This window comes from Secundilactobacillus collinoides DSM 20515 = JCM 1123, from assembly GCF_001435975.1.
GTDB lineage: Bacteria > Bacillota > Bacilli > Lactobacillales > Lactobacillaceae > Secundilactobacillus > Secundilactobacillus collinoides.
In genome coordinates this window covers 57,672-100,101 of sequence record NZ_AYYR01000029.1, presented here as the reverse complement: position 1 = coordinate 100,101, position 42,430 = coordinate 57,672, and the positions used below count along the sequence as shown (strand labels likewise).

The following is a 42,430-nucleotide window of genomic DNA, read 5'->3' as shown; positions in this document are numbered from 1 at the left end:
AAGCTAGTCTAATTGGTCTAGTTATCAAGTGTTGCACTTCAATTTTAAATCGGGGACCATTTTATAATTAGATTCGGAAAACGAAAAAAGCGTTCGTCCCCCATACCGGCCTATAGCCAATACAGGGACGAACGCTTCGTGTTACCACCCTTGTTCGCAGATTATTTGCACAATCTGCCTCAACGACACCTTATGATGTCTGGGATCGTAACGCATCCTTGCGAACCCGTTGCGTGAACAGCAGGTCTCCAATTTGGGCTCATTCACCAACGCGTGCGTATCCTGCCTTTCACCAAATACAGGTCGCTTTGTCACGTCGTTGTCGGTTACTATTCCCATCCGAATTTCATAATCTAATTACTATTTAATATAAGCATCCGACATGGTTCTGTCAATAGGTTTTTAAAATTAATTATTTTATTTGGACTTTTGACGCAGGGTGTTACTTGATGAGAGAGCAAAAGCTCTGCCAGATAACTTTTACATCTTTATGTATCTGGCAGAGCTTTGCGTTGTGAACTGTGAGTTGCTTGTCGGTATTTGGCATTTTTAGAATGCTTGTTTTCGTACGATGATTGCTCCTTTATTATTTTCGGAGATTCAGGCTGCATTCGTGGTTTGCTTTCTTGGCGTCGAAACGTGTTCCGAAAGGCAAGGAGCTCCTGCAGAAGGGACTCTGAGCCAAAAAGTCAGGCCCGGACTTTTCGGCTCAGAGTCCCTTCTGCTCCGCTCCTTAAACGCCTTTCTCCACACTCTAGGTTGTTGGATCCGCCTTTTTTTCCACCCAAGCTAATATGAGGTCAACCACGATTGCCATCAGGGCAGTTGGTAACGCACCTGCCAAGATAATGGCACTGCCGTTTGTGGCATTTGTTCCACGGATAATGATATCCCCAAGGCCACCAGCGCCAACGAAAGTCCCGATAGCTGTGATTCCGATGGCGAGCACCAGGGCGTTTCGCAAGCCAGCCATAATCACCGATAGCGAGAGCGGCAGTTCCACCAAGCGCAAAAGTTGCCACCTGGTCATACCCATGCCCTTACCTGAATCTAAGACACTGGCATCAACGTTTCGCATCCCCGTATCCGTATTTTTGATGATGGGCAACAGTGCGTACAAGAAAACCGTCACGATAACCGTATTCACACCCAAGCCAAGACCAATCATGATGATTGATAACATGGCCAATGACGGAATGGTTTGAATGACGTTCGCTATCCCAATAACCACACCGCTGAGCTTACCATGATGGGCAATGAAAATACCGATTGGAATCCCAACGACTGCGGCAATCAACACACCATAGATAGAAATCAAAAAGTGCCGGGAGAACTGGGCTAACACATAGGACCCGTTATGCTGATAGTAATAGATCAACTGTTGCCATAGATTCATATTTTGCATTAGTTGTTCCCCCCTTCAAAGTAGTTGTGCTTCTCCAAAAATTGTTTGGCCACAACTTCAGGTTCTTTCAAATTATTATCCACTTGATAGTTCAGCTTCTGCATGGTCTTCAAGTTGATCTTACCGTCTAACTTGTTGATAATCGGTTTAAGTTGCGGGTGCTTCTTCAAGATAGCGTTGGTCGCAACCGCACTTGCGGTGTATGGCGGGAAGAAATGTTTATTATCCTTCAGCAGCTTCAAATGATAACTGTTGATCCGGCCATCCGTAGAATAGCCTAAAACAGCATCCATCTTGCCGACAGCCACCGCATCGTAGACCAGCCCAATTTGCATTGGGTGAATGGAACCGAAACTATAGCCATAGGTCTTTTGAAACCCATCATAACCGTCGCCTTTACGGTTCAGCCAAATTTGATCGACCCCAACGCTCATCTTAGGGGCCTCCTTCTTCATGTCGCTCACGGTGTTCAAATGATACTTCTTAGCCGTTTTCTGAGTAACCATGAACTGGTAGGTATCCGAAAAACCATACGTTGGAAAGTAAGTCATATGATACTGTTTATTAAAAGCCTTTTTAACAGTCTTGGTAGCTCGCGCCGCGTTTCGGTCCGCCGACTTTCCCATGATGGTGGTCAGGTCAGTCCCGATATACCGAATGGCCGAAATATCTGCCTGATTATTTTTCAAGGCATTAAAACTGACGGTCCCGGAACCTAGATTGTTAATAATGGTCGTGTGTAAATTCGTGTAATGCTCAATCATATTCTGCAGCATGTAGGACATAATCTGTTGTTCAGTCGTGTTTTGTGAGGCGATCCGCACCGTGTCTTTAGTCGAACTGGAAAGTCCGGGAAAGCCGCATCCGCTCAGACTGGTAAGTCCAAGCACCGACACAAGGAGCAAGATCAGCCAACGTTTAAATCGTTTCATTGATCAGCCCTCCTTAAGCATGTGCCGTTTTGGGCGTCAGTGCGAGTTCCAATTTACCCAGCAGAAAATCGGTGATCAGGGCCAGTAAAATAACGGGAATTGACCCACCGAGGATCAGGTCGGTCCGATACAGATTCAACCCATTGAAAATGAAATCCCCTAATCCGCCAGCGCCAATGTAGGACGCCAACGCAGCCCAGGCAATCACGTAGGTGGCTGAGAGTCGGATACCCGCCATGATGACCGGTGCTGCCAGCGGGACTTCAACCTTGATGATGGATTGCCAGTTCGTCATCCCCATACCCTTTGCTGCATCGCGCAGGGTCGGACTCACACCGTCCATCCCAAGATAGGTGTTTCGCAAAATTGGCAGTAACGAGTAAATGAACAGGGCGACAATGGCGGGAATAGCGCCGATCCCAAAAATCGGAATCATGAACGCTAGCAGCGCCAAAACTGGAATCGTTTGGAGCATGCTGGCAATCGAAATTACCACGTTAGCGACTTTTTTCGCTCTCGTCAGTAAAATACCAACGGGAACTGCCACAATGACCCCTAGTCCAAGCGAAATGGCTGAAATGTAGATATGCTGCCAAGTTTTATACAATAATTGCCAGCCATAGACTGATAAGAAGTGCATCATTTGGCATCACCACCTTGCCCGTCATCGTCCGCCGTCTCTTGAGATTGCGACAATTTAGCCGCCGTTGCGCTCTTTGTATCTGAACCATCAGTGTCTTTCTTGTCATCGTCACCCCAAAGCGCGTCGTACACAATATCCACAAGGGCGGCCCGGGTCACGATGCCGACCAAATGATGATTTCTATCAACCACCGGCACGTTTTTAAAGCCACGTTTCAGAATCCGTTCAACGGTATCCCGGATCAGCGAATCTGATGACACGTAAAAGACATCCGAATGCATAACGTCACCCACACTGGTAGCCGTTTTAAAGTTATAGTCGATATCTTCAATATCCATATATCCCTTCAACGTGCCGCCGCTGTCGGTGACCAGCAGTGAATCAACTCGCCGATCATGCATGGTTTTCAAGGCTTCTTTCAGTAGCCGATCAGGGGTGATCGAAGCCACGTTTTTGAGCATGACTTGACCAACAGTAGTAATACTCGGCCGAGCCTGGATCAACCGGTCGTGTCCCAACAGATTTTCAACGAATGCATTAGCTGGATGCCGCAAAATTTCATCGGGCGTTGCCACCTGCATAATTTTGCCATCATCCATGACGACAATTTTCGTTGCTAAATTCAGGGCTTCATCCATATCATGGGTCACGAAAATAATCGTTTTCCCTAACCGTTCCTGCAGATCCTTAACTAAATCTTGCAAGGCTTCACGGGTGATCGGGTCCAAGGCACCAAACGGTTCATCCATCAAAATGAGATCCTGATCAGCGGCCAAGGCCCGGACAACACCGATCCGTTGCTGCTGACCACCAGAGAGCTCAGACGGATAACGGTCGAGAAATTCTTCTGGCAGTTCTACCAGTTTGATCATTTCTTTAGCCCGTTCGTTCATCTTCTCCTGCGACCACTTTAGCAATCTCGGCACGATGGTAATATTCTGCCGGATGGTCATGTGCGGCATCAGCCCGATATTTTGAATCACGTAGCCGATTTTTCGCCGCAGTTTCACCGGGTCCATTTCGCTGATATCCTTACCATCCAGCTCAATGGTACCGGAAGTCTGTTGTAACATACGGTTGATCATCCGCATGGTTGTTGTTTTACCAGAACCTGAAGTTCCGATAAAACACACAAACTCCCCTTTTTCAATTTCCAAATTAAAATCTTCAACCGCGACTTTTCCGCCGCTATAGGTCTTGTTTAGATGTTCCATTGTTAAAAACAAAGTCGTCACTTCCATCCTCTCGTAAACCGGGGTCGATTTTTATAAATTTAATGTGCATGTTCTTACTACATTGTAACGTAGACTTGTTACCCAATGCAAAAAAGTGGTATAGGCATATTCACAAAACTGTCCGTTGTTCGGCACTACAGATTATGGCCTTGGTCACACGGAAGTCAGCATATTTGCCCAGTGGATGCAGAAATTTCCGCGCGTTACCGAGTTGGCCGCCGACAAAATAAGGACTGCGGTACACCATAAAAAAAGAGCTGCGTGAGCAACCCCTTCTCTTGGCACTTATGCGGCGACTAAAGCATTTTTCGTAACACTTTTGCCTGTTTCATTCGGTGCCGTCGTGCTAACCGGCCAGCCTCAGCTTGTTTACCATTCGTCAGCAGCGCAATCAGTGCGGCGTGATCTTCAACCGCTTCGATTTTTTTTGGAAATTGACGTTGATAATACCGAGATTCCGTGGGTCGCAACTGAACACGTAATATATCAGCAAATTTGCTGGCATAGTTGCTCGGACTTCGACGCAGCATCACCTGATGGAATTCTCTGTCAATGTTCATCGCTTCTTGCCACAAACTCTTTTCAATGGCATCACGGTACGCGTCATTTAATTGCGTTAACGGCGCGATCAATTTTGGCAACACGTTACTCAGTAATTCAACCCCGCCCTGTTCAATGCGCCCCAGTAATTCGTAAGTTGCCGGAATGCGATCTTCCTGCACCATCGCCACCCGGGTACCAATGTTTGGTTCAACTTCCAAGAAGCCCTCCGCTTTTAATTGCTGAATGGCTTCTCTGACAGGGGTTCTGCTCACTTGATACTTTTCAGCTAATGGGCGGTCAGCAATCATTTCACCGCTGCGAAGTGTCCCATTCATAATATCTTGCTTTAGGCTCACATAAACTCTTTGTCGGTTTGTTACCACTTTATTCACCTTCTCAATTTTGTCCTATGCGATTATTTACCTAACTCTATTTTAACCGACAAAGGTGATATTTTTGTGGATAAAGCTTGAAGATTTCACACTTGGAACCGCCAACAAGTGAGCGTTTTCACGAATATGACAAAAACATTTCAATCATTTAACGGCATAGTAACCGCCTATTAATATAACTGAAACATTATCCGTGTATGCTTATCACAGTTAATTAAATCGGATAGGGAGTTATACAATGTCAAAAATTCACATAAAACTAGTTACTGCATTCTTATTAGTATTCGGCTTCACCGCAGGTATGGTTACTGATACCGCATCAAACTTCAACAACGAACCAACAACTGCGCAAGCCTCAACAAAGCTGACCGCCACTCAAAAAAAGGAAATCAAGGCGATTAATTCAGGCTTGTCATCAACTCAAAAGTCTGCTAAAAACTGGATTGCCTATCATGAATCAAGTTATAGCTATACTGCACGTAACGGAAATTGTTACGGCCGTTATCAATTATTGATCTCTTACCTCAAGGGTAACTTATCACCAGTTAACCAAGAAAAAACAGCTAACACCTACGTTAAGGGTCGTTACGGCACTTGGACAAAAGCTAAGAAGTTCTGGGTTGCTCATCACTGGTACTAAAAAGTATTCACATTAATAAAAATCGTACTTAAACTCGATTGCATCATTAAAAAGACTAACCGCTCCTTATGTGAAGGCGGTTAGTCTTTTTTGTTGTCTATTAATGCGAAGTAATGGTTTTGCCGGCTTTGGATTATCAGCAATCAACGCTTCGCCTTAGCGGGCGTCTTACTACCCGGCTTAGGCTTTGGCGCTGTCTTTGGCTTTGGTTTACCCTTAGGCTTCGGCTTAACTTTTGTTTTTGGTTTAACACCTGCTGATTGACGATCAACCTTACGCTGCAGCCGGCGAACTTCCTTCGTCAGCATCTGAATCTGATTGCTCAGATCCTGCATGGTAGGTTCGTTGGTGGTCGTCACAGTGGCCCGGTCCGTAAAGAACTCGGTAATCTGTGACGTTAACAAACCAATAAAACCAACACCACCAAACATCAGCGCGGTGGCAATGACTTTACCCAGTCCTGTTTTCGGGAAATCATCCCCGTACCCAACGGTCGTGGCGGTCGTAACGGCCCACCACATTGCTTGTGACAACGACTGGTGCTCCGCGATGGAAAACAGCCAAGCGCTCACACAAATGATGACAACACTGATTGTGATCAAATAAATGAAGCCCGTGTCATAGAGAAAACGGTGAAAGCTGCGGCTCCATTTACCAGAGATGCCGAGATGCCAAATAATATGGTGCACCTTAATGATCCGCATTAACCGACTAAGTCGAAACAGCGCAAACACGGGGTGCATGGGAATAATCCCAATCAGGTCCAAAATGTTATCCACTAAGAACCACTTCCGATTCGGCGTGCGAAGCAGTCGAACAAGGTAATCAATAACGAAAATCACCCACACCGACGTATTCAGCTGGTGGATCCATGGTGACACGGATGGGCTGAACATAATCGTGAGTGCCAGTCCCGCTGAAAGAAACACGAAGAAACTGACCATAATATGATAAAACAAAAGCCATTTTGACGTTGTACTCGTCTTCATGATAATTGTCACCTTGAGCTTTCAGGATAAATTGATTTCAAAGCGTTAATGTCCATTTTCGACAAGACACTGCGGCCGTGGTCAACTGGGTACATGACCGATGATAGACTGGCACTGTGGTCCAGTCCCAAGGCATGCCCTAATTCATGGACAGCGACTGACTTTTTAATTGCCATTTGCGGGTACTTCACGTTTAATCCCGCCCGTGCATGATTTACAGTATAGGCGCCCCAGCCGGTTCGTTCAATGATTTTCGGTCCGCCGTGACCAGATTCAATCATCCCCTGCGAAGCCGTACTCGTTGCCTTACTGTAAACGAAGAAGGTGATTCGATTCTCTTTTGCTGTCCCTTCGCCCGCTACCAGATGAACAACACCGGTCGCATTATAGGTCGCAACCGCATCCTCAAACATTTGCTTGGCGTTACTCGGCATGTTGGCGGCGAAGTGGTAGTAGTAAGTATTTGATAACGTTTTGCCCTGCACAATGGATTCGATCGGCGTCTTGTCACTAGTATCGCTTTTTTCCTGCGACTTTGTCTGCGTCGTCGAAGTTGGCAGCCACTTAGCAATCAGCTGCTCGCCCTTCGCTCTTAGATTAACTGGTGCTGGTTTTAGATCCAATGTTGTGGGCACAAATAAAACGACGATGGCGGTGAGCCATGCGAGCCAGTGTTTTCTTTTCACTTTGGGCGTTCCTCCTTTGTGGGTGTTGGGTGTTGGCCATCTGGGATGATTAAACCATTAAAGCCAGGGACCCTTGATTTTTGGGGTTTCCTGGCTTTGTGAGTGTTTGTGCCTGTCCCCGGTTGGCGTTTTGTGGTTTGTGGTTTTGTGGTTTTGTGGCCTTTTGGCCTTTTAGTTTCATGGTTTTGCTGTTTTGTGGCCTTTTTGTTTTGTGGTTTTTTGTTTGTAATTGATTTGTTTTGAGTGCTGCCTTGGTTGTGGGGTTATTTCTTATAGCCGAAACGTGTTCCAGCAGGCAAGGAGTTGCACCTAAGGGACTTCGACCCAAAAAGGCAGGCCCGGCCTTTTTGGGTCGAAGTCCCTTAGGCTCCACTCCTTAACCGCCTGCTTCCACACTCTGGCTTCTTCCACACTCTACTTAATTGCCAAACTAGCCACAAATATTGCCCCCGTTGGCTGGTTATCTTTAATCGTTAGCTTGCCGTGGTGTTGTTGCACCACCCACTGTGCGATGGCTAGGCCTAAGCCGTTGCCGCCTGTTTTTGAGTTTCTTGATTTATCTGTTCTGTAGAATCTGTCGAAGACCTTTGGCTTATCTTCGTCCGAGATTCCCGCTCCTGTATCGGATACTGCAATTTGCACAGTATCCTTCACTCTAGTCACGTCCACGCCCATACGACCGTTTTCCGGCGTGTATTTGATGGCATTATCCAGTAGGATGACTAACAGTTGGCGAATCAGATCCGTATCCAGCTGCGCTTTGCCCTCCGCCGTCACGTTTGCAGCAAATGATTTTTGCTGGCTGTTGGCGATTTCGACATACGGCCGCAGAATATCTGTAAACCAGGGGTGCAGATCGACTGATTGCGGGTTAAATTGAGTCACGTTTGAGTCTGAACGAGCTAGTGTCAATAACCGACTCGTTAAGGTCTGCATGTGCCGAACTTCATCCAGCGCGGTCGACACTTCATCAACTTGGTCAACGATTCGAGATTTTGGCTGCGTCAGCAGGAACTCCAACTGGTTTTGAATCACCGTCAGCGGCGTTCGTAATTCATGGGCAGCGTTAGCACTAAAGTCGCGTTGTTTGCGCCAAGCCGTAATGATTGGCCCCATGCTCCAACGTGATAATAAGTAAGAAATCAGGATAGCGAGTACCCAGAAGAAGATCAGGGTAACCATTAATGCTGATCTGAAACTGTTGATGGCCATTAGATCAGCATCGATAGATTCCATGACCATCACGTAACGTCCAGCATACACTGGGTTACTGTTGCTCTTCGGTACCTTGATCAAAATCGTCCGAAAATGGCTGGTAATTTCATCAGATGTCAAAGAGAGATCCTCAACTTTATTCAGGTTCTTTTTGATCAGTTGGGCCTTTTTTAAAAGTCCATAATTCCGTTCGCCAAGCATCGCCGCGTTCATAATTTTACCCTTGCTGTTGAACACAATGATGTTTGACCGAAACGGTCCGGAAGCTGATGGTGACCGCTTAGCCTTTGGATCCGTTACTGAACTGGCTGTTCGATGCTCCATTTTCGGGGTCGGCGTGTTCCGCAAGATTTGACGCTCCTGCCCACGCAATCCCTGATCAATATTGGTATAAATCGACTGGTTAAAGAAGAAGTAAACCACGAAACCAAGGGTGGCAAAAAGTATCGCAAAGGTGACGAGCTCATTAATAAAGAGTCTCGTCTGCTGTCTTGTTTCGGGTTTTTTCTGCTTCTTCATGCGATTTAGGCCTCCGTTTCTAACATATACCCCACGTTTCTCAGTGTCCGAATGGGTTGGTTAGTGTTTAATTGCTTAATTTTCTTACGTAAATTACTCATATAGACTTCAACAACCGAAAGTGCTGTATCAGAGTCAAACCCCCAGAGACGGTCAAAAATTTGGTCCTTCGTGATAATGGTATCGGGGTTTTGCAGGAAGTAAACCAGCAGATCGTACTCCTTACCATTGAGCTCCAAGTTTGTACCATCAATGGCCACCGTCCGGTTATTTAAATTAGCCGAAAAATCGCCCACTGTCAGTTGGTTGTCATTGCCCATGCTGCCGGAACGGCGCAGTAGTGCTTTGACCCGCATAATGAGCTCTTCACGATGAAACGGCTTGGTTAAATAATCATCCGCACCCAACTGAAAGCCGCGAACTTTGTCGTCCAAAGTATCCTTCGCCGTTAAGATCAATACTGGCATATCCAATTTAGCTTCGTTTCGCCAGTACTTCAAAATATCGTAGCCGTTAACTTGCGGCAACATTAAATCCAGCACAGCAAGGTCGAAAATGCCTTCCTGCCCAAGCATTTGCCCTTCGAGACCATCATTACTGACCGTCGTAGTGGCGATTTCGTTAAGTATGCGCTCCAAACTATTGGCTAACGCTTCGTCGTCTTCTACTATTAATATTCTAAGTTCTTTATTCAACCTGGCACCTTCCCTAACATCCGTAGTTGTCCTGTTTCTCCTGCTTCATAAATTAGCGATTTTTAATTCTAAAATCAACCAATAACCAATTTCTTAAACACAATTTGGTATTTTAATCCTTAATTGTTGAGATTTTGCAACGCTGGTGTCATTTTAATGTCATATTTTGATGACAATTTGATGTCAAAGCGTTTTTTTAAGCGCCATCAAAGCATCGTGGTGCGCGTTGCCAAACGCAATGGCGGGTTCATACCTGTCACAGGTGGTTAAATGATCATTAATGATGCCCAGCGCTTGTAACCAAGAGTAAACGATGTTCGGCCCCAAAAACTGAAAGCCCTGCTTTTTTAGTGTTTTACTAATTCGTTTCGACAAATCAGTTTGTGCCGGCAAATCCGTCATGCTTCTCAATTGCGAATTTTGAGGTTCGTAATCGACGAACGACCACAAGTAGGCAATCACCGTTTGACCAGCCGAATGCCATTTTTGCAAAAGTTGCGCGTTATTGATAGTCGCTAGGATTTTCCGCTTATTACGAATGATGCCCGCGTTTGCCATCAAGGTATCAATTTCCGGTTGCTTAAAGTCAGCGATTTGAGTGAGATCGTAGTTTGCAAAAGCCGATTTAAATGCTGCCCGTTTGTTCAAAACCGTTTGCCAACTGAGACCAGCCTGCATCATTTCAAGCACCATCAGTTCAAACGTAGCTGTTTCATCAGTGGTTACAAACCCCCACTCATGGTCATGATAAGCAGTCATTGCAGCGTTGTCACCGTCAGCCCAGGGACACTTCATGGCACCATTCCTCCCTTTAGTTACATAGTTACTTCTATTATAGGATAAAAAAGTCGAACAGTTGTTAAATTTTGCTCAAAATTACTGGTGCCTGCCGGGATAGCGAAAACAGCCATCTTTCTTGGTTATTCATTGCGGTGTGTCAGCTCATAAACAACGATGACGTGCCAATACATACAAAAATCCCTCCATAGTTGTCAGATGAATTATTATATTTCATCTGACAACCACAAAGGGATTATCGCATGACGCGTTTGTTCGTCAAACTGGATTTCTTTATTTCATGAATAATATGCTTCACAGATACGGGGATACTTGTTCAACAAGACAGCAGGCTACTTCAGAAGTCGCTAACTCCCTTGTTGCACACGCTACTTAATTAGCTTATCCCACAAAACGATCTTGCCCTTTTCAAGTGATTCGGGCACTTTGATGATTTTTTGGTTCGAGCTGCCCCTGAACTGAAGGGTCAAATCCATCTTGGATTGCAAGAACCGACCATCAATCAAAATATCGATCAAGTTCAGCAGTTCCAACTTGTCGTCAGACTCCTGCATTAACTCTTCCCACTTGTAACCGGTCCAACTCCAGATATCCTTGTCGTGCCCAAATTCTTTACGGATTCGTTTAGCCAACTTAATGCAGACCTGAGTATTCAAGAATGGTTCGCCACCCAACAAAGTCAGACCCTGCACGTAGTCTTGGCTCAAATCCTTAATGATTTGGTCCTCAAGCTCTTGGGTATAGGGATGGCCAAAGTGGAAGTTTTGTGCGACCTTGTTGTAGCAGCCTGGACAGTCGAATTTACAACCAGAGACATAGAGACTGCAGCGCACACCCTCGCCATCCACGAAATTGAATGGTTTGTAACTTGCAATGTACTGCTGACTGAGGTCAGAGGCTAACCATTCTTTTGGTTTTGGATTTTTAGGCAGCTTTTCAGTTGTGTTAGACATCAAGAAGTCCCCTTTTAAGATATACGTAATTATCGTTGATTCTGCTAGAGCGGCGCGTTGCCACCCGCAAACAAATGCCACTATCAAGAGAAAGCAACGTGACGTTGTCAGCCGAATTGACAGTGGCATTACATCCGGAGAAGGTAGCGTTAATCTGAAAGCACTTATGATAGCGGTACTTCTACGGAGATTATTTTTGTTATAGTTTTAGGATTTTGGTTCTGTTTTGACATTGCCGAAACGTGTTTCCGAAGGTTGAGGGTTCCCTTGTATGGGACTTCTGCCCTCAAAACACCTATTTTCACACGCTACTGACGTGCCACATCATTATTATCATTACCTAGCGTCATATGCTTGACCCGGCTGGCAATTTCCACGTGACGGCCGTGCACCATTGGGCGTTGGTTTGGGTTGCCCAAGTAGCCGCAGGTCCGCTTCACAACGTCGCAGGTTGCAGGATCGTGGTTGCCGCATTGTGGGCATTCAAAGCCCTTTGCAGTTGGCTTGAATTCACCCTTGAAGCCGCATGCAAAACACTGGTCGATTGGCGTGTTGGTGCCGAGGTAGCCGATCCGGTCGTACGCGTAGTCCCAAACTGCTTCAAGCGCCTTTGGGTTTTGCTTCAGGTTCGGGTATTCACAGTAGTGGATAAAACCACCGGCACTATACTTTGGATAGTCTTTTTCAAAGTCGATCTTTTCAAACGGAGTTGGTGCTTTACGAACATCGTAGTGGAAACTGTTAGTATAGTATTCCTTGTCCGTAATGTCCTTGATCCGGCCAAACTTCTTAATATCAGCTTGGCAGAAGGTGTTCGTCAAGCTTTCTGCAGGGGTGGCGTAAACGCTGAAGTGGTAACCGTATTCGTCTTCCCACTGTTTACAGTGGTCATAGAGGTCTTTCACCACGTCGATAGTAAACTGCTTAGCTTCCGGATTCTTTTCCCAAGTTGGCCCAAAGAAAGCAGTCCCCACTTCGTACAGGCCAATGTAGCCTAATGAAACGGTGGCGCGCTTATTCTTGAACAACTCGTCAACGGAATCAGTGCGCTTCAGTCGTTTCCCAAAGGCGCCGTATTCGTACAAAATTGGGGCGTTTTCAGGTCGAGCCTGCTTAGCACGGTTAACCTTGAATACCAGTGCTTCTTTACAAATTGATAGACGTTCTTCCAGAATTGACCAGAACTTGTCCATGTCACCCTTTGCTTCAAGTGCAATGCGCGGTAAGTTCATCGTCACAACACCCAGGTTCATCCGCCCGGCGTTCACTTCTTTACCGTTCTCGTCCTTCCAGCCCTGCAAGAAACTCCGACAGCCCATTGGTGCTTTGAAGGAGCCAGTCAGTTCAACAATTTTATCGTACATTAAAACGTCGGGGTACATCCGCTTTGTGGCACATTCAACAGCAAGTTCCTTAACGTCGTAGTTAGGATCTCCAGGCTTCAAGTTCAAGCCGCGTTTGATTGTAAAGACCAGCTTAGGGAAAATCGCTGTCCGCTTTTCCTTACCCAAGCCTTCGATACGAACCTTCAAAATAGACTTTTGAATCTCACGTTCGATCCAGTTTGTTCCTAAGCCGAAGCCAAGGGTCGTAAACGGTGTTTGCCCTTGTGATGAGTACAATGTGTTGATTTCGTATTCAAGCGCCTGCATGGCGTCGTAAATATCCTTCTTAGTCTTTGCTTTGGCAAAAGCGTCCTGCTTTGCTTCGCCTTCGATCCATTCCTTGGCGTCAACCATGTGCTTGTCATAGTTCTTCTTAGCAAATGGCGCGAGCAGTTCGTCCACGCGGTCAGCAGAACAGCCACCGTACTGGCTTGAAGCCACATTAGCAATAATCTGTGACATCTGGGCAGTGGCGGTCTCGATTGAGTGAGGCGGCTCTACTTCGGCGTTACCAATCTTGAAACCATGGTTCAGCATTTCCTTAAAATCGATCAAACAGCAATTCGTCATTGCGCTGTATGGTTGGTAATCCAAATCGTGCCAGTGAATGTCGCCCTTTAGATGGGCGTTGGCAACCTTTGGCGGCAACATCTTTAGTCCGATTGAACGGGCAACGGTGCCGGCAGTCAAATCACGCTGCGTGTTAAAAACGTTACTATCTTTGTTGGCATTTTCGTTAACCACCGTAGCGTCTTTATGTAGCAACTTTTGAATCGTAAAGTTGATATCAGTTGCTTGATTTCGCTTTAAATCTTTTTGCGTTCGGTAGTTGATGTATTCTTCGGCCCAGTCATACTGGTGCTGCTCCATCAATTCGTGTTCCACGATGTTTTGAATTTCGTAGATTTTAACGTTATCGTCAAATCGGTCAGTAATTTCACGTTCAACATCAGCAACTACTGAGTCGATTGTCTGATAATCACTAGCATCTAATTCGTCGTTCACCTTCTTGGCTGCTTTTAAAATCGCAGTTTGAATTTTATCGCCGTTAAAGCTGACACTCCGGCCGTCACGTTTAATGACAGTCAGGGCGTCAACGCGATCTGTACGTGTTTCTTGCATATCAGCCACCCCTATTTCTTGAAAAATGATTCTTCTCTATAATAATACCGATTTCCAGTGCAGTCTTCAACCATATATTGTGTACAATTTAAAGAAATTCGGCACGTGAACCACTACATGTTGTGTTTACCTCAAGACAAAGAAAGACACTCGTCTGACTTTAATCAGACGAGTGTCACTTTTTAATGAAACCCGGTCGAAATAGGGCAACTCATCAAGCATTTTTGATATAAGTTCCCGTAAGCATGAGATTATCATACCGCGGGCAAGGAGTGTCGTCAACAAATTTGAACAGCCTATCTGCCAACTAGTAATGACCGCGAATCCAGTGATTTCAAGTAGTTATGGCTATCGAGCATGGCCTGACAATTATCTTCGTCATCCAAGGTAATCTCGTAAATGTTGGTCGCATTAGGGTTCAGCACCCGTTTAACCCGAACCCAGTCAATATTTCCCTGACCAAGCGGTAAACTATCATGTTTTTGACCCATTGAGTCGACCAGGTGGTAGTGAACAATCTGCGGTGCTAACCTCGCAAGGCTCGACACCAGCTTATCATTGTCACCGTGAAGCACGATAAACGCGTGGCTGATGTCATACGCCAACCGGTAGTGGTGCCCCATAATACGGCGTTCAAAGCCCGGCTCACCGAAACGAAATAACGGCGATAGTGCGTTTTCAAACATCACGTGATTGCCACCCAGAGCCTTAAAATAGTCCAGACGGTCAAATACTAATTCACGACCTGCTTCCAGACTGCCAAACTGTGCTTTTATCCAGCTCAACGGAGCGTTGTACGCACCATGAACCAAGACCTGAACGTCCCTCGCTTTCGCTAACTCGATGATGGATTCAGTACTGCCCATCATAAACTGGTACGATGCGGGATTACGCAACGCGGAAACTGCCAGTTCATTGTGGGCATGGTCAAACGCCATTGGGTGATGGATGATGACATGGTCGACACCGGCTGATTTGACCCGGTCGATCATTTGGCTCAAATGTGCTAACCCATCTGGCGTCATGTCGCTGGCTTGCGTGTAAAATTCAAATACCTCCGGCTGATGCTGCAACCGTTCTTCCAGTTGTGTCTCATCAGTGCTGGCTTTCAATCCAAGATATGGAAACATGTCAACCACCTCATTTCGTTTTATTATGAGACAGTTATACCATCATTGACTTGCGTATTCTAACCTTCTGACTGTTATTCGCCGTTTCTTATAGTCTTCTTAAGTCCGTTTAGGAAAGTGTTAAGAACTTTATGGTTCGTTAAGGTGGTCGGATTGCTGGGGTGTTTGATGAATGAGCTTTAGTACGACTTAGATTGGCCGGTCGTGACAGAGCACCATAAGTTGATAACCCTTCTGACTAACAATTTCTTATTATTGCAACACAGCGGATAAGCTGCGAACGAGGCTAATCCTTAAGTCACTAACCCAAAGAAAGTTGCTTTGGACGTCAGCAACGGACCTAATGGTAGAAATCAAAAAAGCTGGGGCAAAATTGTCTTTTGTCTCAGCCTCTGCTTTCTTCTAGAGGTAAACTCAATAACCTACTTTCTTAACCACTAATTTGAGTGCCACGAAATAAATGCATGCACAGAAGCGGACTATTTTACAAAATCTAAACCTCGGATTTTATAAAATAGTCCGCTTCTGCGCCAGTCTTTAACTGGTTTGTTACAGTCTTTTCTGCGATTAGTCGAAAAGTTAAATTTCTAGGCCAGCTAGTGGAAACGAGTTTCGCAAGGCAAGCAGCTACTGCCTAACGGACTCTGAGCCAAAAAGTCAGATTCGGACTTTTCGATTCAAAATCCGTTAAGCTCCATCCCTTAAACGCCTTCCTTCACTCTCTAGCTATATCAAAGTCTTAATCGCACTGCAGATTCGCTGTGTCACCACTGGATTATCCATGGTGTACAAGTGAATGCCATCGACCCCTTCAGAAAGCAGGTCAACGATTTGGTCAACGGCGTAGGCAATGCCCGCGTCACGCATCGCAATCTTGTTGTCTTGATAGTGGTGCATCATTTTTAGAAACTTCGGTGGTAACTCGACACCGCCGATAGTGGCCATTTTGGCAATTTGCCGTTCATTGATGACGGACATGATACCCGCCTGAATCGGAACCTTGATGCCGGCTAGTTCGCAACGTTCCAGGAAGCTGAAATAGTGTTCGTTTTCAAAGAAGAGTTGACTAATCAACTGGGAAGCCCCAGCGTCCACTTTTTCTTTGAGGTGCTGCACATCTACCACACAGTTTTCAGCTTCCGGGTGTACGTCCGGGTAGCAGGCGCCCAAAATGTTGAGGTCGCTTTCGCGCTTAATGGCCGCAACGAGGTCGCTAGCAAATGGAAAGTCGTTGTTGGGCCGACCGTCCGCTGGCAGGTCGCCGCGAAGTGCCAGCACGTTTTCAACGTGGGCCTGCTTCAGGTCTGCCAGATAGGTTTTGAGCGATTGTGCGTTAAAGGCCACTGCGGGAATGTGGGCCACAGCGCCGATGCCGTAATGCACCTTAATGTAACGGCACAGTGCCAAGGTGCTGGCATGGTCGTTACTGCCGCCCGCCCCATACGTCACACTGATGTAGGCGGGTTCAAGTGAGGCTAGCGTATCTAATGAAGCATAAAAGCGGTTGGTTGCCTTCTCAGAGGCTTTTGCGCGCGGTGGGAAGATTTCGAACGAGATCACGGGGCGATGTTCGAAACAATTAACGACCTTCATGCGCGAGTTCCTGACGAACTTCCTTGGTTGCCGCAACAACGTTTTCCAGACTGGCGGTGGTTTCAGTTTCGCCCCGTGTCTTCAAACCACAGTCTGGGTTGATCCATACGTTGTTTAGTGGTACCTTTTTCAAGATTTTTTCAATGGTACCGGCAACCTCCTTCTCAGATGGAATCCGAGGAGAGTGAATGTCGTAAACACCGGGGCCAACGTGAGTCTTAAAGTGGTCACGGTTGAGTTGATCCAGCAAAGTCAGATCAGCCCGAGAAGCTTCAAATGAAATGACATCCGCGTCCATGGCATCAATAGCATCGAGAATGTCACCAAACTCACTGTAGCACATGTGCGTGTGGACCTGAGTTGATGGCTGCACCTTGCTGTGAACGAGCCGGAATGCTGGAATTGCCCAGTCGAGGTAGCGACTGTACCAGTCGGACTTCCGCAACGGCAAGTTTTCCCGTAAGGCGGGTTCATCGATTTGAATGATTTTGATGCCGTTCTTTTCCAGTGCCAACGTTTCGGCTTGGATAGCGAGGGCAATCTGGTAAGTGGTTTCCTTTGGTGATAAGTCTTCACGTGGGAAGGACCAGTTCAAAATGGTAACGGGACCGGTCAGCATCCCCTTAACCGGTTTGTCGGTGAGGCTTTGAGCATATACGGATTCCTTGACAGTCATGTCATGGGTCCGAGCAACATCACCCCAGATTATTGGCGGCTTAACACACCGGACGCCATATGATTGAACCCAAGCGTTGCTGGTAAACAGGAAACCTTCTAGCTGTTCACCAAAGTATTCGACCATGTCGTTTCGTTCAAATTCACCATGAACTAACACATCTAAGCCAATCTTTTCCTGAAATTCAACGCATGCTTTGATCTGTTCACGATTAAATTCATCGTACTGATCCTTGGTGATTTCACCCTTCTTAAACTTTGACCGGTTACGACGTACTTCACGCGTTTGCGGGAAAGAACCAATTGTCGTTGTTGGTAATTCTGGCAGGTTGAATTCCTTCTTTTGAATCGCTGCCCGTTCTTCGAAAGCAGGTTCGCGGTGAAAATCACTTTCTTTTAATGAAGCAACTTGCCTAGTGATTGTTTCATTTTCTTCGTAACGCGGTTGGGCAAATAAGGCTTGGTTGGCCTTTAAAATGGCATCGCCGTTACCAGTGAGGATCGTTTCCAAATCCGTCAATTCGGTTAATTTTTCTGCAGCAAAGGCCAAGTAGCGCTTGTACTTTTCATCCAATTGCGGTTCGTTAGCCAACGTATATGGGACGTGGAGCAAAGAACACGATGTGCTTAAAACCAGCTTGTCGTCAGCTACTGGAAGTTGTTTGATCAGGGCTAGTTTTTTATCGTAGTTCGCTTTCCAAATATTTTTCCCATTGATAATCCCGGCAAATAGCGTTTTGTCGGCTGGAAATCCCTTACTCTTAACGAGATCCAACGTCTCAGCACCTTCGAGAAAATCGAGGCCGAGTCCGTCGAAATCTAATGACGTTAACAAGTCATAGCTGTCACGCACATCACCAAAATAAGTTTGTGCTAGAATTTTCAAGCCGTGTTTAGTCGCAAGAATTGGTTTGTAGAGATCGGTGAAGAGTTCCAGATCAGCTTCGGACTGGTCCTTAACCAGTGAAGGCTCGTCCAGTTGGACCCATTCAGCACCTAAGTCAGCCAATTGACTGAGTACGGCATCATAGCCTTAACGAGTGTTGCAGCAAAGTCTGCGGGACGCTTGCTGCCCTTGTAGGCACTCAATTTAAGCAGGGTGTATGGTCCAACCAAAACGGGACGAGTCGTGATGCCCGCATTCTTGGCTTCTTTGAATTCATCAAAAACTTTAGTGCCAACTAACTTAATGTCGGTGTCATCGTCAAATTCGGGCACAATGTAGTGATAGTTGGTGTTGAACCACTTCTTCATACTCAACGCCGTAACGTCACCCTTGTCACCCTGATAACCACGTGCTTCAGCAAAGTATTCGTCTAAGCTGGACAGGTTTAAGTCCTTGTACCGCTTCGGAACGATGTTTAATAAGAACGCAGTGTCCAGTGTCGTGTCGTAATATGAAAAGTCGTTTGATGGTAACTGGTCGATACCAGCACCACTGACTGTTCCACGATTTTCTTGCCGCAATACGCTAGCCGTTTGAGCTAACTCGTCGGCGGATACAGTTTGTTTGAAATATTTTTGTTCAGCAAATTTTAATTCTCGATGGCTCCCGATTCGGGGGTAGCCGATTACAGTTGTTTTCATGTAGGGTTCTCCTCTCATGTGCATTATCGCACAATACCTATCTAATAGACACAATCTTGTTGGGTGCTAAGCCAACGCTGCAACCAGACACATGACTTGCCCATCAATGCCGTCGCCGAGTAAGTAGCTGGCAGTTGCAATCTTATTACGATGTAAGTAGGTTAACTTGTCCATAGTCGGCTCCTCCTTTTGTTTGGTGGTTGCTGGTTTTTTTGTAGATTCGGGTAGATTTCTGCAATCGGCAATTGCGAGCGCATGTGGCATTTTGGAGGTCCAGATTGGCACCATCTTTTAGGCTTGTGTCAATGATCTTGCATTGCCGAAACGTGTTGCAGAAGGACATGGTGTTGCACTGAGGGACTTTGACACAAACGCTAAAACCGGCCGTTTATGTCAGTGGTGCTCTGCTGCTACATTGCCGAAACGTGCTGCAGAAGGGCAAGGAGTTGCACCTAAGGGACTTCGACACAAACGCCAAAACCGGGCGTTTATGTCAAATTCCCTTAGGCTCCACTCCTTGGGCGCCCTTCTTCCGCACTCTACAAAAAAAGTTCCCACCCCCGCCATAACAAAATAGCGAGGATAAGGACGACTTAATCGCGTTACCACCTTAGTTTAAAACGAGCTCACACTCGTTTTCTCAACAGGTATCCACTGATACCATTGCGCTATAATGGGCGCACCCATGATGTGCTTGCCGTAGCTCACACGCCTTCGTAGACCAAAGACCATCTTCACACTCTTCCCCCTACCGCTTCCCACCAGCGCGGCTCTCTCCTAAGGGGTAAAAGTGCTACTCATCTTCTAATTCAATTCTAATATGATGAGATGAGGATACAATTTTCTGAAACGAATGTCAAGCGGTCAGTTGGAATCAACTGATTTTTTGTTCTACCCAGTGGATCCATTAAGATAATTGCATTTTTTTCAGGTTGCACCATCACGGAAAAATGCGGTACATTGGGTATATACGTATCATTACCCATGAAGGAGGAGTTCGGATGCATCGAACTGACCGTGAAATAACAGATTTTGAACAATTAAAGACCATTATTGAAAATGGTGAGATCATTAATACTGCGATTATGGATTCTCCAGCGCCATACGTTGTGCCAACAAATTACGCGTATGAATTTGATGGTCGCCGACTGACACTGTACCTGCACGGTGCTGCCCGGGGAAAGAAATGGGCACTGATTGCAAATGATCCTAATGTGTCATTTAGCATCGTCTCCGATGCACATTTAGAACCCGACGCACACACGATGTATTACGAAAGTATTCTCGGAACCGGCAATGCCATTTTAATGACCGATCAAGAATCAAAGGAACATGCCTTACGATTATTGTTGAAAAAGGAATTAGGGCATTTTGACGGTCCCTTAGATCCTGATGATCTGGCACATGTTGGCATCATTAAAATCAACGTTGCAACTTACACCGGTAAGCAGCACAACGCAGCACATTAAAGTTCAGGTGACTCATCTGTGAACCAGCGCCATTGCAAAAATACAGACTAGTCCACAATGTACGGTTTAACACGGTCACACCCGCTGAATCGTTTAGGTCTAATGGCACAAATGAGGTCCCTACAGTTACTATTTTCAATTATTGATGCCACTAGGCCTTCTGTTTTGGTGATTAATTTAGCGAAAAAACAGCATGGCGGGCATTGTTACGCTCCAAAGGCGGTCACTATGCGGCACCTAGCAGCGAAATCTAACTCAATGTTTCTACGTATATTGCTAACTGGTATGTCGTAACCAATTCTCTAAAAAGTGGTTCACACAAGTATCAATCGCCAATAGATAGTACTAAATTGGTAGATTTAATTCGTTTTGCTGTATCTAGTCAAACCCGCGACAAATGATATCTGCCTTTGTTTACGATTAGTTCTTTTGTCGCTTGTCAGAAGTTTTTCGTGGCAACCAAAATTGAAACAAGCACCAAAACCAAAGTCTCTCACAGATGCGGCCTATTATCTAAAATCCAAACCCGGATTTTAGATAATAGGCCGCTTCTGTTTTCCTTAACCAGTTTGTTTGACACGCTGATTGCTAGGTATTGCTAAGCTCTTATTTGTGCAACTCTAAGTTGTCCACTCGAATCACGGTTTAATTCCCATACTTCAGTAAATCGGCGGATCAGTGTCTGCTCGTATTGTTCACGATTATATTTTGCTGACCGTTCCGGGTATTCAAAAAAACTACGACCCTGCGCGGTTACAACCACACGTGGTGCATTCCTCACGTTACGTTCCTGCTCAAGGCGAACAATGATCATGCCTTCGTACCTGTTCACTTTACCAGCTGCTTGCCACTGATCCAAAAGCAGCTTGCGTTTGTCAAAAAAGGTTGGCAACATTAATTCGGATAGTCGAAATTGATTATTTTCAGACCACGCATCCTGAACATCATAGTACAGCGATTCAAACTCCTCGGACAGACTCGGGTCAATTTCTAAGATGTCATGAGACATCCCCTGTTGACCGGACTGGCGCTTGAGTTCATACCCGCCAACAACAATCGCAGCGGCACCAATAACGAGGGCACCGGCAACGTTTAGCCTTGCGTTTGTACTAATATCAGCTTGTTTAGTATGTGCTTGCTGTTGCGTTTTAGTCGTGCTGGCTGCCAATACTATTTTGGTAGTTGAAAACGCACAGCCACCGAGTGTGACCGCCACAAAACATGTCAATAGTGTCATTATTTTTTTCATAACCATGTTCTCCGTTTCATCATTGCCCGCTTGATCTCATTTGTTTTCTGAAAATGAGTGTAACACCGTGAGCGTTTCCAATCCTAGAACTTTTTGAGAGAATTTGCTGCAGTAAACGAATTCATTTTCAATCAAAAAAATCTGGAGCATGCCAAGCATACTTCAGACTAACAACAACTGAGTAACCAGGGGATGGTGTATCAGTGTCAACTATGTGTGTTGTGAGTGAAAATTGATCTATGTTTTGATGCGGTTATGTGTCCGAAATAAATTCGGGACTGATGCGCAATATGTGATGATGCCGTACCGGTATATGAGACACTTATATATAAGTAGAGGTGCATGATGTGAAACAATATGTGTATGTCGCTATGTGTTGGTGCCACTTAATGTGGCAGTATGAAGAAATGCTATGTGATGCAATTATGTGTGTCATCATGCGGTATGTGTAAAATAGTGATCTGTGAGATCATAAGGCGCGTCCCAAATCTAAAAATTCTAAACATGAAACTAGTGCAAATCTATGTGTTGCGCTATGTGTGCTTGAATCAATATGTGTGCTGGGTAGCTGTCCCAGAATAGGTGATCTTTATGTGTGTGACACAATATGTGTTTCTAATCATCAGCGGCATCAAGACTGACATTAGATAACGTGATGTGTGCTGAGTGCAACGACCGTAGCTTGAATGGATAATGAGATTGAGGAGTAGCATTATTGTCAATTACCGTCTCAATTGAATCAGCAGCAACATCTATGAATGTAACAAGCATTGAATCAACGCTTGAACGACCGTTAGAGAACGAAAAAACGTCCTTAAGCATCTCTGCTTAAGGACGTTTTCACGCGGTACCACCTTTTTTCCCGACTATCACTAATCGGCTCGACCCGGACGTAATCATCCGGCGGTCAGGTAGTGGTGACCAACCCGAGTCCCTTTAACAAGGACCGCTTGCTCCACTTTAACTTTAACTCAAAGGATTGTACGTGTTCTCACCAGCCACGCTCTCTTATCCAATCGCTTCGACCTAGTCCTTAAAGCTTCATTGCAATTTCATATCGTTCTCTAACTATGCTTTAATAATACTGGCTGAGCAGTTGAAAGTCAACCCCATTTTTCAAAAAAGCAAAATTACTTATCTCAGTTAGCTAATAAGCTTCACTTGCGCATCACGAACGGCCATCGCATGTTCAAAATCATCAGTAAACACGCCAGCAACATTATCAACCAGTAACGCCTTAAGTCGCTCATCATCGTTCACAGTCCAAATCCGTTCAGCAATGGGCAGTGCCGGATCAAAACGACTTAAATGCAACCCCCGAAGGTGTTCACGGCGGATAAAATTAAGTGGTTGATCAATTAAATGATCCGACAAATAGCAGTAATTTTGACTCGCGTCAATTTTATTGGCACGCTCCAGAGTTGCCAAATCGAACGAGGAGAAGATAACCGGATGCACTAGCGAAGTCGCAGCAATCATCCTTAAGACCCGTTTCTCAATCCCTGGGTAATGAATGAGATCCGTTTTAAATTCCAGATTCAGTTGCAAGTCCTTGTTTGCAACCAGCGAAAGGAAATCTGCTAATCGTGGAATCTGTTCACCATTGGAGAGATGGTACTGTGACAGTGTGGCGTACGAATCATTGAATAATAACCCCTGCCCGTCCGTGGTGCGGTCGATTCTTTCATCATGCATGACGACTGGAACCAGATCCCGCGTTAAATGAACATCAAATTCAAGGCCTTCCACACCGTTATCAATGGCATATTCAAAGCCAGCTAATGAATTTTCTGGAAACTTCACTGGTATGCCGCGATGACCAAAAATCATTGTTTTCATGTCGACTTACCTCACTTTGTCAAACCGCTAGCCTTATTGTTGTTTTTAATTGCCGCGTTCATACTATCCGTTGCGGTTTTAAGTGCTTTGCCAATGTTGCCGTTATTATACACTTGCTGCATCGCCGTTTGTGTCAACGTCCGTTCCTGAACGACGTCTTCCATAAAAATACCAGAATTGGCGGTGTTCGGCTTGGTTCGTGCAAGTTGTTCACCAGGAACTGCAACCATTGGCTGTTTTGCAAATAGATTCTTTAGAATTGGTTCCTTGGCTGCCTGTTTATTAATGGCCATATAACCGGTAATCTTTTCCCAAATTGCCTGGTTTTTAGCATTTACAAGAAATTTAGCAAATTCCCAGGCACCCTGTTGAACCGATTTTGACTTGTCATTACCGATCCACAGCGAGGCACCGCCAATAGAGACACCATTTGCCTTCTGGCCATCAGCATGTGGGAAGTAGCAAATTCCCAATTTATCCTTCATCCCAGAAGTCAAATTTCCGATGTCGGCAGAAGATTGCATGAATATTCCTAATTTGCCCGCCAAAAAGGCGGCCATCTCATTGGTTTCCGCGGTAGATCCAGACCCAAAGTTAATAATGTCTTTGTTCTTAACGTTCGTTTGAATCCACTGCATCGCTTTTTTGGCACCAGGCTGATCAAAATTAACCGCGGTTGGCACACCCTGACGACCGTTTTCGTTGTTGGCCATGTGTTCATTACTGTTCGCCATAAACTGTTCGAAAAGCCAGCCGTATTCCTCAACTGTCATTCCGTTGACCTTACCTTTAGACTTGGCCTGAATCTGTTTAGCTACGGCAGTGATATCACTGTAGCTTGGATCCTTGGCAGGAGCTTTAATACCCAGCCGTTTCAATAACGATGTGTTATAGTATAGCACCGGTTGAGAAGTGTTAAATGGCATTGATATTTGTTTGCCGCCCTGTGAATAAAACGCACGTGGCACGGCGGCAATTTGATTCATGTTGTAATGATCCTTATCAATAAAATGCTGCATCGGCGTTGCTACTTTGGCATGATACAGTTCACTTGTGGACACATCCATCGATTGAAAAATTGCCGGTGAAGCGCTGGTACCATGAGTCTGCAAGATTTTTTGAACTGCTTCGTTATAGGTCCCTTCAAACTCCGGTACAATCTGATATTTCTTTTGACTCGCATTAAATTGCGTTGCAAATTTCTTCAGTTGATCCGCAGCAGGACCTGTCATTTCATGCCAAAAAACAATTTTCTCTCTCGGTGCTGTGGCGGTTGCCGAAGCGTGCCCGATTGCACAACCGCTAACAATCAGCACGAACACCAGCAGTAATCCCAATAATCCAATGATACGATGTTGTTTCATTATCGTGTCCCCCCTATTTAACCGAACCCTCATTCAACCCTGCTTTGAAATAGTGCTGGCCAATAAAGAGAACAATCAAGGTTGGAATAACGACGATGCAAGCACTGGCCTGAATCATGCCCCAGTTATTAAACGTTTCAGAAGATTGCAATTGACGCAACCCGTCTTGGACCGGTCGGAAATTGTCGGAAAAGGTCGTTAACATTGGCCATAAGTACTGATTCCAACTCGTTAAAAAACTATACGCGGCCAACGTCACAATACTGATTCGTGAATATGGCAGGGTAATCCGGTAATAAAACTGCCAATGATTCAGGCCCTCAATGTCGGCAGCTTCTTTGAGCTCCTTTGGTATTTGTAAAAACGATTGTCGCAGCATAAAAGTGCCAAATGCCGTTGCCATAAACGGGACGACCATCACCGCGAAATGATTCAATAGTCCCATTGATTTAACGGTCATGAAATTCGGTATGACTTCAGCTTCAAACGGCAGCATCATCGTTGCCAAAAAGGCATAGAATAAAAATTTTCGTCCTTTAAATTTTAGGAAAACAAACGCGTAAGCCGACATCGAACAAAAGACCACTTGCGCAACCGTGGTTAGACTTGCAATCACAATACTATTAAATAAGTATCGTAGAATTGGGGTCGTGGTGAACGCCGCCCAGTAGTTAGCCAGCGATAATTTTCCCCACAAGGCCCCTTTTGAAATTTGAGATGTCGGCAAAAAGCTGGTCCAAAACCCCAGTAAAAACGGACTGACAACAATCAACATCAGCACAATCAAAAATGCATACTGGCCAATTTTCTTAAGTCGCCGTGCCGATGACGGTTTAGAAACGTGATCATTAGTTACAAGTTGCATTAGTAGTGCACCCGCTTCCCTAAGAACTTAAATTGAATCAAGGTAAAAATAGCAATGATAATCGTCAGAAGAATGGACTCAGTACTGCCCTGAGCAAAGTTACCGTTAATAAAGGCATCCTGGTAAATTCGATAGACTAATAAATTGGTAGCGTTGTCCGGCCCACCCTCAGTCATCATGTCAATGAGGCCAAAACTCTTAAACGCCTCGATCAGCGTCACAATCATAACGAAAAACAAGGTGCCTGAAATCATCGGAATTGTCACCTTAAATAACTGCGTGAGTTTTGAAATGCCGACGATGTCGGCAGCTTCATATAAACTTTTCGGTACTGATTGCAACGCCCCAAAAATGATGAGAAACGTAAATCCTAGATTCATCCACACAGTGGAAATAATGATGGCCACCATAGCTGACTTCGGATCGGTCAACCAGTTAACAACGGGCAAGTGCAGTGCTTGTGATAATTGGGCAAAGACACCAACTGAAGGGTTAAAAGCAAATAACCAAAAGATGGCCGCAACTGAGACAGAGACACCCATTGTTGCTGAAAATAGCGTCCGGAAGAGTCGGATGCCTTTAAGCTCTTGATTAGCTGTCACAGCAAGTGCCACACCCAGCACGACTGTTAAAATTGATACGGCAAGCACGAACACTAAGGTCGCGCCGAGGCTGGACAAATAAGAACTGCTCGTGATTAGCGACACATAATTGCTCAGTCCCACAAAGGCTGTCGTTTTTCCAAAGTCGTTAGTTAAAAAAAAGCTCATGTACAGGGTTTTCAGCATTGGGTAAAAAACAAAGGCAACCAACAGCATCAATGTCGGCCCCAAGAAAACAATCGCATAACCTGAGTCGGTCAGTTTATACTTGGCTGCCAAATTCAGACTTGGTAATGAATTATCCACCTGTTTAGGCAATCGTTGCAGCATCAGCAGTCACCTCCTCTTTTGCCCCAGCGGTTGTTATCAAACCACCGTTTTGATCAAAAACAAAGAACTGGTTAACGGTCTTCACATTGATGAAGTCTGCATTCTTCACATCAATTTGATTTCGCAGTACGAGCCGAAGTTCGTCAGCAGATTCTAATAGATCTGCCAAAATGACTGTTTCATTACCAAGGTATGAAACCTCCGTCACCCGCGCATTCGCATTTCGGTCATTGACTGTCACCTCAACTTCATTTGGACGGATACCAATCGTGTATTGACCAGATTTTAATGGGTAAGCAATTGGAACGCGAAAACTACCGTTGACCACGAGTTCGTGATGCCCGTAATCTGCTCCTAACAGGTTGATCTGCGGCGTGCCAAAAAATGAAGCCACAAATTCGTTTTTGGGGTGTTGATAGATATTTAACGGTGTATCAAGCTGCTGAACCTTGTGATTCTGCAGTACAAGGACACAATCGGCCATCGTCATTGCTTCCACCTGATCATGGGTAACGTAGATAACCGTCAGACCCAGTTTTCGTTGGAGCACCTTTAATTCCATTCGCATTTTGGCACGCAACTGTGCATCCAGATTAGAAAGCGGTTCGTCCATTAAACAGAAACTCGCATCAGACGCAATCGCCCGTGCTAATGCGACACGTTGTCGTTGACCGCCGGAAAGTGACCGTGGTTTCCGGTCAGCCAGCGTCTGAAGATCGACTAACGACAGGGCCTCCTTGACGCGGTTATTAATTTCTTGTTTATCAATTTTACGAGATTTAAGTCCAAAGGCTACGTTTTCAAAAACCGACATAAACGGATAAAGCGCATAACTCTGAAAAACCATCGAAAGTTTGCGATCTTTCGGCGGCATCTCGTTGGCAAGTTGATCATTGATGATAAGCTTCCCTGATGAAATGGAGATCAGACCAGCAATCATCCTCAAGAGCGTACTTTTCCCACACCCTGAGGGACCGACGATAACAAAAAATTCACCATCGTTGACCGTCATATTAATATCTGATAAGACGGGATAATCACTGTCTGCATAAGTTTTGGTGACATCGTGCAATTCAATTGCCATAACCCAATCACTACTCCTTCTAATTGTCATAAGGTAAACATTTGCTACGAGTCAAATTATAGAAAAGTAATGTTTACATCATGCAAAGCTTAAGTAAATGTCGTGTAAAGGTTTGTAACGATTGTGTAAAGGTCACGGTTTACTGGTTTAATGTTTGCAAAAAAAGGCCTCAGGTATTGATCCACTAGGAATCTACCTGAGGGCCTTCTATTAATTGCATTTATTGCGGCTATTTTGTCTCTACCGAGGCCGTATCGCCGACAATGCGTATTGATCCAGTCAATTACGCGGTTCAGTACAACGGCGTGTACTATGGTACTATGCTTCAGTGACCGTTTCGGCAGCCGGTTGCTTCTTGTACTTCCGCATCAATTCAGCCATGTGAACTTCATGGGTGATAAATTCATGGGTCCGGCAAACGTAATCGTGTTCGCGACCGATTTTTGCAATATACCCGTTGATGTAGTCAACTTCAGTTGGCCGCCCCTTTGAAAAGTCTTGGTACATAGATGGGTAATGATATGGGTTAGCGACCCGTGACACATAGTCCACTGACTCAACTTCTTGCTGCCGGGTTTCAACTAAGTGAATACCGGCGCGTTCACAGGCATCGAATGATTCGTTCATGAGTTGGATCGTCATGTCTTTAACGCCTGGATATTCAATAAATTGACCCATGGTGATTTCAAACATTGAGCAAAGGGTGTTTGTCACGGCATTGAAAACAACTTTGGACATCAATGTCCCCATGAAGTTTTCGGTCATGATTGGACCCATACCGGCTTCTTTAAAGTCGTTGAAGATCTGCTGGGTGGTGTCGTCGTTATGTTCAGTCTTGTTGACCATATGCATCTCACCGGCACGGGCAGCGCCCATGAAGTCAACATCGCCAGGGCCGTTCAACACAGTGGCGATCATTGCGGTTCCGCCGATAATGTGATCATCTGGGAAATAATTGCTGATTTTGTCAATGTGACCCATGCCATTCATTGCTGAGAAGACGTATTGGTGTGCTTTAAAAAGTGGTGCACAACGCTTTAATACATCGGCAAGCTGCATTTGTTTCACGAAGATGATCCAAACATCTGGGTCCCCAGTGTAATCTTCTGGGTAGCTAATGTTGATTGGCACCATGTGCTTGTCCTTATGGTCACGAGAGACCCAAGCACCACCCTGTTTCTTAATTGTCTCGACACTCGGTTTCCAAGTATCAACGAAATCAACCGAATTGCTTGTCCGTTCCTGCATCAAAACCCCGTAACGAAGACCCATTGCACCTGCACCAATTACTGCGTATTTTGTCATATGTATTGCTTCCTTTCAGCAAACCCAAAATTTTGTTTCAATATGTGATTAGAAAACGATAAAAGCGCCCTTAAGCATTGCTGCTTAAGGGCGCTTCCGCACGGTACCACCTTAATTTCTGGATGTAAAATCCAGCTCACCCTGACGTATTCATCAGGTGGTCATATAATGCTGACCGTTCCTGGTTCCTTAATCAAGAACCACTGCTCCACCTTAACTTTTGATTAGAGGATTGCACGTGTTTTCACCAGCCACGCTCGCTAAACCAATCGTCCCAACCTGTTCCTAAAGGTTTCTTTGCATCTCATCGTTTTCTAATTTATGAATACGTCTTAATCTCGGTGTTGTCGAAAGTCAACAGTAAATCCGAAACTTTTTTTATCTTTTGATTGAAACCCGTTCTTTTATGAACCAGTACTACCGATTAAATGAGCCATTCTAGTGTGAATCGACAACCATCAGTAGGACGATACTAGCGCCTAGTGCCATTTCAGACATCGCTAAACAGATGCTGACTTCAGACACTCAACCTATCAAGGTCATCGTAGAACCATAAAAGCCAAAGTAACCAGCATTTCTACTGATGGCTTTGGCTTTATCGGGTAATTCTCATGAGTGAATCGACTAAGTTTAATTCTTAGCCTGTATTTGTTTAATCACTTTAGCAATTGCTTTTTGTTGAAATTCGGCGGTGGCCTGCTTTTCAACCTTAGCTTGGTCGGCACTGCTCATGCTTGGATCCTTGGTCATTGCGGCCTTGACCTGAGCGGTAACGTAAGCCTTTGCTTGTGTCTTCAGCTTTGCTTGGAAGGTCTTGCTGCTCATTTCCTTCTTTAAAGCTTTAGCTTGGGCAGCAGAAAGCACTAACCAGTTTTTGTTGATGTAGATTTTATTTTCACGACGGATGTACTGGCCATCCTGACCCGTGAACGCAAACCAGATTTTTGCAGCGTCGTTCTTGTAAGCCCAACGCGTAGTCTTTGTCACAATGTGACTCTTACCAGAAGTCCGGATCACCTTGTTCTTGGTGGTGCTGCTGACTTGCGTATGCGTGGTCTTCTTAGCATTTGCACTCGTCTTGTAGACGTAAACTTGGTGCTTGTTTGCCGTCCCGATCGGTGAGTAAATTACAGTACTCATCCCGTTGCTGCTGCTAACAGGATAAATCGTTCTAGTAGCACCAGTAGTCGTCACTTCTTTTAAGCCATAATGGTCCTTCCAGTTCTTAACCACGAAGACCCCGGTTGTAAAAGCACCGGCGACAAAAATGACTGCCAAAATAGCACTTACGGACTTGTTTGGGATGTAAATAAAGCTGATGAACGCCAATACGACGCAAATTGCCATAATTAGTAAAATCACTTTGCGTCACCTCCATCACTAGGATAATCGCTTGCTTGACCACGGTTTTTCATCATAAAGGCGGTCAAAACAGCTAACGCACAAAAACCAAGTGCGACCCAGAATGCGGCATGGTAGCCGGTCAAAGTTGCGTTAATGGCTAAGTCTTTGTAATGCAACGGGTTTGTCTTGATCATGTGCTTGCCTGGCACGTGGTTCTTCACAACAGTGGTCAATACACTAGTCAAGATGGCAGTCCCAATCGAACTAGCCACTTGCCGTTGTGTGTTGTTAACAGCAGTCCCATGACCAATTAAGTTCACTGGTAAAGCATTCATCCCAACTGTGGTAGCGGGCATCATGGCCATAGCGATCCCGAACATCCGCACCGCGTACAAAACAACGATGTAAATGGTTGGCGTATCCTTCGTCAAGAAGACGAACGGCAACGTCCCTAAGGTCAGCATGACCATCCCCATAATAGACAGCCGTTTAGCCCCAAACCGGTCAACAGCCCGACCGGTAATTGGACTCATAATAGCCATCATTAAGGCCCCGAGTAACAGTGTCAACCCAGAATGGAAGGCGGACATGCCACGAACATTTTGCAAATATAGTGGGATGATCATTTCGGCACCGACCATGGCCATCATACTTACGGAACTTAAAATAGCAGAAATCGTGAATGGAATTGAACGGTATACCCGCAGTTCCAAAAGTGGGTTCTTCATGGTTAATTCACGCCATGCAAACAGCGCAATGAAGATAACCCCGGCAATCAGGAATGAAATCACCTTTACACTGCCCCAGCCGTCATCACTAACACTGGAAACACCGTAAAGCAGACTCCCGAACCCAATTGTTGAAAGCGCAACTGACAACCAGTCGAGACCTTTCTTTTGGGTTGGCAGCACACTCTTCATAAAGAAGAATGATAAAACTAAAACAAGGAAAACAACCGGCAAAATCATGCCGAACAGGTCACGCCAAGTGAAGGTATCAATAACCCACCCTGACAGTGTTGGGCCAATGGCAGGTGCCAGCCCGATAACGATTCCGGCAAGTCCCATGGCAGTCCCACGCTTTTCTGGTGGGAAGATGGAAAGCATCAATGTTTGCAGCAATGGCATCGTAACCCCGACGGCCAAAGCTTGAATCAAACGACCAGCCAGCAACATACCGAAGTTAGCTGATGTGAAACAAACAATCGTTCCAATGAAAAACACACTCATCGCAGAAATGTACAACCACTTTGAATTAAAGCGGGTACTTAACCACGCACTGATTGGGATCATGATCCCGTTAACTAACATAAAGCCAGTGGTCAACCATTGAACCGTGGAGATGTTCACATCGAACGCCTTCATGATTGTCGGGTTGGCAGTTGATAAAATCGTTTGGTTTAAAACGGTACAAAACGTCCCAACCAATAACACCAGGATCATTAAGGTCCGGTTATATGGTTTGCCGTTCATATCTACCGAAGCAGTATCACTCACTTTTAATTACCCTCTTTACAATTTTTTAAAAGTCTGTTGACTACTATAATGATTTGTGACTTCTTTGTCAACTATCTTGACAATAATATTTAAATATCTATACTGTACCTTATGAAACCTAATACGTTTCTGACAAATTATAATAACTAAAACCTATTACATCAGCAAAGAAAGCTGTTACAAACAATTTGTGTGGGCGCCGTTTGCGAACTGAAAATTGACGTAATCACCTAAAAATAGTGCCTTAATTTTCGAAATAAACTATTTTTTTCTATATAAAAGGCATGAATTTGACTATTATTTTCCAGTTGGGTCAGCTATCCACACGCAACCACTAATAGATTCACAGAAAGCGAGGTATTTCCATGAACAATACGTTAGATCCGTCATTTCGTGAGCAACTCAGATTTGTCACCAAAAACGTGCATTGGTATTTGGGTATCGGCGATGTTGCAGAGGCCACCGGTGTTTCTCAAAGTCAGTTACGTTATTGGGAACAAAAGGGATACATTGAGTCGAAGAAAGAAAATAATCAAAATCGCAAGTACACCTATGGCACACTCATTAAGGTTTTCATCATCAAAAACTACATGGAACAGGGGTTTACTCTGGGTGCTGCCGTCAAAAAAGCAGCTGCTCATAAAGAAACGACCGAATTGATCAAACGCTTTGTCTTGGACCGCTTTGAAGGCGTCGAAACGATTGACGGATTACCGGCCATTAATTTGGGATATCTCGACAAAGCCAAATCCGAACGCCTCTTCGCGCTGATAAAAGAAGATCACACCGATTTTAAAATCATTCCCACAAGTGAAGCATAGCACTTAAACAGGTGTCCGAAACGTTAAACGACTTAACCGGTCCAGCCCATTATGGGGTTTTAGAACGGTTAAGCCGTTTTTGTTTATTATTTTGGTGGGCTTAATACTATATTTTAAATAGTATTATATTTAAAACTATATAAGTGTAATAAAAAAGTTGAGACGAATGCCCCAACCATCAATTAATAACAATAACCAGTTAGGCGGCTACTGTGGACGCGATTCTGGTAAAAAAAGTCAGGCCCGGACTTTTCTTTTTGGATTGTACAATGTGGGGCTTGCGGCGTCGGTTTAGGCCTCGTAGCCTAAACGAGTTGCGCAAGGCAGGGGGCTACTGCAGAAGCGACTCTGACCCGAAAAGTCAGGCCCGGACTTTTCGGGTCAGAGTCACTTCTGCTCCGCCCCCTAGGCGCCTTGCTCCACTCTCTACCGCCCCTTTTCTCTAAACAACTGAATGAAAAACGCTTGCTTTTTAGTTGGGTGAAACGATGCTCTAGTCACCAAGTACATATAACTCAAGGTTGGTGGTGCGTCCGTCAGTGCCAGCGTGTGAATGCCCAAATCCTGGTCGACCGCGGTCTCAACAAGCAGACTGACGCCCACATTTTTTCTCACCAACGCTTTCACCATCGATAATTCTGAGGTTCGGTAAACGACGTTAGGGGTGAACTGCGCGACGCGACTATATGCCTCCAACGCACGCGCGTGAATGTAATGGTTGGTCATTGTAATGAAGCGTTCCTGTCGTAACTCCGAAAAGCTGACCGCATCACGTTGCGCAAGCGGGTGGTGGTCGCTAACAATGATCTTAAAGGGATGAATTGCCAGCAGCAATGTCTTAAACTCTGGGTCTTTAAGTGGCTGAACGGTTGCCAACAATGCCGCATCAATTTGACCGTTCACTAAGTCTTTCAGTAATTGCTGCGACCCAGCTTCATGCACTTCCAGATCTGAAAGCAGGTTCGTTTTCAGCAACTGGTTGGCAACCTTCGGAAACCATGTCACACCAGCCACGGGCGAAATACCCAGCCGAATACTATCCTCGGCCGCATGCAGAACTTCAGTCTGGGTTGTTTGCAGTCGATTTAAGATATCGCAGGCCTGTTGGTACAATACCTTGCCTGCCCTAGTAACGACCAGACTCGCACGCGGATATGGCTGTGTGATGAGCGGCACATTGCCATATTCTTTTTCCAAACGTTTGATTGCCATGGTGATTGTCGGCTGACTCACGCCAAAGTATTTAGCGGTTGCCGTGTAGTTTTTATGATCGACAAGTTGGCAAAAGTACGCTAGGTCCTTGGTGTTCATTACGGCTCACCCTTTCAGAATAAAGATTATCTTGATTGTACCATGATTACCAAAAACCGATAACCTTCATCCAAAGCGTTCCAAGGCCAAGCCAGATAACGATGTAGACCACACCCAGAATAGCGTTTAACCGCCACCACTCGTTTTGAGTCACGTAGCCCGATCCGAACAATACTGGTGCTGGTCCGTAACCATAGTGTGTCGTTGACCCAAAAATGTTGCTGAAGAAACCAAGCATTAACGCCGCCAGCATGCCTGGCACACCGGACGAAATTGCTATTCCGAGAAAGGCCAAGTACATCGCACTGATATGGGCGGTTGCACTCGCAAACAGGTAATGACTATAAAAGTAAGCCAAACAAGCAATCGTCAGCACCAACATCCAATTCATACCATGCAATGAGGCCGCAATCGTTTTGCTTAACCATGGAATGAACCCTTTTTGATTCAGTTGATCAGCCATCATAACAAGCACTGAGAACCAGGTAAACGTGTTCCACGCCCCAGTCTCATGTAAAACATCGTCCCAAGAAAGGACGCCGGTTAAAAGAATCAGGGCTAGCGCAATAAAGGCTGTCATTGTAGCATCGATACCAGTTAAGCTCTCCGTGGTCCAAAGTGCCAACGCTAAAATGAAAATACCCGACATTAATTTCTCTTGAATCGAGATTTTGCCCATTTCGGCCAGTTGTTTCTGCGCCCATGGTTTGACGTCAGGCATTTCCTTTAACTCAGGCGGATAGAGTTTGTAAATCAGGTACGGGATCAACGTTAAAGAAACTATACCAGGCACAATACTGGCCATTAACCACCCCATCCAGGTAATTTTAATGCCCTGCGATTTCGCCAACAATTGCGCTAGCGGATTTCCAGCCATACTTGTCAAAAACATCGCCGAGGTAATGATGTTGCCGTGAAATTCAGAGAACACCAAAAACGATCCGATTTTTCGTTGTGTGTGCTGTTTTGGTGACGACCCAAACGCGTTAGATAACGCATCAATAATTGGATAGACCACCCCGCCTGCCCGAGCGGTACTGCTTGGCATCGCTGGTGAAAGAACCAGGTCAACTGCAATCAGGGAATAGGCAAGACCCAACGTGTGTTTTCCAAATGCACTCGCAAAGTTCAGCGCGATCCGGCGACCTAGTCCCGTCTTGATAAAGCCTCTCGAAATGAAGAAGGCCATGACGATCAACCAAATCGTCGCGTTGCCAAATCCCGTTAATGCAACATCTGTTGAAACAGTCTTAGTTAAGACCGTGATTGTAAACCCAACAATCGCCACCGCACCAATTGGCATTGGTCGGGTAATGCACCCGATAATGGTGGCGATAAAAATAGCTAAAATATGCCACCCAGCAACCGAAATGCTGGTCGGTCGAATCGGGGTCATCCCCCAAATAACGATTCCAATCAAGAATGGTAGAATCAACTTTCGATATTTGACACCGCTGCTCATCTTCATCACCTATTTCAAAATTATTGTAAGCGTTTTCGACAACCATCAAAAAAATATCCACACATTTTTTGATGAACAATTTTAAATTCGTGAATTATTGTTCAAAGTTAGTTTAAACGAGACATGATTTTATAGTCAAACATGGGTAACTTTATAAAATTATTTAATAAATACACAAAATGGCTTGTATATCAACTGTATCAATACTTTATCAATACTTTTTATTTAAAATAATTTAATATTAGTTAAAACGTTTACTCACAATTTGTTGATTAGAATTGACTTCACAGGTCACTCCGACTATTTTTGAGACAAGCGGATTTGATAACTAACATCTTGCCTATCCACCATAATGTTAGGAGAAAATATAATGACATCTAGTGTAATTGATTCAGCATTATTTAAAGATCAGTATGGTACTGAAGCTATGCGGACCGTTTTTTCAGACGAAACACAAATTCAAAAATGGTTGGACGCCTGGGCAGCACTTGCACAAGCCGAAGCAACTCAAGGCATCGTGCCGCAGGACGCAGCCGATGAAATCAAGGCAAAGGCCGTTTATGAAAACATTAATATGGATGATGTCCGGGAAGGTTTCAAAAAAACGGCCCACCCACTCATGCCGCAGATTAAAAGTTTTACCCAGTCCCTTTCTAAAGAAGCTGGCGGATACGTTCACTGGGGCGCAACAACCCAAGACATTACCGATACTGGGCTAGTTTTACAGTTAAAAGACGCACAGGCGCTCATTGTCAGCCAAGTTGAAGACCTCTTACGGGACTGTTTAAAGCAGGCTGATAAGTATAAAAATCTCGTCATGGCCGGCCGAACTCACGCCCAACATGCAGTACCGATCACCCTTGGCTACAAAATCGCCATCTGGGCAAACGAATTTGGCCGTCATTTGGAACGACTGGAACAAGCTAAGCACCGCTATCTTGTTGGAGAATTAGCTGGTGCTGCCGGTACTTTGGCCTCCCTTGGCGACAAAGGCTTAGCAGTTCAGGCCAAGTACTGTGACCTGTTGGGATTGGAAACACCAACCATTACCTGGCATGTTTCGCGGGACGGATTTGCCGAATTCAGCGACATTCTCAGTATGATTGCTGGTACCGTTGCAAAAATTGCTAATGAAATTATCAACCTGCAGCGAACGGAAATCGAAGAAGTTGAAGAAGGCTTTACCATGGGTAAAATCGGTTCCAGCACCATGCCACAGAAACGCAACCCAATGATCTGTGAAAATATCGTTGCCACCACCCGCCTCGTTCAGGCCAGTGCCCCGCTTGGCACCACCGCCATGGTTCAAGAACACGAACGTGACATGACTTTCTGGCAGACGGATTGGGCCTACCTGCCGCAGATCTGCATCAATTTAAGCTGCGCCATGGCCATGCTGCATACCGTGTTAAACCAGATGATCGTCCACGAAGATAATATCAAGCGTAACTTGGCAATGACCAAAGGGATGATTGTTTCAGAACGGGTCATGCTCGACCTTGGGCGTTACCTCGGTCGGCAGGTTGCTCACGAAGTCATCTACGAAAACTGTATGAAGGCTTTTGAGGAGGACAAACCGCTTCTGGAGCTGTTATTACAAGACAAGCGGGTCACTGATGACGTTGATGAGGCAACGTTGCGTGAGCTTTTGGATCCTGAAAACTACACCGGTTCTTCCGCAAAGATGGTTGACCGTGTTCTGGCACAGTATTCAGATCATTTGAAATAGTGACAACGAAAAGTCCTAGGAGCACCACACTGAGTGTGGTGCTCCTAGGACTTTTTATTTAGTAGCTGTTGCTTTATTAATGAGTTAGGGCACGTTTTTAGGGTGGTATTAATGCGTTTGGCCTTCTACTGTCCTCAAGCCTAAACGCGCTCCGAAAGACAAGTGGTGGCGAGTAACTGCCGAGGCAGTTACTCGCCACCACTTAAACGCCTTTCTACGCGCTCTCTAATTCTTAAACGAATGAATCGGTGAAGGAATCCTTCCGCCTCGGTCCACGAACTTCTTTGGACTGTTGGTGTTGACAGGCATGATGGGTGCCGTCCCGAACAGACCGCCAAAGTCGATCGATTCGCCGACTTTTTGGCCGACTGCCGGAATGACCCGCACCGCAGTAGTCTTGTTGTTAATGACCCCAATTGCAGCTTCATCGGCGATCATGCCGCTGATCGTTTCAGCAGGTGTATCTCCTGGAATGGCAATCATGTCCAGACCTACTGAACAAACTGCTGTCATGGCTTCCAATTTTTCAATGTTTAACCGGCCGGCACTGACTGCACGAATCATTTCAGCATCTTCTGAGACCGGAATAAAGGCCCCTGAGAGGCCGCCAACGTGTTCACAGGCCATTACGCCGCCCTTTTTAACTGCATCGTTGAGCAGCGCTAATGCGGCCGTTGTCCCGGGGGCACCGACACTTTCCAAGCCGATTTCTTCCAAAATCTCAGCGACAGAATCGCCCTCGTTTGGCGTTGGCGCCAGTGAAAGATCGACGATACCAAACGGCACATTCAACCGCTGAGCGGCTACGTTACCGACAAGTTGACCCATCCGAGTGACTTTAAAAGCGGTCTTCTTAATCGTTTCAGAAACCGTATCGATCGGCTGGCCCTTAACTTTCTCAAGCGCCCGCTTAACGACACCAGGACCGCTGATACCGACGTTAATAACGCGGTCAGCTTCCCCGACACCATGAAAGGCTCCCGCCATGAAGGGATTGTCTTCAACGGCGTTTGCAAAAACGACCAGGCTCATGCAGTTAACGGGATCAATGGCGGCAATATCCTTAACGACGCGCCCCATTTGTGCCACGGCATCCATGTTGATACCGGAACGTGTGGAGCCGACATTAACAGAACTGCAGACACGGCTCGTCACGTCCAGTGCTTCAGGAATTGACGCAATCAGCTTACGGTCGCCGGACTGGTAGCCCTTTTGAACGAGGGCCGTAAAACCGCCGATCAGGTCAACGCCGAGTTCCTCCGCTGCCTTCTCCATAGTTTGTGCATAGGCGACGTAATCGCTGTCGTCGCTAGCAGCCGCAATCATGGAGATCGGGGTCACAGAGATCCGCTTATTGATGATTGGAATACCGTATTCTGACTGAATCTGGTTAGCGACTTTTACCAAGTCCTTGGCACTGGTCGTCAGCTTGTCATAGATTTTTTGGCGGGCTTTTGCACCGTCGCTATCGATACAGTCAAACAGTGAGATACCCATAGTGATGGTTCGGATATCCAACCGTTCTTCAGAGATCATCTGAATGGTTTCTTGAATTTGTCTGGTTTCCATGGTGACCTCCTATAACTTTTGAATGGCGTCAAATAACTCTTGACGTTGAATACGAATGTCTAAGTGTAAGTGTTCCCCTAAGTCATTGAGGGCATCCTGTGCCGCTGCAAATGCAGTGTTCTTTTCGTCCCATTCACCCATCAGCATCATGGTAAAACTACCATGCATCAATGTTTGGGAGATATCAGTAATGTTGATTTTCAGGTCCGACAGCGTCTTTGAAACGGCTGCAACGATTCCAACTTGGTCCTGTCCAACAACGGTAATAATGGCTTTCATTCGTAATCATCCTTTCAGTACAATGCAATCATCGTTAGTCCAATCATAGCGAACCCTGGTGAAAACAGCAATCTAAAAATTAAAAAACAATGAGTGCTTAACAGTTTAATGTGTTTAAAATGACGACCAGGACACTTTTTTCGCCAGTGCCACGACTAACGCTGCTTGCTAAGCAGCATAATCGCGCAAAACCTAGATTGCAGATCATTCCTGTGTTTTCATCGACCACAGAAGCAGTCTTTCACGGTTGAACAGATGGCATATAACGCACATCGTCACTCAAAAAAACACCGCCAACAAAATGTTGTCAGCAGTGTCCTATATAACCCTTTTATTTTAAATCGCTCAAAGTTTCATAAATCGTGGTGAGTCCCTGTTTCAAATCACCAGCCGACATCACCAGTGGCGGTAATAACCTCAACGTGTTGCCGACAGCGGACAGGGTCAAGAGGCCCTTGGTCTGCAGCGTGGTGATGACGTCGTTGACCGCAACATCACCCGTCAGGTGAATACCGATCATCAGACCCTTCCCGCTAATCGAGTTGACTGCGGCCAAATCAGTGAAATTAGCTAACTGCGTCCAAACAGTTGCAGCCTTATCCTGAACGCCCTTTAAGAAATCGGGGGTCAGCTGTTCCAAGGTCGCCTTAGCGGAGGCCATAGTCAGTGGGTTACCGGCAAAGGTTGAGCCGTGAGTCCCTGGACCAAAAGCATCGCCAAGACTGGCTTTACCGATCATGGCACCAACGGGTAAACCATTGGCTAAGCCTTTGGCGGTCGTCACAATGTCCGGATCCAAATCAAAGCCTTGGTAGGCAAATTGGTACCCGGTCCGGCCGTTCCCAGTTTGGACTTCATCGATGATCAGTAGTGCCCCGACTTCTTGACACTTAGCCTGGACGGCCTTGAGCCAGTCTGGATCACCGTTAATAACGCCGCCTTCACCCTGGATCACTTCCAGAATAACGCCGGCTAAATCAGTTGTGATTTTGTCTAATGAGGCGTTGTCGTTATAGTCCGCGAAGCTGATATCAGGCACCATCGGGAAGAAGCCCTCTTGAATGTGAGGATTCCCGGTCATGGACATTGCACCGTATGTTCGGCCATGGAACGAGTGGTTAAACGACAGTACCTTCGTTTTGCCGGTAGCTTTTCGGGCCAGCTTTAGTGCTGCTTCGTTGGCTTCCGTCCCTGAGTTAGCGAAGAAAACCAGCTTGTCTTCATCCTTGACCAATAGTTTTGCGACATCTTCCTGCAGGTGGTTCTCGTACAGGTTTGAAATGTGCCAGACCTTTTTAACCTGGGCTTCAACCGCGCTTGTGACAGCGGGATTTTGGTATCCCAAGTTGCAAACACCGATGCCGGACGTGAAGTCCAAGTATTGTTTGCCATTATTATCGGTTAAGGTCACACCCTTGCCGTCGACGAGTTCGAAGGGGAACCGGGCGTAAGTGGGAAATACGTGTGTCATTGAATTTGTCATGGTTCGGAAACGACCTCCTGTAAGATTGTGCCGTGGTGGGTCAGCTTGTCCGTGATGCGAACGGAGTGAACCCCGGCGTGAATGGCGGCGCAGGCTGCTAACAGCTTTGGCTGCATCCCGGCCGTAATGATTTTTTTATTGATCAAGGTTTGAACATCTTGTGGAATCAATTGCGAAACGACTTCGCCTTCGCTTAAGACACCGGGCACGTCAGTCAGCAGATAGAGTTGGCTGGCCTTTAGCAGGCGGGCGATATCGGCAGCTGCCGTGTCGGCGTTGACGTTGAGCCAGTGGTCTTCACTGGTCAGTGCAAGCGGTGCTAAAACACCGATCTGGTCGTTCAACAGTTTCGATAAAGCAATTTCGTTCACCGCCGAAATGTTCCCAACGTTGCCATATTCGGCTTCGTTGATGAAATTTCCGGACAACAAGTGTTCGTCAGCGGCGTTCAAGCCAACGGCAGCCAGACCGGCCTGGTTTAACCGGGTCAGCAATTCTGGCTGGGCGTTGCCCAACAGCACCATTTTGGTTAACGATAAAGTGGCTTCATCCGTCACCCGAATACCGTCTTTTTTCACCGTGGGAATGCTGAGCTTTTCAGCTAACTGGGAGATTTGCGGGCCGCCACCGTGGATCAACAGGACCTTTTTGCCAGCTTGGCGCCAGTTTTTAAGCTGTTCGAAGAAATCTGGTGTCAGACTGTGAATGGCGTTGCCGCCGATTTTAACAATAATCAAATTCATCATAAGAGGCCCCTTTCTACGTATGGTAGCTGGCGTTGATCTTCACGTAGTTATACGTTAAATCACAACCCCAGGCTTGGCCGACTGCTGTGCCGCTGTTTAAACTGACGTCAATCGTAACCTTTGCCGCCTTCATGCTTTCGCTCACCATGGCTTCGTCAAATGGCAATGCCACACTATCCTTAACCAGCGGAATGCCGTTTGCTGAAATGGCTACGTGATCAACATCCATGTGGGCGTCAACCATGCCAATAGCTGCGATGATCCGACCCCAGTTCGGGTCGTCACCAAAGATGGCTGCTTTGACCAAACTTGAGCCAACGACCGCTTTCGCAACAGACTGTGCTTCGGTTGAGTTCAAGGCTTCGGTTACATTAGTTTCAATGAGCTTCGTTGCGCCTTCGCCGTCAGCTGCAATCTGCTTGGCAAGTTCACCTAAGACAAATTTTAAGCCAGCCGCAAACGTGTCGTAATCAGTGTCGGCAGCGGTTTTAATTTCTGTATTCTGCGCCATCCCATTTGCCAGGACAACGACCATATCGTTTGTCGATGTGTCGCCATCAACCGTGATTTGGTTAAAGGTGGTATCAACGCCTGCGCTCAATGTTTCTTGCAGCAAGTCCCCGTCAACAGCAGCGTCTGTGGTTACAAAACCCAGCATCGTTGCCATCTTGGGGTGAATCATTCCAGAACCCTTAGCGAAACCCGTAATGGTCACAGTCTTGCCATCCAGTTCTACCTGAACGCAAGCTTGTTTTGGTTGTTTATCAGTGGTTAAAACGGCTTGAGAAACGTCATCGCCGGTCTTTGGCTGCAGCTTTGGTAAGCCTGCCTTGATCTTATCCATATCCAGATAAGCGCCGATCAATCCGGTGGATGCGACCCCCACGAGGTTGGTGTCGATGTTCAGCGCATCCGCCAACCATTGTTGTTCCGTGAGGGCATCCTT

Annotated in this window: 35 protein-coding genes and 1 pseudogene (1 of these 36 running past the window's edge); 4 read left to right on the top strand and 32 right to left on the bottom strand. The window is 45.8% G+C overall.

Features of this window, described 5'->3' with window-relative positions; genetic code table 11:
- Positions 1-754: 754 nt before the first annotated feature.
- The 5 genes from FC82_RS06335 to FC82_RS06315 form a co-directional block, all read right to left on the bottom strand.
- Positions 755-1,405, bottom strand: a complete 651-nt coding sequence (locus tag FC82_RS06335; RefSeq protein WP_056996512.1) for an ABC transporter permease — start codon at positions 1,403-1,405, stop codon at positions 755-757.
- Positions 1,405-2,337 carry an osmoprotectant ABC transporter substrate-binding protein gene (locus FC82_RS06330; RefSeq protein ID WP_054759636.1) on the bottom strand — a complete coding sequence of 311 codons (933 nt, stop codon included), beginning with the start codon at positions 2,335-2,337 and terminating at the stop codon, positions 1,405-1,407. The genes FC82_RS06335 and FC82_RS06330 overlap by 1 nt, the downstream gene beginning before the upstream one ends.
- 13 nt (positions 2,338-2,350) lie before the next feature.
- A complete protein-coding gene (locus FC82_RS06325) occupies positions 2,351-2,980 on the bottom strand; it encodes an ABC transporter permease (protein ID WP_056996511.1) in 630 nt (209 codons plus the stop codon).
- Positions 2,977-4,194, bottom strand: a complete 1,218-nt coding sequence (locus FC82_RS06320; protein ID WP_082620238.1) for a betaine/proline/choline family ABC transporter ATP-binding protein — start codon at positions 4,192-4,194, stop codon at positions 2,977-2,979. Before FC82_RS06320 ends, FC82_RS06325 begins: the two co-directional genes overlap by 4 nt.
- A gap of 317 nt (positions 4,195-4,511) precedes the next feature.
- Positions 4,512-5,141, bottom strand: a complete 630-nt coding sequence (locus tag FC82_RS06315; RefSeq protein WP_054759633.1) for a GntR family transcriptional regulator — start codon at positions 5,139-5,141, stop codon at positions 4,512-4,514.
- Positions 5,142-5,388: 247 nt separating this feature from the next.
- Between FC82_RS06315 and FC82_RS06310 the strand changes: the two genes are divergently transcribed.
- A complete protein-coding gene (locus FC82_RS06310; protein ID WP_056996509.1) occupies positions 5,389-5,790 on the top strand; it encodes an aggregation-promoting factor C-terminal-like domain-containing protein in 402 nt (133 codons plus the stop codon).
- Between the two features lie 143 nt (positions 5,791-5,933).
- On the opposite strand, the gene FC82_RS06305 is transcribed toward FC82_RS06310, so the two are convergent.
- From FC82_RS06305 to metE, 11 genes and pseudogenes are all read right to left on the bottom strand, one after another.
- Entirely contained in the window at positions 5,934-6,779 is an 846-nt protein-coding gene (locus FC82_RS06305) for a potassium channel family protein (RefSeq protein ID WP_082620234.1), read from the bottom strand.
- 8 nt (positions 6,780-6,787) lie between these two features.
- The gene (locus FC82_RS16720; protein ID WP_065101442.1) at positions 6,788-7,465 is read right to left on the bottom strand and encodes a matrixin family metalloprotease; all 678 of its coding nucleotides are present in this window, start codon (positions 7,463-7,465) and stop codon (positions 6,788-6,790) included.
- Positions 7,466-7,514: 49 nt separating this feature from the next.
- Positions 7,515-7,838, bottom strand: a complete 324-nt coding sequence (locus FC82_RS16860) for a hypothetical protein (protein ID WP_056996508.1) — start codon at positions 7,836-7,838, stop codon at positions 7,515-7,517.
- Positions 7,839-7,879: 41 nt separating this feature from the next.
- The gene (locus FC82_RS06290) at positions 7,880-9,199 is read right to left on the bottom strand and encodes a sensor histidine kinase (RefSeq protein ID WP_056996507.1); all 1,320 of its coding nucleotides are present in this window, start codon (positions 9,197-9,199) and stop codon (positions 7,880-7,882) included.
- Between the two features lie 5 nt (positions 9,200-9,204).
- Positions 9,205-9,894: a response regulator transcription factor gene (locus FC82_RS06285; RefSeq protein ID WP_054759628.1), complete on the bottom strand. Its 690-nt coding sequence runs from the start codon at positions 9,892-9,894 to the stop codon at positions 9,205-9,207.
- 183 nt (positions 9,895-10,077) lie between these two features.
- Positions 10,078-10,689: a DNA-3-methyladenine glycosylase I gene (locus FC82_RS06280; protein ID WP_065101441.1), complete on the bottom strand. Its 612-nt coding sequence runs from the start codon at positions 10,687-10,689 to the stop codon at positions 10,078-10,080.
- A gap of 371 nt (positions 10,690-11,060) precedes the next feature.
- Positions 11,061-11,645, bottom strand: a complete 585-nt coding sequence (gene nrdG, locus FC82_RS06275) for an anaerobic ribonucleoside-triphosphate reductase activating protein (RefSeq protein WP_056996506.1) — start codon at positions 11,643-11,645, stop codon at positions 11,061-11,063.
- A 308-nt stretch (positions 11,646-11,953) separates the two neighbouring features.
- Positions 11,954-14,152: an anaerobic ribonucleoside-triphosphate reductase gene (nrdD, locus tag FC82_RS06270; protein WP_056996505.1), complete on the bottom strand. Its 2,199-nt coding sequence runs from the start codon at positions 14,150-14,152 to the stop codon at positions 11,954-11,956.
- A 296-nt stretch (positions 14,153-14,448) separates the two neighbouring features.
- On the bottom strand, positions 14,449-15,282 hold the full coding sequence (locus FC82_RS06265) for a sugar phosphate isomerase/epimerase family protein (protein WP_056996504.1): 834 nt from the start codon (positions 15,280-15,282) through the stop codon (positions 14,449-14,451).
- A gap of 726 nt (positions 15,283-16,008) precedes the next feature.
- Complete coding sequence (locus tag FC82_RS06260) at positions 16,009-16,875, bottom strand: methylenetetrahydrofolate reductase (RefSeq protein ID WP_054759626.1); 867 nt, start codon at positions 16,873-16,875, stop codon at positions 16,009-16,011.
- Positions 16,862-19,137, bottom strand: a pseudogene (gene metE, locus FC82_RS06255) (5-methyltetrahydropteroyltriglutamate--homocysteine S-methyltransferase). Before metE ends, FC82_RS06260 begins: the two are co-directional and overlap by 14 nt.
- A gap of 1,001 nt (positions 19,138-20,138) precedes the next feature.
- On the opposite strand from metE, the gene FC82_RS06250 reads away from it, so the two are divergent.
- Complete coding sequence (locus tag FC82_RS06250) at positions 20,139-20,606, top strand: pyridoxamine 5'-phosphate oxidase family protein (protein WP_054759622.1); 468 nt, start codon at positions 20,139-20,141, stop codon at positions 20,604-20,606.
- A gap of 598 nt (positions 20,607-21,204) precedes the next feature.
- On the opposite strand, the gene FC82_RS06245 is transcribed toward FC82_RS06250, so the two are convergent.
- The 9 genes from FC82_RS06245 to FC82_RS06200 form a co-directional block, all read right to left on the bottom strand.
- Positions 21,205-21,855, bottom strand: a complete 651-nt coding sequence (locus tag FC82_RS06245) for a Tim44 domain-containing protein (protein WP_056996503.1) — start codon at positions 21,853-21,855, stop codon at positions 21,205-21,207.
- 1,143 nt (positions 21,856-22,998) lie between these two features.
- Positions 22,999-23,694, bottom strand: a complete 696-nt coding sequence (locus tag FC82_RS06235; protein WP_054759618.1) for a glycerophosphodiester phosphodiesterase — start codon at positions 23,692-23,694, stop codon at positions 22,999-23,001.
- 11 nt (positions 23,695-23,705) lie between these two features.
- Positions 23,706-25,058, bottom strand: a complete 1,353-nt coding sequence (locus FC82_RS06230) for an ABC transporter substrate-binding protein (protein WP_056996501.1) — start codon at positions 25,056-25,058, stop codon at positions 23,706-23,708.
- A gap of 13 nt (positions 25,059-25,071) precedes the next feature.
- Positions 25,072-25,923: a carbohydrate ABC transporter permease gene (locus tag FC82_RS06225; RefSeq protein WP_054759616.1), complete on the bottom strand. Its 852-nt coding sequence runs from the start codon at positions 25,921-25,923 to the stop codon at positions 25,072-25,074.
- On the bottom strand, positions 25,923-26,855 hold the full coding sequence (locus FC82_RS06220) for a carbohydrate ABC transporter permease (RefSeq protein WP_056996500.1): 933 nt from the start codon (positions 26,853-26,855) through the stop codon (positions 25,923-25,925). Before FC82_RS06220 ends, FC82_RS06225 begins: the two co-directional genes overlap by 1 nt.
- Positions 26,836-27,939 carry an ABC transporter ATP-binding protein gene (locus FC82_RS06215; protein ID WP_056996499.1) on the bottom strand — a complete coding sequence of 368 codons (1,104 nt, stop codon included), beginning with the start codon at positions 27,937-27,939 and terminating at the stop codon, positions 26,836-26,838. The genes FC82_RS06220 and FC82_RS06215 overlap by 20 nt, the downstream gene beginning before the upstream one ends.
- 318 nt (positions 27,940-28,257) lie before the next feature.
- On the bottom strand, positions 28,258-29,244 hold the full coding sequence (locus FC82_RS06210; protein ID WP_054759614.1) for a ketopantoate reductase family protein: 987 nt from the start codon (positions 29,242-29,244) through the stop codon (positions 28,258-28,260).
- Positions 29,245-29,874: 630 nt separating this feature from the next.
- Positions 29,875-30,606 carry a DUF4811 domain-containing protein gene (locus FC82_RS06205; protein WP_054759611.1) on the bottom strand — a complete coding sequence of 244 codons (732 nt, stop codon included), beginning with the start codon at positions 30,604-30,606 and terminating at the stop codon, positions 29,875-29,877.
- Positions 30,603-32,060: an MDR family MFS transporter gene (locus tag FC82_RS06200; protein ID WP_056996518.1), complete on the bottom strand. Its 1,458-nt coding sequence runs from the start codon at positions 32,058-32,060 to the stop codon at positions 30,603-30,605. The genes FC82_RS06205 and FC82_RS06200 overlap by 4 nt, the downstream gene beginning before the upstream one ends.
- Before the next feature lie 389 nt (positions 32,061-32,449).
- On the opposite strand from FC82_RS06200, the gene FC82_RS06195 reads away from it, so the two are divergent.
- Entirely contained in the window at positions 32,450-32,905 is a 456-nt protein-coding gene (locus FC82_RS06195; RefSeq protein ID WP_065101440.1) for a MerR family transcriptional regulator, read from the top strand.
- A 426-nt stretch (positions 32,906-33,331) separates the two neighbouring features.
- On the opposite strand, the gene FC82_RS06190 is transcribed toward FC82_RS06195, so the two are convergent.
- Positions 33,332-34,216 carry a LysR family transcriptional regulator gene (locus tag FC82_RS06190; protein WP_054759609.1) on the bottom strand — a complete coding sequence of 295 codons (885 nt, stop codon included), beginning with the start codon at positions 34,214-34,216 and terminating at the stop codon, positions 33,332-33,334.
- Positions 34,217-34,262: 46 nt separating this feature from the next.
- Positions 34,263-35,684 carry an anion permease gene (locus FC82_RS06185; RefSeq protein WP_056996498.1) on the bottom strand — a complete coding sequence of 474 codons (1,422 nt, stop codon included), beginning with the start codon at positions 35,682-35,684 and terminating at the stop codon, positions 34,263-34,265.
- 364 nt (positions 35,685-36,048) lie between these two features.
- Here FC82_RS06185 and purB point away from each other — a divergent pair, with 364 nt between their 5' ends.
- A complete protein-coding gene (gene purB, locus FC82_RS06180) occupies positions 36,049-37,407 on the top strand; it encodes an adenylosuccinate lyase (RefSeq protein WP_056996497.1) in 1,359 nt (452 codons plus the stop codon).
- Between the two features lie 225 nt (positions 37,408-37,632).
- Here the strand turns inward: purB and FC82_RS06175 are convergent, their stop codons facing one another.
- The 5 genes from FC82_RS06175 to argJ all read right to left on the bottom strand — a co-directional run.
- Positions 37,633-38,976, bottom strand: a complete 1,344-nt coding sequence (locus tag FC82_RS06175) for a PFL family protein (RefSeq protein WP_056996496.1) — start codon at positions 38,974-38,976, stop codon at positions 37,633-37,635.
- A gap of 9 nt (positions 38,977-38,985) precedes the next feature.
- Complete coding sequence (locus tag FC82_RS06170) at positions 38,986-39,255, bottom strand: ACT domain-containing protein (RefSeq protein ID WP_054759607.1); 270 nt, start codon at positions 39,253-39,255, stop codon at positions 38,986-38,988.
- Positions 39,256-39,586: 331 nt separating this feature from the next.
- A complete protein-coding gene (locus FC82_RS06165) occupies positions 39,587-40,738 on the bottom strand; it encodes an acetylornithine transaminase (protein ID WP_235809190.1) in 1,152 nt (383 codons plus the stop codon).
- A complete protein-coding gene (argB, locus tag FC82_RS06160) occupies positions 40,735-41,484 on the bottom strand; it encodes an acetylglutamate kinase (RefSeq protein ID WP_056996495.1) in 750 nt (249 codons plus the stop codon). Before argB ends, FC82_RS06165 begins: the two co-directional genes overlap by 4 nt.
- A 13-nt stretch (positions 41,485-41,497) precedes the next feature.
- Positions 41,498-42,430: the 3' portion of a bifunctional glutamate N-acetyltransferase/amino-acid acetyltransferase ArgJ gene (argJ, locus tag FC82_RS06155; RefSeq protein WP_056996516.1), read on the bottom strand. Its footprint extends 282 nt past the window's final position; 933 of the gene's 1,215 nt are visible here — the last part of the coding sequence; its start codon lies off the right edge, out of view; its stop codon occupies positions 41,498-41,500.

What these genes read in the sequence shown, in the direction of transcription:
- FC82_RS06335 (WP_056996512.1), bottom strand. Translation starts at nt 1,405, where the DNA reads ATGCAAAATATGAATCTATGGCAACAGTTGATCTATTACTATCAGCAT.
- FC82_RS06330 (WP_054759636.1), bottom strand. Translation starts at nt 2,337, where the DNA reads ATGAAACGATTTAAACGTTGGCTGATCTTGCTCCTTGTGTCGGTGCTT.
- FC82_RS06325 (WP_056996511.1), bottom strand. Translation starts at nt 2,980, where the DNA reads ATGATGCACTTCTTATCAGTCTATGGCTGGCAATTATTGTATAAAACT.
- FC82_RS06320 (WP_082620238.1), bottom strand. Translation starts at nt 4,194, where the DNA reads ATGGAACATCTAAACAAGACCTATAGCGGCGGAAAAGTCGCGGTTGAA.
- FC82_RS06310 (WP_056996509.1), top strand. Translation starts at nt 5,389, where the DNA reads ATGTCAAAAATTCACATAAAACTAGTTACTGCATTCTTATTAGTATTC.
- FC82_RS06305 (WP_082620234.1), bottom strand. Translation starts at nt 6,779, where the DNA reads ATGAAGACGAGTACAACGTCAAAATGGCTTTTGTTTTATCATATTATG.
- FC82_RS06290 (WP_056996507.1), bottom strand. Translation starts at nt 9,199, where the DNA reads ATGAAGAAGCAGAAAAAACCCGAAACAAGACAGCAGACGAGACTCTTT.
- FC82_RS06280 (WP_065101441.1), bottom strand. Translation starts at nt 10,689, where the DNA reads ATGAAGTGTCCCTGGGCTGACGGTGACAACGCTGCAATGACTGCTTAT.
- nrdG (WP_056996506.1), bottom strand. Translation starts at nt 11,645, where the DNA reads ATGTCTAACACAACTGAAAAGCTGCCTAAAAATCCAAAACCAAAAGAA.
- nrdD (WP_056996505.1), bottom strand. Translation starts at nt 14,152, where the DNA reads ATGCAAGAAACACGTACAGATCGCGTTGACGCCCTGACTGTCATTAAA.
- FC82_RS06265 (WP_056996504.1), bottom strand. Translation starts at nt 15,282, where the DNA reads ATGTTTCCATATCTTGGATTGAAAGCCAGCACTGATGAGACACAACTG.
- FC82_RS06260 (WP_054759626.1), bottom strand. Translation starts at nt 16,875, where the DNA reads ATGAAGGTCGTTAATTGTTTCGAACATCGCCCCGTGATCTCGTTCGAA.
- FC82_RS06250 (WP_054759622.1), top strand. Translation starts at nt 20,139, where the DNA reads ATGCATCGAACTGACCGTGAAATAACAGATTTTGAACAATTAAAGACC.
- FC82_RS06245 (WP_056996503.1), bottom strand. Translation starts at nt 21,855, where the DNA reads ATGAAAAAAATAATGACACTATTGACATGTTTTGTGGCGGTCACACTC.
- FC82_RS06235 (WP_054759618.1), bottom strand. Translation starts at nt 23,694, where the DNA reads ATGAAAACAATGATTTTTGGTCATCGCGGCATACCAGTGAAGTTTCCA.
- FC82_RS06230 (WP_056996501.1), bottom strand. Translation starts at nt 25,058, where the DNA reads ATGAAACAACATCGTATCATTGGATTATTGGGATTACTGCTGGTGTTC.
- FC82_RS06225 (WP_054759616.1), bottom strand. Translation starts at nt 25,923, where the DNA reads ATGCAACTTGTAACTAATGATCACGTTTCTAAACCGTCATCGGCACGG.
- FC82_RS06220 (WP_056996500.1), bottom strand. Translation starts at nt 26,855, where the DNA reads ATGCTGCAACGATTGCCTAAACAGGTGGATAATTCATTACCAAGTCTG.
- FC82_RS06215 (WP_056996499.1), bottom strand. Translation starts at nt 27,939, where the DNA reads ATGGCAATTGAATTGCACGATGTCACCAAAACTTATGCAGACAGTGAT.
- FC82_RS06210 (WP_054759614.1), bottom strand. Translation starts at nt 29,244, where the DNA reads ATGACAAAATACGCAGTAATTGGTGCAGGTGCAATGGGTCTTCGTTAC.
- FC82_RS06200 (WP_056996518.1), bottom strand. Translation starts at nt 32,060, where the DNA reads ATGAACGGCAAACCATATAACCGGACCTTAATGATCCTGGTGTTATTG.
- FC82_RS06195 (WP_065101440.1), top strand. Translation starts at nt 32,450, where the DNA reads ATGAACAATACGTTAGATCCGTCATTTCGTGAGCAACTCAGATTTGTC.
- FC82_RS06190 (WP_054759609.1), bottom strand. Translation starts at nt 34,216, where the DNA reads ATGAACACCAAGGACCTAGCGTACTTTTGCCAACTTGTCGATCATAAA.
- FC82_RS06185 (WP_056996498.1), bottom strand. Translation starts at nt 35,684, where the DNA reads ATGAAGATGAGCAGCGGTGTCAAATATCGAAAGTTGATTCTACCATTC.
- purB (WP_056996497.1), top strand. Translation starts at nt 36,049, where the DNA reads ATGACATCTAGTGTAATTGATTCAGCATTATTTAAAGATCAGTATGGT.
- FC82_RS06175 (WP_056996496.1), bottom strand. Translation starts at nt 38,976, where the DNA reads ATGGAAACCAGACAAATTCAAGAAACCATTCAGATGATCTCTGAAGAA.
- FC82_RS06170 (WP_054759607.1), bottom strand. Translation starts at nt 39,255, where the DNA reads ATGAAAGCCATTATTACCGTTGTTGGACAGGACCAAGTTGGAATCGTT.
- FC82_RS06165 (WP_235809190.1), bottom strand. Translation starts at nt 40,738, where the DNA reads ATGACAAATTCAATGACACACGTATTTCCCACTTACGCCCGGTTCCCC.
- argB (WP_056996495.1), bottom strand. Translation starts at nt 41,484, where the DNA reads ATGATGAATTTGATTATTGTTAAAATCGGCGGCAACGCCATTCACAGT.